Raw genomic sequence first — 57,671 nt, 5'->3', positions numbered from 1 at the left:
CACTGGTCTCGCATGCTGAAGACCCACTTCCACAAATTTTTCAGGGCATTTGGAAAGGTGAGATTTTAGAAGCAGCACGTGGCGAAAATGGCTTTGGTTACGATCCTTTATTCTGGCTACCTGAGCTGAATGTTTCGAGTGCTGAGCTTAGTAAAGCTGAGAAGAATAAAATCAGTCATCGCGGTCAAGCCATGCAACTATTTAAAGCCAGTTTACTTTAAATAGACAAGTGCTCTAGCCCACAGCTAGAGCACTTTTAAATGCAATACAATGCCATATAACACAACCACGATACAGCTCACGATGGTTCCCGCAGCAATATATCGAGCGGATACACCCGTGCCTTGATAATGCGTTTCCAGCGCCACAATATTGGCTGCTGGTGGTAAACAGAATAATAAAAATAAAACAGGGAGCAAAAATTCAATATTTGGAATCGGGATAAAATAATAGGTCAATGTACAAATCAATATACCAAACAACATTTTTACGATGAGTGCACGCGTACTAAAAATCAAATCAGCAAAATGTACACGCGTATGTCGTAACCACATGCCCAAGATACACATTCCCGCAAAGCTCATACCAAATTTTGCAACATCATAGCTCCGCTCTAAAACCAGATTTCCCTCTAAGCTCTGAAATCCTATACCCCATAAAATCAATGCGATCAATAATGCAAGCACAGGCGGTGACTTTACAACCTTATGCACTGTTGCAACATAGTCAGTCGGCCCTTTTGAAACCGCAGCAACTGCCCAAATATTGCCAAAGAGTGAACCACCGATATACAGCGCAATCATGGCACTACTCACCTGCTCGCCAAAGAGTGCAATGGCAAATGGAAAACCCAACCAGCCAATGTTGCTATAACTCGAACAAAGTGCCTGTAAGCGATCTTTAGAAAAATAAGCAAACACATAAAACAGCAGGATCGATGAAATGAAACTAAACAGGATCAGGGCAAAACTACCCGCCTGATAGAACACCATGTTGTAAATGATGACCACAGGAATAAATAACCGTGCCAATAAGGAAGAGAGTATCTTCTTTAGCTGTTCTGCGAATTTAAATTGAGCTGCCACTAGCCCGAAAATAAAAGCACTTATTGGGAGAAGAAAGGTCATGTCGGTCTGGTTTTTATCATGTATTGATATGCTGCCTATGCTAGCACTATTTACCATTTGGTAGATGCAGTGTCTTAAAACTGCAATATAAGTGTCACATCGTTGTCATGCCAAGCTGTTGAGATATACCCAAAGTTTTATAGGAATAGAATAATGGCTGGTTTATCAATTTGGCATGTACTGATTTTTGCAATTGTAGTCATTCTACTTTTCGGTACATCTAAACTTAAAAACTTAGGGAAAGATGTCGGTGGGGCGGTAAAAGACTTCAAAAAATCAATGAAAGAAGAAGAAGCTGCGGCACCTTTAAATGAACCACGTACCATTGATGCTCAAGTTAAAACTACTGAAAGCTCAGTAAAAAGCTAAGCGAGCACGACTATGCTGAATTTGGGAATGACCGAGATTTTTTGCTTTGCAGTCATTGCATTGCTGGTACTCGGTCCTGATAAATTGCCAGAAGCTGCTCGGTTCGTAGCGAAATGGTATGGCAAAATTAAAAAGTTTATCAACAACATTCAGAATGAAATCGATCGCGAATTACGCCTTTCTGAGTTCCGCGAAGAAATGCAAAAAGAAATTGATAAAATTACTGAACTTGAACGCAGGATGCAACAACAGCTAGATGCGCTTAAAAGCACACAGACACCATCCGATGCTGAGCCAGAACAAGCAGAGACTAACCGATCAACGGCGACTTACACCTTACGGTCTCAGCAAGCGGTCATTCCATTCAGTCTTGCCTATCAAAAGCAATTACCTTTCAACCTTGAGTCACCCAATGTAATGGCTCAAAAGTTTGATACAGAATTAAAGATTGCCGTATGAGCCAATTACCCTCTACTTCAGTGACGACTGAAGAATCGCTTCAACAAATGCCTGTGATGCAGCATTTGATTGTACTCCGCCAATATCTCTTTAAGATTGTCGGGGTAACGATTTTTCTTTTTTTCTGCTTGTTACCTTTTCGAAACCATACGTATCAATGGCTTTCTGAACCCTTAAGACAACAGCTTCCTGCAACCTCAACCATGATTGCGACCGATGTGACGGCAACCTTCATGGCGCCGTTTAAGCTGAATCTGTTTGTCGCATTTATGTTGGCAATGCCTTACATCATTTATCAAATTTGGTCGTTTATTAAACCTGCGCTGTATGAAAAAGAACGCCACTTGGCAATACCTTTATTGCTAGGCAGTATTGTGCTGTTTTATTTAGGCGTGGCCTTTGCTTATTTCATTACCTTACCGGCAATTTTGCATTTCTTCATTAGCGTTTCACCTGAAACCGTTGCGCCAATGACAGACATCAATAGTTATTTAAGCTTCTGTTTAAAACTTTTCTTGGTATTTGGCTTCACCTTTGAAATCCCAATTATTACCTTAGTACTGATTTTGATTGGTGTCGTCAGCACCCAAACACTGATCGAAAAGCGTCGTTTTATCGTCGTGGGATGCTTCTTTATTGCTATGTTTGTGACACCACCCGATGCCTTATCCATGATCATGTTAGCAATCCCAATGTGGATGCTATTTGAATTGGGGCTACTATTCGGGAAAATACTCGAAAAAAGAAAAGCGTCAGATTAAATCAGACCAATAAAAAATCCCCAGAAAATCGCTGGGGATTCTTCTATCTTAATCCTATATTTATTAAATAGTTATAAAAAATAAATTGTCTTTAAACTGCCTTCAAACTGTCAGAAAATTGTCATCTAGGCTTCATAGAATCGATCAGGATTTATTTACCATATATTAAAGATACGGATTTACTATGACAGCCAATACCAATCAGCCAAGTCGTCGTGATATTTTAAAATGGTTCGCGGGTGTACCGTTTTTACCACTCGGGGCAATGGGCACAGCAGCAGCTTTAACAGGTTGCAATGATGACAATGATAACGACATCGTTACGCCACCAGCAAAACTGGTGAAATTAAAAAATGCCAAATTCACACCAATGGCGGCACCAACCACCACTGCCGAGATGGCTACAACTTCAGTCAAGTCAAGCTTAACCGTGACTTGGGAAGATAATACCAGCACCGAATATAAATTAGGTTATCAAGAGTTTTTCCGCACGGGTATGGAAGTTGACAATATCAATGGTGGCAAAATTATCGCGGGTAGCTATTACGACATCAATAACAAAGCGATCAGAGATACATCTGTTGCAGGTCAAGAGCGTCAATTCTTCTCTGACTGCCCAGATGGCTCTTCAATGATCCATCTCAAAGATGCAAAAGTTGACGGTGTCAACAATCCAGTCTTCCATGTAGTCCAGTTCGAATACACCACTCAAAACTTGGCTCAACAAAGTATGTATGGTCAGTTGCCATCTCCGATTGCAGTATTGACCTTAGACCAAGATCAAAAAACTGGACATCTGGCGTTGAAAAAATACTTCAATGTCGATATGTCTAAAGTCCATGGTCTATGGATTACTTGTGGTGCTAGCCTCTCACCTTGGAATACACACCTTTCAAGTGAAGAATATGAGCCAGATGCTTTTGATCAAATTGGTAGTACCTTAGCAACATTAAGAGCCTACAGTAAAAATCTGTATGGCAATGAAAATACAGCAAATGTTTATAACTATGGCCATTTACCAGAAATTATTCTGGATGGTAAAGGTCGTGGTACTGCAGTTAAACACTATTGCTTAGGTCGTATTTCACACGAACTTATTCAAGTGATGCCAGATAACCGTACAGTGATCATGGGTGATGACTATACCAATGGCGGTTTCTTTATGTTCATTGCAGATAAAGAAAAAGATTTATCTGCGGGAACTTTATATGTTGCAAAATACACAGCTGAGTTGAATGAGACATCTACAGCACCAATCAAATGGATCAAACTGGGTCATACCGACAGTAAGACCATTGAAGACTTGGTGAATGTTCGCGGCATTAAAGCTGAAAACATTATGGAAAGCTTAAAAACAGCACCAGCAGATTTAACAGGTTATACCCAAATTGTGCTGGATAAGAAAACACTCTGGATCAAGTTAAAAGAAGCCAATAATGGTTTCAGTAAAGAAGAAATCGAATTAGCTGCTGCTTTCCTCGAAACCCACCGTTACGCTGCGCTCAAAGGCGGTAGTATGGCATTTACCAAAATGGAAGGAACCACAGTTAATATTAAAGACAAGGTTGCTTATTCTGCGCTTGCCAATATTCAAGACTCAATGATTGAAGGTAAGACAGGCTGGGTTGCAGCACACAATGTCAAATTTAAGAGTACACTGAAAGCAGGTGGTGTACTTGCGCATGACCTTAAAGGCAGCCAAGTTGACCACTTAAATAATGTGATCAATAGTGAATGGACACCGTATCAAAGCCATATGGTTCTGATGGGTAAAGATATTCCAGCGGATAGTTTGGGCAATACTGCCGATCCAAATAATATCGCCAGTCCAGACAATTTAAAATTCTCTGAAACTTTACGTACCTTATTCATCGGTGAAGATAGTGGTAACCATACCAATAACTTCCTTTGGGCTTATAACGTTGATACCAAGTCTTTAGATCGAATTTTATCGACACCTGCAGGTGCAGAATCAACAGGTTTACATGCGGTTGATTCAGTGAATGGCTGGACCTATATCATGAGCAACTTCCAGCATGCGGGTGATAGCTCAAACCTTCCTGCTGAATTAAAAGCAAAAGTTTTAGCGAACTATAATGGTGGTTATAGTGCAAGCGTTGGCTATATCACAGCCGATCCAGTTGCACCATCAATCGAGAAAAAAGCTTAAATCTTCGCTTTTTTCTCACAAAAAAATGCCGACAAATGTCGGCATTTTTTATTCAATGAAGCAATCTCACTGCACTACCCACACTTGTTTGAATACAGAGAAAAATCACAGCAAACGATACTTTTATTTCAGCCACTTTTCCTATCTATAAATAGGTGAACAGAACAACGCTCCCTTTCTCTCATGTTTCTTATTATAAAAAAGCTCCTTTAAAAGGAGCTAAATCAAACCAATCTGGCTGTCTATCATTAATCACCAAAATCAGAATAGTCTTTACTGGTTAATTTGCTATATTTTTTCCAAGGTTCTGCAATATTCACTTGTTGAATATTTGCTTTCATAATGTCATAGCGCAAACCATCTAAGCTACGAATATCAACGCGTTTCGCAATATTGTTACGATTATCCCATTCCACACGAATCTTATTTTTCTTATTTTGGGTTTCATACAACGTGCTGTTGGTATCCTTTTTGGTGATCTTCATCCCTTTTAAGGTTTTAGGATCAAGTAGCGAATAGACACATGACCAACAGTTGCTTAAGCCCAACATATCCACATCCGCATCTTGCAAATGTACGACTGTTTTATCTTCGACCAAAACCAAATTCAGTTTGGGCTGTTTTTTCTGATCAATAAAATAATGTTGCGCCGCTTCAGCTAAATCTAAGTGTTTATGTCCACCCTTTTCATCACCATGCTGGTGGTGTTTCGGCAATACACGTTCAATCCAGATATTCTGGGTATCACGATACATACGTTCCTGAAACACACTGGTACGGGTCACACCATCATTGCCAATATTTTGAGACTCACGTGTAATACTGGCACTCAATAACGGTGCCGCATGCAAAGACGTCATTCCCAAACTGAGCAATACCGAACTCATCACTAGACGCATGTTATTTCCTGCATAAAAAAAAACCTCAGTCATAGTGACTGAGGTTTTTTGCAATATGATGAAAATATTGAATAAAGCGCTTATTTAAATCCAAAGGCTTCTTTCAATTTGCTAAACACCCAAGCATTTTCACGTGTACCTTTAAACACTTGAGAACCTGCACCCTCAGCAAATAAGAGGACATCACCACCACCATGTGTTTCAGATCCAGGACTACCGAGTTTAACGCCGACTTGTTGCAAGTAATCATCTGCCGCCGCTTCATCATCAGTAATATCAATACGTGACGTTGGACGTGGTCCACCACCATTACCAAAGACCAACGTGGTTGAGGTTTTACCCTTTGCATCTAAGTTAGGTGCATGCTTCTTGCCATCAGCCAGCACACGCGTGCGCGTATCTGTCGCTTTGGCTTCTTGATAGCTATAACTTAAACCCAAGATACCAGGATTCGCAGTCGTTGTTTTTCCAGTACGCGCGGTATAACCGTTAAAGGTCATGGTGTGGTCATGATCCGCAGTCACCACGATCAAGGTATTTTTTAACTCAGGATCCGTTTTCTTGATCTTCTCCAAGGCCTTCTTGATCGCATTATCAAATGCAATGGTATCGTGTAGTGCACGTTTGGCATTGGTTCCATGTAAAGCATGGTCAATACGCCCACCTTCAACCATCAAGAAAAAGCCTTTACCTGCGGTATCTTGTGCCTGCAGTAAATCAATCGATTTTTCAGTCATTTCAGCTAGAGTTGGCTGATTTGGTGCAGTTTTCTCACGATCCAAATCATATTCTAGATGTGAAGTTGCAGAATAAAGACCAATATACTTTTTATTCAATGGTGCTGCATCCATCTCTGCTTTGGTCGCACCTACAGTATAATTTTTAGCCTTCAATTCATTGAGTAAATTACGCCCATCAATACGCCCTTTTTTATTGTCGGCCGCATTAAAAGGTGTGAAATGGTTGCGTCCGCCGCCCATTAATACATCCACACCATCTAGCAATTTAGTATTGTAACCTGCCCCACCTGGAATCACCTGACGTGCAATCTCAAACTGTGCATTACGATTACACACATGAGAGAATGTCGCAGCGGGCGTTGCATGGGTCAACTCTGTAGTGGTAATCGCCCCAACCTTTTTACCATTGGCTTTGGCAAGTTCCAGAATCGTTTCCGCAGGGCTACCAGCAGCGACACTTGAACCTGGTGTTGGGCAATTGTTAATGGCATTCGATACTTTAGTTACACCATCTGGCGCAGTACCTGCACTTGGTTCAACTGCGATAGTTCCTGGTGTCATCCCAATCACTTCATTTCGGGTTTTCTTGCCCGTCATATAGGCAGCCATAGAAGGCGCACTGTCAGTGGTTTGACCATCTTCTGAATAGGTCTTAATTCTTACCGTACGGCGCAAGGTGTCCATGGTTAATTTACCAGACTCACCGTAGCCATAAATACGGCTTGCCGTGACTGTGGTTGGCCCCATACCATCACCTAAAAAGAAAATGATATTTTTGGCTTCACCCGCAGCCTGTGCACCAGTACTCGCAGCAAGTAATGCAACAGTTAAAGCAGAGGCTTTCATACCGAACTGACCTAATTTAAATTGTTTTAACATCATCGTTCTCCAGTCTGTTGTTATTTATCTAGGCCAATGGCTTTACGAACTAAGTTAAATACTTCGATATTTTCGAGGCTACCGTGGAAGTTGTCTGAGCCGACACCGATTGCACCAAGGAATACATCTGTACCACCATGTGTTTCACTATCCGCAAAACCGGTTTGCACCACAGCTTCTTGTTGGAAGTCATCCGCAGCCGTACCTGTACACCAACCGTCTTTATCAATGTCTGTTCCACGACTATCGGTATATTTACCTGCTGGACCTGCGACTGGATTACAGGTATCGTTATCGGCTAAAGCACCACGTGCTTCAAGACGGTTATTATCTAGACGCTTTTTACCTGTACCAAAGCCAATAATTGGATACGGCGTTCCGTTTTCATCAGTCGCATAGCCAGCTTTGTTATAGTTTTTAACCAAGCCTAATACACTGGTCTCGGCACCTTTTACATATTTACCTGTACGTTTCGCATAACCATTCAAGACCATGGTATGGTCATGGTCAGCAGTCACCACGATCAATGTATTCTTGAGCTCTGGATCTGTTTTTTTGACTTTATCAATCGCTGCTTTAATCGCATTATCAAAGGCAACCGTGTCTTGTAATGCACGTTTTGCATTGGTGTCATGTAAGGCATGGTCGATACGTCCGCCTTCAACCATCAAGAAGAAGCTTTTATTTTTCGCTTGTAAGACATCAATCGCCTTGGTAGTCATATCTGCAAGACTTGGCTCATCAATATTCTTATTGGTACGATCTAGGTCATAGTTCATATGACTGGCATTGAATAAGCCCAATAATTTTTTGGTCTTGGTCGGATCAATTTTGGTGAGGTCACTACCAGTTGCAACAAAGTTATAACCTTGATCTTGCATTTCTTTGACTAGATCACGACCATCAGCACGCTTACCACCCGATACAGTCGTTGGTTTAAACTGGCGTAAGCCGCCCCCCAAAACCACATCCACACCATCATTTAATTTGGTGTTGTATGCACCCCAACCTGTTCCCTTACCTGCAGGAACCAATTGTGCTGCAATATCATTTTCAGCATCACGATGACAAACATGTGCATAGGTTGTTGCTGGTGTAGCATGGGTAATACGCGTTGTAGTCACAAGTCCTGTACCCATACCTTGTGCTTTGGCAAGTTCAAGTAAGGTTTCTGCAGGTTTCTTGCCTTTATTCTCCGCAACATCATCACAGGTACTGGTACCGTCTGCTTTCGGTGGAGATGCGATCGTTCCTGTCTGCATGGAAATGACTTCATTTTTCATTTTCACGCCAGTCATATAGGCAGCCATTGACGGTGCACTATCCGTCACCTGACCATCTTCTGAAAAGGTACGAACAAACGCTGTTTCTGGGAGAGTATCTATGGTCAAATCACCATCTTCACCAACAGAATAAATACGCGATGCAGTTAAGGTGGTAATTCCCATCCCATCGCCTAAAAAGAAAATGACATTTTTTGCGGTTGGTGTCTTTGGCACTTCTGCTTTTTCATCATTATCATTATCGTTACAGGCTACCATCCCACCCGATAAGACTGCTATCAAACTGACCGCCAATAGCTTTTTGGAAAAGCTCATCTTTGATAAGAACATAAAATATCCCCAGATTTATTGTTTGGACGTAATTTCGTTGCATAGACCATAACAATGCTGGGTGACCCTTTTATGTCACCTTGATGACAATATTATTTCATCTTGTTGTTTTATATATAAATTATGTTATAACATATCAATTTAATCAGCTAACGCAATTTGAAGATCAATAACTTTTCCCTGCTGCTCACCCTGTTGAGATTTTTCCAGCCAGTGCCATTGTGTTTGCGTCAATCTTAAAAAATTAGAGCATCGTGTGCCATAAATTGGACTTTGAATAAAGATTGAAGACAGCAAAGCTTCCATGTCTGTATTAATTCCCGTATCGGGTAACAGATCTGGAATGACTTTTCGTTCATCTTCTAAAATGTCCCAAGCAGCATCGTTTAACGTTAACTCTGATACTTGAGACTGTTGTAGCATCGGTAGAAATTCTTGAGTAAAGCGCTGACGTAAATGTCTGGTTTTCTGCCAATCGTCAGACATGAGTCCATTTGAGACCACATAGACACCATTGGCGAGGACTTGGGGAGCTTCACCTCGGTTGCTCATATAAACGGCTTGTTCTATATCGCCAACAAACAAATTAAACCCCGCATAGTCCTGTTGCTGCTGTTCCAACTGTTGTGCAAAACGAATAGGAGCCAAATCACTTTCTAAAAAAGATTGGATCAAATGCCCCCGCGAAGTCGTATATTTATTTTGATCTCGTCCATTTCGGAAATTGGTGACAATCGCCCAACGCCCCGATGCTGTAACCCCCATCCACGTGCCACCCGACTGTAAGTCCTGCCCTGCAACAATGTTGCTGTTTTTCCATGGATGCAAAAGCGAACTTGGCCGATGATAAAATTCATCACGATTTGAAATGAGGCACAATGGCATCCCATCTAGCACTTGCCATGCAAAAGCGACAATACACATAGATTCTTTTTCTCACATATTCGGAACATTGATCTTTCACATTGAATGTACAACATTTTTAACATCATTCCGCTACAATCTGCTCAAAATATAAAATTGAGGAACAGCAATGCTGACCTATCCAAATATTGATCCGGTTGCGCTGAGCTTAGGACCAGTCAAAGTGCACTGGTATGGACTGATGTATCTCTTGGCTTTTCTATGTGCATGGGGTTTGGCATCGTATCGCGCTAAACAACGTGATGGCTGGACAGGTGACATGGTTTCTGACCTAGTCTTTTACGGTGCGCTGGGTGTGGTTCTGGGTGGTCGTGTCGGCTATGTCCTGTTTTATGAATTTGATAAATTCCTAGAAAATCCACTGTGGTTATTCCAAGTCTGGACAGGCGGCATGAGCTTCCACGGCGGCTTCCTTGGTGTCATGATTGCAATGCTGTTTTGGTGTAAGAAATACCAAAAGACATGGTTCCAGACCTTGGACTTTATTGCGCCATGTGTACCAACAGGTTTGATGTTCGGACGTTTTGGTAACTTTATTGGTGGTGAACTTTATGGTCGTCAAGTCCAAGATCCAAGCTATCCATTTGGCATGATTTTCCCAACCGATCCATTAGGTCTGGTTCGCCATCCATCACAAATCTATCAAGCATTCTGTGAAGGTCTGATCCTGTTCATCGTACTTTGGTGGTTCAGTTCTAAGCCTCGCCCACGTATGGCTGTTTCAGCAGTGTTTCTCGTCGGCTATGGTATTGCTCGGTTCTTTATGGAATTCTTCCGCGAACCCGATGCAGACCAAGGCTACATTTTATTTGGCTGGATGACCAAAGGACAAATCCTGAGTTTCCCAATGATTATTATTGGTCTATGGATGATCTGGTACGCTTACCGTAAAAATATTTATGACTGGCAGTTAAAGAAATAAAAAATGGGAGCGAATGCTCCCTTTTTTAGGCCGACGACTTAAGCCATTTATCAATCTTTCAGAAACAGCGTATATTGATTCTATTCCATTCAGGAGAGAGTCGATGCAGCAACAAAGTCAGCATCTTGCCAGCTTTAAAGTGCATGAGCTGGTTCTTAGCCTATCTCCCTTGCAGCTTAATCAACACCTTGTCATCCAAATTGAAAAATCTCTCGGGCTGAGTTTTAACGAGCAAGATCAGCCACATCGCGTCTGTTTTGCCAACCAAAATGCCGAATTACAAGATGCCTATAAACAAGTTTTTACAGCACTCGATCTGCTTGATTATGTCTATGCTGTTTTAGCGGCAGAAAAAGGAAAAATAGATTTACTTGATCCGAAGCAACACCCCATTCCCTATCCGACCGACAATCTCCAATTCTGGACGTTGGTCAAAATTGGTCAACACTATCGTTCTTCTTTGGCTTAAAGTTTTCCAGCCAATGCCTTCACGACATCACCTAAACGTTTACCCTGCGCTTCACATAAGATTTTTTCATCTTGGCTGATACTTTGATCATGTCTTGGCCCACTGACATGGCTAGCGCCATAGGGTGTTCCACCAGTTTTGGTATTGGATAATGCGGGGATTGAATTTGGTAATCCCATAATCATCATGCCATGATGAAACAACGGCGGTAACATCGTCAATAATGTACTTTCCTGCCCACCATGCATTGAACCCGAAGAGGTAAACACACAAGCAGGTTTATTATGCAACGCACCATTTAACCATAAGCTGGTCGTTTGATCCCAAAAGTACTTCATCTCACTGGCCATATTGCCAAAACGTGTGGGTGAACCCAAGGCTAAACCAGAACAATGCGTCAGATCATCTAAACTACAATAAATATCACCATCTTCTGGGATACTGGCTTCCGCTTGAGTCACAACAGGGGCCAAATTCGGTACGGTTCGAATGCGAGCAGTGACACCAGCCGCTTCAATTCCATCGGCAATCAGATGCGCCATTTGCTTGGTTGAACCATATTTACTGTAATAAAGAACAAGAACGTAAGGTTGCATCACTTTCAAGAATTTTGTTAAAAAGAACACTATACGACATTTTTTACTTTTTGAGCTGTAGTAAATCCAGTGATTACACCGGATTTTTATTAAAAATAACTAGGATAGAACCCATGATCTTAAAGCGTTATCTAAAAAATCTGCCCTTTTTAGAGAAAACATGGTTTCAATTTATTGTGTTTGTGTTACGACGTTTCGAAGCAGATCGCTGCCGAGAACAAGCGGGAGGTCTCACCTATACCACACTGTTTGCTGTGGTTCCGATGCTGACTGTGTTTTTGGTGATAATCTCTTCCATCAAAGCACTGGAACCTGCCAGACAACAACTGCAACAACTGATTTATAGTAACTTCTTACCAAAAAGCACCATCGCCTTTGACAAAGCCTTAAATGCCTTTACCGAGAAATCCAGCAACCTGACCATCATTGGTGTGCTGTTTCTCTTTATCACTACGGTGCTGATGCTGACTTCGATTGAAAATGTATTTAATCGGATTTGGCGCGTCAAAGAGACACGCACAGGCTTAGTCGGATTCATGCGTTACTGGACCATTATTTCACTGGGACCCATTATTTTGGGCAGCGCCTTTGTGCTGTCTTCTACAGTGGCTTCAATGAATATTCTGAGTAATAACTTTGCAGGTTATCAGTTAGATGGTTCGTTCCTGTTATGGCTAATCTCTTTTGTTCTGACCATTGTCGGTTTCTTTATTTTATATTGGACCATTCCCAATCGGACTGTTCCTGTGTTTTCAGCCTTCATCGCTGCTTGCTTTAGTGCCACGGTCTTTGAAGTTTTAAAACGTTTTTTTGGCTGGGTGATGAGCAACTTCACCAGTTATGAAATCGTCTATGGTGCCTTTGCAGCAGTACCGATTTTCCTGCTGTGGATCTATTTGTCTTGGAATATTATCTTATTGGGTGTCGAAATCAGTTACGCTCTGACTGCCTTTCATTCAGGCAAAGAACAAAAGCGTCATCCGATTTTAATGCTGCTCGATATTCTGGAATTGTTTTATAAGAAACAACAAATCGGTCAAAGTGTTAGTGAAAAAGAGCTTTTGAATATTATCGGTCGTGGTGAATTGGGACGTTTGCCTGCCTATATCATCCAACTCGAACAACAAAATCTGATTATGCGAACCGATAAAGATGAATATGTGTTGGTCCGCAATCTGGCACAGGTGGATTTTTGGAGTTTCTTCACCGCGCTTCCTTATCCTCTGCCGCTACGTCATGATGTCGAACATATCCATCAGGATGATGAATGGATAGAACGACTTGGCCCGTCATTGGTTGAAAGTAACGACTATTTAGCGGCCAAACTGTCTATTCCCCTGTCTACAATCTTTGAACAGAAATAAAGAAAATAAAAAAAAGACCTCAGTTGAGGTCTTTTTTTTATTTTCTGAGCCAGCCTTGTAAACTCACCACCACGATACCCAGCAAAACCAAGCTCGAACCAATCACAAAATTCAACTCAATCTTCTCATCCAATAACCACATACCAAAAGCCATACCAAACAAGGGGGTCAGAAAAGAAAATACACCGAGTCGAGATGCCAAATAATTACGTAATAACCAGAACCACGCCAGAAAACTCGCAAAAGAAACGATCAAGGTATGAAATGCCAGACTTCCGATCACAAGCGGCGTAAAGTGAATCGTACCTTGACCAAGAATAAGAGCCAATCCAAACAACAATACAAAACTACCCGCCAATTGATAAAACAGAGTTTGTGTCACTGCAGCTTGTGCAAGGGAAGATAAACGAACCGTGATGGTGGTTGCTGCCCAAGCGATACTTGCCGCAAGCGCAAGTAAATCGCCCCATAACATTTGTTGTTGCAACACAGAATCCGTACCGTTATCCACCCGCAAGAAAGTTACCACAATTCCGAAAAAGGCAATCGCGATCCCACTCCATTGCAGTATGCTTAAGCGCTCAGAAGGGAGTTTCCAGTGCAAACCCAAGGCCACAAAAATCGGAGCAGTATAGAGCAACACCACCGCATGCGAAGCTGAGGTCAATTGCAAAGCTTGCGCCAGTAAAAAGAACTCCAAGGAAAATAACACAGCAACCAATACACCTGCTTTTAAGTTCTGACGATTCAAAAGCTGGCTGGTCTTATCGAGATACAGCAACGGCAATAGGAGTATGGCTGCCAAACCTGAACGGAGCGCGATTTGCATTAAGGGAGAAATATCAGGAGCTGCCATTTTTAAGATGACTTGTTGTAGTCCCCAAATCATGCACAGTACAATCATCAGACCCGATGCCGTTGCATCTAATGCTTTACGCTCATCCATCGCGTGCTCCTTATTCTCTCATTTGAGCACCAATATAAGTCTGTCTTAATTTCATGATATAGTGAAAATACGACAATAGATGCGTATTTTCAGGCAATTCTCATGTTATGAAAAAATCGGCACACAGAATTCAAGATTTTCAGGCAATCCCGACCTATAACGATATTCCAGCACCCTTATGGCTGCAGATTCGTGATGCACCCGCTGAGACCTTCTACCCACAACACGCGCACGCTTGGGGAGAATTTATCTACGCTTTTGATGGTGTGTTAGAGGTGAATATTGATCAAATTCATTATTTAACCCCACCACCCTATGGGATCTGGCTGCCACCACATTTACAACACAGCGGTATCAATCGTAACGAGGTCACTCATTGCACTTTGTACGTGCATGAGTCGCTGTGTCAAAACATGCCTCAACAGGCTGGTATCTTATTGTCTGCCCCATTGGTTTCTGCGTTGCTCGAACATATCCGTAAATATCCCTTTTCTGAACAGGATCCAGAGTATTTACGCTTGCTTCAAGTGTTACTCGACTCACTCACCCATGCTGAGCTTGTTGGGAGTTATTTACCCACAACACAACATCCTGCACTGGCCAAAATATTGACCCATTTACATGAATTTCCTGCCGATAACAGTACTTTGGAAGAACTGGCACAAATGATCAATATGACTGAACGAACCCTCGCTCGTTATAGCCAAAAAGAGCTCGGAATGTCATTGCATGAATGGCGGCAGCGTTTAAAAGTGATGAAAGCGATGTCGATGCTAAATCAAGGTAAAACCATTGAAAATATTGCTTTGGACTTAGGTTATGCCAGCTCTTCGGCTTTTATTTATATGTTTAAACGCTGGATGCAATTTACCCCTGACCAATTTCGAAAACTGTATCAAGGCAGTTAACATGTGACTGAGTTTGTATTTGGGCGAGAACAAAATTACATTTGTTGAGATATAAAAAATGGCGCTGATTGCAAAACCAGCGCCATCGTATTTCAACTTATGCTTTTACAAAAGTATCCCAATCGTATTCGCCAGACTGAGTAATCAATTTCATGGTCAATTGATCATTGGCACGTAAAGCACCAACACCTGCCGGGGTACCCGTCATGATCACATCACCAGCTTCCAAACTAAACGATTTGTTAATCTCAACAAGCAATGATCCAATATCAAAAATCATATCTTTGCTAAAACCGTGCTGACGTTCAACCCCATTGATATTTAAAATCAGTTCAAGCTCTTGCAGATCGCCAATTTCGTCCGCTTCAATCCAGTCGGCCAGAATACATGCACCATCAAATGCCTTGGCACGTTCCCACGGCTCGCCTTTGGATTTTAAATCACTCTGCAAATCACGTAGGGTCAAATCCAGACCTAAGGTTACTGCACCAATTGCCTCTAATACTTTGGATGGATCTGTTTCTTGTGATAAAGGATGTGCAATTTGCAAACAGATTTCGCATTCATAGTGACACTCACCTAATGCTTGATTCCAGCTTACCCCTTGTGTCAAAGAACCAAGACTGCTGGGTGGTTTGATAAACAGCAACGCGCGATCAGGAATGGCATTCCCCAACTCTTTCGCATGTTCAGCATAATTTCGACCCACACAAACAATTTTTGAAGGACGTGTACTCATGAAAACTCCTTGTTCTTTCAACCGTCAATAAATTTACTTTTTAAAACTATTTTCAAACTTGCTTTGATCTGCAGAATTGCTAAATGCTCGTTTAGGTACAATGACGACAGTATGGCTTTTAAGCTCTAACATATAGGTCAGCTTTCCAATAGCAAAAGATTGTACTTCTGCATACTGTGCTGTTTGCTTTTTACCTGCGGCATAAAGTTCAAAATGATCTTGATAAAGATCAATCCCTTGTTCGCTTTTACCAAATTGATAACGTACAAATTGACGTTTAAACAACATAGGCAAAAACCAGTAACGCATTAGGCCCTGCATAATCAGGAAAAAAGCGCCGAGTGCAACGTAATAACGCCCCACTCCAGAAAACCCTAAATAAACACCCCACAAGATAATCGCAATACTAATCACGGGGGTTAAAAAGCGACTAAACGTTTTTTTGCCGAACGTGACCAAAGCAAAACCATCTTGAGATTCTTCTAGATTAAGATAATAGCGTACAGATACCGTTGGAGGTTGTTCAGACATTTTTAGATTTCTAACATTTGAAAAAAACTGATCTATTAGAACATAAATGATTCAACGGGCAATCACATTTCTGGTGATTTAATACAAAATTTAAATGATATCGCCGTTTCATTTCTATGCTTATTTATCTTTCCTCTCATTCAACCATTTCATTTTATAAATCAATATTCTGTCAGAATTTTTCAAATACCCTTTTATTTAATTTAAATCCTGTTGCGCTATAGAACTAATAAAAAGTAAATATCTAAACCGCCTCGAACGAAAGAATATTTCCCTAGGTTTTACACAATGCGACTATTTTTTATGCACAAAAAAACTTATTAATAAGCGGTGTTGATCAAGGTCTTCAATACACTCAATGCAATCACGGATTAAAAATCAAAGGAATGTGATGTCTTATTTGAATCGTCTCTTGTGTCTCTGCATTTTTGTGGCAGTGGCACAAAATAGTACTGCACAAATCCTGTCATGGAATGACAATATTCCGAGTGCCTTACAGCCCTTTCAGAACAACCCACAACTCTTGGCCAGTTATGCCCAAAACAATATTTTCATCTATGGGCATCCTGCCACAAAAACCTCGATCCCAACGCAAAAAAGTAACCCCCAACCCACTGCCAGTTTTAATTCAGCAGCAATCATTGTTCCAGTCAATGCCCAGCAAGTGGCCAAAACACTGACTGATTTCAGTCAATATGTGGGTCTATTTCCCACACTCAAGTCTGCCAAGCCACTTGAACAATCAGGCAACATTGTACAAATGAAGTATCGGGTTTCCATTCCGACCCCCATTCCAGTTCTCAATTTCAATGAAGATGTCACCTTACAGCACCAAATTAAATCCAATAGCATTGCCAGTTTGGTCATCGATGCCCCCATTCCTTATGGGGCAGGCAAATTTGAGTGGTTTGCACTGGATGAACATCGGACCTTAATCACCCTGACTCAATGGGGCGATTTAAACCAGCCTAAAGGTTTTATTTTTAAGAAAATTCTCAATGCAATTCCAGAAGCAAAACTGGGCATCCCAAGTGGGAGTAATGCTTTTATTCTAGAAGCCTTAAGAAATCGTTTTATTAAGCCTAATATGGCTCCACTCAATGCAGGACAAATTCCTAATCCTCAGTTGAGTACGGCTCAACTCACAAAAATTAGCCAACTGATTCAAACCGCTCAACAACCTGTCAGTATTATTCATGCGCCGACCAGTATGCTTTATACGCATGGGCGGGAACCCATGCGCTTTACCACGACCTATCAGTTTTATAAACAAACACCGCAGCAATTACAAAAATGGCTGACACCCTTGGCTTATCAAGAGCTATTTCCCCGACAGATCAAAAAGGTAATCACCACACCAATCCAAAATCAGGCACAAGATGCAGATATTCAGGTCAATGTGGGCCTTGGCGTTATCAATATCCCTTTTGCATTTAAACTGCGTTTTAACTATCCACAAAGTATTGAAAATAATTTTTATGCCAATGGTGGTGATTTACGTTTTATTAAAGGCCAAATGCGATTTACGAGTTTAGATCAAGGGACTTTATTTAAAATGACCAGTGCGATGAAAATCGATGAGAAAGCTCCTTTCCTATTAAGAGCCATGCGCAGCTTGCCTTATCATGATGTATTGCCCGCTGTGGGTGGCAATGCTGTTTTTGTACAAAAAATCAAAGCAAAAACTTGAGACACAAAAAAACCGCAATTAAGCGGTTTCTTTTTTCAAATTGGTGCGCTCAGAGAGATTCGAACTCCCGACCCCTTAGTTCGTAGCCAAGTGCTCTATCCAGCTGAGCTATGAGCGCATATTTGATGGAGGGCATTATACGCACTTTTCCCCAAATGATAAGACCTTTTTCACAAGATCACGCTCAACTGGCTATAGATTCGGCATTATTTGGTTTTTTAATGTGTATTGACTAACATTTCATCCAATTTTCTCGGCCCAAACTGTACATCCATATTCCCTCTTTCAGGCCAAGTCTGAAGACAATTTCTCTGCAAAAACAGCAATAATTATTATTAAAATTCAAATAAATATTATTTTTAGAAAGTTTTAATTCAAATCTAAACTTTGTATTTTTTATTAACAATCTACTTTTTTATAATATCTTTTTGATTTTAACCATTTATCTTTAAACCCCGATATAGCCTCCTGTTTTATTTCACTTTTATATTTCTTTAAAAATATGATACACACTACATTATTGACATCAAATAGAAAACTAATAAATACTAATAAACAGATTATGAGACAGGAGTCACATAATTATTAAACTTAAATAAAACAAAACTCCAATAATTATAGGTATATCGATATGTTATTTAAAAATATTTTATCACCCATTAAAAGTATTCTGTCTCTTTCTAGCAATAGCCAAGGATCCTCCTCTTCGGTTAATACTGTAGTACCCACTGTACAAAATACAGTAATCGAAGACAGCAGTACCACAACCAATACAAACAATGGTACGAATACGAGTCATGGCGGTTTGCTTAACGACATAGCGGCAGGTAATGGTAGTCACAACTACGGTCCAGGATTAGGTAACGCAAACGATTTTAGCTTTACCCCCTCTTTCACAGCAGCATTTCAACCCTTCAGCAATTCATTTTCATGGCTAGGCACCACTGCGCCTATTACGACAGCCAATACAACACCAACAACATCAACAACTCAAATCCACGATAATGATATTGTGAATAATAGTAATACAGGTACCCAAGCTGGCAATGGCAATGCTGGTGGCTTACTTAATGGTATCGCGGCAGGCAATGGCGAACATAATTATGGCGTTGGAAATGGCAATGCCGATGATGCCAGCCTAACAGTGCCATGGACAACACCAGTTCAAGCAATAAGCAATTCAATCGCTGCCGTTGGTGATACTGATGTCAACGCGGTGAATACATCACCCACAACATCTTCAACTCAGATTCAAGATAATGATACAACCAACAACAGTAATACTGGCATAGGTGCTGCTGGAAATGGCAGTGCTGGTGGTCTATTAAATGGTATTGGCGCTGGTAACGGTGAACAAAATTATGGAATTGGTAATGGCAATGGTGACGATGCTGGTATCACCACACCTGTTACGGCGCCATTCCAAGCAATAGGCAACTCAGCGGCAGCGATTGGTGGTGGTCATGTCAATGGACTTAATAGCACGTCAACAACAAATAGCAGTGTAATTGATGATAATGATACGACCAACAACAGCAATAATGGCGTTGGTGTCGCTGGTACTGGCAATGGTGTAGGTGCTGGTTTACTTAACGGTATTGGTGCAGGAAATGGTGAACATAACTATGGTATTGGCAATGGTAACGGTGACGATGCAAGCGTAACAGTGCCTTGGACCACACCTGTGCAAGCCGTGGGTAATTCAGTTGCAGGCATTGGCGGCGGTGATGTGGATTCAGTGAATACCTCAACAACCAGTACCTCCAGTACGATCCATGACAATGACACCATAAATAATAGCAATAATGGTACGGGCCTCACGGGTACTGGCAATGGTCTTGGTGGCTGGGGCAACGGTCCGGCGGCAGGCAACGGGCAACAAAACTATGGTATCGGCAATGGCAATGGTGATGATGCAAGCGTTACAACACCAATCACGGTGCCATTCCAAACCATCGGTAATTCCGTCGCAGGGATTGGTGGTGGTGATGTAACTTCTGCCAATAATACGTCAACGAGTTCAAATACAAATATTCAAGATAATGACACGACCAACAACAGTAACAACGGTATCGGCGCAGCAGGCAATGGCAATAATGGCGGCTTACTCAATGGCGTTTCTGCTGGCAATGGTGAACATAACTACGGTATTGGTAATGGCAATGGTGAAGATGTTGATATCACCACACCATGGACCACACCAGTACAGGCTGTCGGTAACTCAATTTCAGGGATTGGTGGAGGTGACGTAGATTCAGTCAATACCTCAACAACAATATCGACCACCAATATTCAGGACAATGACACCACAAATAATAGTAATAACTCAGCTACGAATGTCATTGGTAATGGTCTTGGTGGTTTAGCAAATGGCCCTGCTGCTGGCAATGGCGAACAGAACTACGGTATTGGTAATGGTAACGGTGATGATGCCAGCTTCACTGCACCCGTCACTGCACCATTTCAGGCAATTGGCAATTCAGTTTCAGGTATAGGCACACACGATGTCGATTCCGTGAACAACGTTTCGACCAGTTCAAGTACAGCAATTCAAGACAATGACACAACCAACAACAGCAACAATGGTGTTGGGTCAGCGACCAATGGTAATGAGGGTGGTTTACTGAACGGTGTATCTGGAGGGAATGATGAAAATAACTTCGGTATCGGCAATGGCAATGGTGACGATGCAGATATCACCACACCATGGACCACACCTGTACAAGCTGTAGGTAATTCAGTCTCCGCAATTGGCGGTGGTGATGTGAATTCTGTCAACACTGCAGCAACGACATCGACCACACATATTCAAGACAATGACACAACCAACAATAGCAATCATGCGACTGGTGTAGCTGGCAATGGTTTTGGTGGTATCGCCAACGGTCCAGCAGAAGGCAATGGTGAACAAAACTATGGTATCGGCAATGGTAATGGCGACGATGCAAGCGTCACCATCCCTGTGACCTCACCTTTCCAAGGCCTAGGCAACTCAGTCTCAGCAATTGGTGGTGGTGATGTTAACTCAGTGAACACCGCCCCAACCAATGCCTCTACGGTGATTGAAGATAACGATACCACCAATAATGGCAACAGCGGTGTTGGTGCAACAGGCAATGGGAGTACTGGTGGCTTACTCAATGGTGTTTCCGCAGGCAATGATGAACACAACTATGGTATCGGTAACGGCAATGGCGATGATGCAAGTGTCACGACACCCATTACTACACCTGTCCAAGTTCTTGGTAACTCAGTTGCGGGCGTTGGCGGTGATGTAGACTCCGTCAATACAGCGCCAACCAACACATCAAATATTGTTTATGACAACGATACAACCAACAATAGCAACAATGGCATTGGTACAAATGCAGGTAATGGCCTTGGTGGTTTAGCGAATGGTCCTGCAGCAGGTAATGGTGAACAGAACTATGGTATTGGCAATGGTAACGGTGATGATGTTGATATCACAGCCCCATGGACAACACCTGTTCATGTCTTAGGTAATTCAGCCGGTGTTATCGGCGGTGGCGATGTTAGTTCTGTCAATAATGGTTCTACCAACACGCTTAACTATGTACAAGACAATGACACAACCAACAATAGTAATAACGGTACGGGTGTAACTGGTGCAACAGGCAATGGTGCAGATGGCTTACTCAATGGTGTAAGTGCTGGTAATGGTGAGCATAATTACGGTATTGGGAATGGCAATGGCGACGATGCAGATTGGACATCTCCAGTCACAACGCCAATCAATTTCATGGGTAACAACATTTCTGGACTTGATAATGACTCTAATTCTAATGCTCTAGGCAATACCTCAACCAATACCGCGACAACCAATACAACCAATATCGTCTCAGACAATGACAACATCAACCATAGCAATAATGGTACAGGTGCTGGTAGTGGTACTGGTACTGGTAACGGGGTGGGTGGTTTACTCAGTGGTGTTGGTGCAGGCAATGGTGAGCAAAACTATGGCATTGGGAATGGCAATGGTGATGATGTTGATGTCGTTACCCCTGTCACCACTCCGATCAATGGTCTAGGTAATGAGTTTTCCTTCGTTGGTGATGCCAATAATGCATCCCACAATAATGCAGCAACCACAACAACCAATACGGTGCTAGATAACGACACCACCAACAACAGCAATAACGGTACAAGTGTCGGTGGTACTACAGGTAACGGTGTTGGCGGCGGTATCGGCAATGGCATTGGTGCAGGCAATGGTGAACATAACTACGGTATCGGCAATGGTAACGGTGATGATGCAAGTGTCACCATGCCAGTGACAGCACCAGTCAATGGTTTAGGCAATTCCTGGACATTCTTTGGTGATACAACCAATACTTCTGTCAATAATGGTTCAACCACAACAACCAACAACCTTCAGGACAATGACACCACCAACAATAGCAATAACGGTACACTTGTAGGTGGTAGTGCAGGTAATGGTGTTGGCGGTGGTATCGGCAATGGCATTGGCTCTGGCAATGGCGACCATAATTTTGGTATTGGTAATGGTATTGGCGGTGATGCCAATGTGGTGGCGCCAATCACCAGCCCTGTTAATTTCTCAGGTAACGCGGGCTCTATTTTTGGTAATGCAACCTCAAACTCAATCAACAACTCCTCTACAACAGCCAATAACAATTTCCAAGACAACGATACGATAAACAATAGTAATAACGGTGGCGTAGGAACTGGCTCTGGTAGTGATCTTGGAGGAATTCTGAATGGTATTGCCGCAGGCAATGGTGAACACAACTACGGTATCGGCAATGGTATTGCAGATGATTCGAGTATCGTAATCCCAATTACCACACCATTAAATGCATCAGGCAATGCCTTCTCAATTTTTGGTGATGCAACCTCAAACTCAGTCAACAACTCTTCAACAACGACCAACAATAATGTTCAAGACAACGATACAACCAATAACAGCAATAGCGGCGGTAATGCTACGAATGGCGCAGGTGGTATCGGCAATGGCATCGCTTCAGGCAATGGTGAACATAACTACGGTATCGGCAACGGGATTGCAGATGATGCAAGTATCATTATCCCGATCACAACGCCTGTAAATGCATCAGGGAATGCTTTCTCGATCTTTGGCAATGCAACCTCGAATTCAACCAATAACTCATCTACGACAACCACGAATAATTTCCAAGACAATGACACCACCAATAATAGTAATAGCGGCGGCACGGGTGTTGGTTCTGGCGGTGGTATTGGTAATGGTATCGCTTCAGGCAATGGTGAACATAACTATGGTATCGGCAATGGTATTGCAGATGATGCAAACTTTGTTGCCCCAATTGCGATCCCAATTAACTTCTCAGGTAATGCAATTTCCTTATTTGGTACAGCAACTTCAACCTCAACCAATAATGCAACAACGACCACACATAATAACTTCCAAGATAATGACACTGAAAATAATGGTTCTGTCGGCAATGGCTCTGGTGGTATCGGCAACGGTATTGGTGCAGGTAATGGCGACCAAAACTATGGTATCGGCAATGGCGTTGGAGATGGTACCAACATGGTGACTCCAATTACTATCCCGATCAACTTCTCTGGCAATGCAATCTCTGTACTCGATTTAAATAGCATATCGCATGGTGATCTGGTTACACCTGTCACTAATCTTGTCACTGTTGTGACAGGTGATGCTGATAGCACGGGTGTCTTGGGTACTGTCACAGGCGCAGTCGGTGGTGTGACTGCTAGCGTAGACGGCATTATTAGTGGAGATTACAACCCGATCGATGTGGTCACTGGCATTGTTGGTGGTGTTCTCAGTGGTGAAGGTGGTAGTCCTCTCGATCTAGTCACAAGTGTTGTTGGCGGCGTACTTGGTGGTGAAGGAGGCAACCCTCTCGACATCATTACTGGAACCATTGGCGGTGTAATTGGTGGCGACGGCGGTCCTCTTGGCGCAGTCACTGGAATTATCGGTGGTATCACAGGTGGAATTGGCGGTGGTGATGGTGGCCCTCTGGGCGCAGTCACTGGAATCATCGGTGGCATTACTGGCGGCATCGGTGGTGGTGACGGTGGGCCTCTTGGCGCAGTCACTGGAATCATCGGTGGCATTACTGGCGGTATCGGTGGTGGTGATGGTGGCCCTCTTGGTGCAGTCACTGGAATCATCGGTGGCATTACTGGTGGAATTGGCGGTGGTGATGACGGCCCTCTTGGCGCAGTTACTGGCATCATTGGTGGCATCACTGGCGGCATCGGTGGTGGTGACGGTGGTCCTCTTGGTGCAGTCACTGGCATCATCGGTGGCATCACTGGTGGAATTGGCGGTGGTGACGGCGGCCCTCTTGGCGCAGTAACCGATATTATCGGTGGTATCACTGGTGGAATTGGCGGTGGTGATGGCGGTCCTCTTGGTGCAGTCACTGGCATCATCGGTGGAATCACTGGCGGTATCGGTGGTGGTGATGGTGGCCCTCTTGGCGCAGTCACTGGCATCATCGGTGGCATCACTGGCGGCATCGGCGGTGGTGATGGCGGCCCTCTGGGTGCAGTCACAGGTATCATTGGTGGCATTACGGGCGGTATTGGCGGTGATGATGGCGGCCCTCTTGGCGCAGTCACTGGCATCATCGGTGGCATTACTGGTGGAATCGGCGGTGGTGATGGCGGCCCTCTAGGTGCAGTTACTGGAATTATCGGTGGCATTACTGATGGCATCGGTGGCGGTGATGGCGGCCCTCTAGGTGCAGTCACTGGAATCATCGGTGGCATCACTGGTGGAATTGGCGGTGGTGATGGCGGTCCTCTTGGTGCGGTCACTGGCATCATTGGTGGCATCACTGGCGGTATCGGCGGTGGTGACGGTGGTCCTCTTGGTGCAGTTACTGGAATTATCGGTGGCATCACTGGCGGTATCGGCGGTGGTGATGGCGGTCCTCTTGGCGCAGTAACCGACATTATCGGTGGCATCACTGGCGGTATCGGCGGTGGTGACGGTGGTCCTCTGGGTGTAGTAACTGACATTATCGGCGGCATTACTGACGGTATCGGTGGTGGTGATGGCGGCCCTCTTGGCGCAGTAACCGACATTATCGGTGGCATTACTGGTGGAATTGGCGGTGGCGACGGTGGTCCTCTGGGTGCAGTAACCGACATTATCGGCGGCATTACTGGTGGAATTGGCGGTGGTGATGGCGGCCCTCTTGGCGCAGTCACTGGCATCATCGGTGGCATCACTGGCGGTATTGGCGGTGGTGACGGCGGCCCTCTTGGTGCAGTCACTGGAATCATCGGTGGCATTACTGGCGGAATTGGCGGTGGTGACGGTGGGCCTCTTGGCGCAGTCACTGGAATCATTGGTGGCATCACTGGTGGAATTGGCGGTGGTGACGGCGGCCCTCTGGGTGCAGTCACTGGCATCATCGGTGGCATCACTGGCGGTATCGGTGGTGGTGATGGCGGCCCTCTTGGCTCAATAACCGACATTCTCGGAGGTATTACGGGTGGCATCGGTGGTGGTGACGTAATTTCTGGCGTTGCTCAACCCATCCAAATCGTTGTTGGAAGCAGCAACCTAACACTCGACCTATTACAAGATAATATGAGTAATATCTTCAGTAGTGGCAATGTGTTTGAAGGACTAACCAGCCTTGTTCATGTGAATAATGACAATGGCGGTAATAGTGTAGATAGCATCTTGAATGCCATCACAGGCACGGTTTCTTCTAGTACTTCTGGCATCGCAGTCGGAGAGCCTAATCCAAATGGTGGAAGCATTACAGATCTCATCTCAGTTTCTTCACCATTAACGAATCTGACAGATCATCTATTCGGATCACTTCATCATTTCTAAGATTTTAAAATCAGAAAAGCCACTCTAAGTGGTGGCTTTTCTCTAGATGATTTAGAGCAAAGACGAATCTATTGATTTCAAATTGAGATAAAAGATTCTCGCCTATTAGTAAGTTTTTTTTAATAACAAGCAAACATGAACATAAAATACGCTAAAACCACTTAATGTTTTATTTTCAAAAATCAGCACAAAAATCCTAATCAGTTGATATAAAATAACTTTATACAAAAAAGACTCCATAGAAATATTTGCTTTCAAACCAGTAACAAATCTTATAAATTTATTTTTCTCTACCCGATGATAACGCGCATATGGCGACTCAATTATTATTTAATTATCTGATATAAAAGATTAATTTATTATTTTTCTGATTAAGATGAAAACCCTATATTAATACAAGTGTAAATTTATTCAAAAAAAAATCTAAGGAAATACCTTTTTATTCAATAATTTAAATCTAAATTTAACAATAAATTATGATGGTTTATACAATTGACAAAATAATTGCCACATATAACACTAAAAAAGATTAATGTGACTTTAATCACAAAAAAATCATAGCAATTAATAACTACATCAAAAACAACACAACTTTAAAAATATAGGTATCGTTATGCTTTTCAAAAGTCTTTTGTCACCCATTAAAAGTATTACATCCAATCTCATCGATAGTAATACCTCAGCATCACATGTTGGCGGTTCAATTCTTGCTCCCCTTTCCCTTTCTACAATTACAAATATCGTTTCAACAAATACCGTAACCAATACGGTGAGCAGTATCACAGGCGGAGCAGCCAACAACCCTGTAAGTTCGATTACAGGTATTTTAGGAAGTGTAACTGGGCATGCCAGTCCTCTTTCAGCAGTTACAAATATTCTTGGTGGTATTACGGGCGGCGCTGGCAGTAACCCACTTGGAGCCGTCACAAATATTGTTGGCAGTATTACAGGTGGAGGCAACGGTAATCCACTTGATACTGTAACGCATATTATTGGAGGCGTTACAGGTGGTACCGATGGCGGTCCTCTTGGTGCAGTGACTGGCATTATCAGTGGTATTTCGGGTGGTAGCAATGGTGGCCCTCTTGGTGCAGTGACTGGAATCATCGGCGGCATTACAGGCGGAACTGATGGAGGTCCGCTTGGCGCAATTACAGGAATCATTGGGGGCATCACGGGTGGTACCGATGGTGGTCCTCTTGGCGCAGTCACAGGAATCATCGGTGGTATCACTGGCGGTGATTTAGGCAACAATCCTGTGACGGGTGTGATCCAAACGGGTATTGATGTGCTGCAAGGTGTTGAAAGCCTAAAAACAGATATTATCAATACGGGGATTGATACTGTTGCAGGTACCATTATCGGTGCAGTTCATCAATCAGAGCACCCTATTGGTGATCTAGCTCATTTAGGTACCCTCACCTTTGAAACGTCTCGTGACACCGTAAACGGTACACTTGAAGCAATTTCTGATTTAGCAGGTGCTGATATTGGTGGTGCTGCTGGTTCTCTTACAGGTGTTGTGGGTACATTGATCAATAACGGTTCAACTGCTTCTGGCTTGGTTCAGCATATTGCTGGCGATCTCACTGACGCAGGTGGCATTATCGGCGGTATTACAGGTGGAATTGGTGGCGGTGACGGTGGTCCTTTAGGTGCGATCACGGGCATTATCGGTGGCATCACTGGTGGAATCGGTGGTGGCGAAGGTGGTCCATTAGGTGCGATCACTGACATTATCGGTGGTATTACTGGTGGTGATTTAGGCAATAATCCTGTCACAGGTGTGATCCAAACAGGGATCGATGTTCTTCAAGGCGTTGAAAGCCTAAAAACAGATATTATCAACACAGGTATTAGCACTGTTGGTGGTGCAATCAGCGGTGTTCTTCCGGGCGTTCATCCTGTCACAGACCTCACCAATCTTGGTACCCTCACCTTTGAAACGTCTCGCGATACGGTAAATGGAACACTTGAAGCAATTTCTGATTTAGCGGGTGCAGATATTGGTGGCGCTGCTGGTTCTCTCACAGGTGTTGTCGGCACATTAATTAATAATGGCTCAACTGCTTCTGGTTTGGTTCAGCATATTGCAGGTGATCTGACAGATGTCGGTGGCATCGGTGGCGGTGACGGCGGCCCTCTTGGTGCAATCACAGGTATTATCGGTGGTATCACGGGCGGAATTGGCGGCGGTGAAGGTGGTCCTTTAGGTGCAATCACGGGCATTATTGGTGACATCACTGGCGGTATCGGTGGTGGTGACGGCGGGCCTTTAGGTGCGATCACTGGTATTATTGGTGGTATCACTGGTGGAATTGGCGGTGGTGATGGTGGACCTCTAGGTTCAATCACTGACATTATCGGCGGTATTACAGGTGGTGATTTAGGCAATAATCCTGTCACAGGCGTGATTCAAACAGGGATCGATGTGCTTCAAGGTGTTGAAAGCCTAAAAACAGATATTATCAATACAGGTATTAGCACTGTTGGTGGTGCAATCAGCGGTGTTCTTCCGGGCGTTCATCCTGTCACGGACCTCACCAATCTGGGTACCCTCACCTTTGAAACGTCTCGTGACACCGTAAACGGTACACTTGAAGCAATTTCTGATTTAGCGGGTGCAGATATCGGTGGCGCTGCGGGTTCTCTCACAGGTGTTGTCGGCACATTAATTAATAATGGCTCAACAGCCTCTGGTCTGGTTCAGCATATTGCAGGTGATCTGACAGATGTTGGTGGCATCGGTGGTGGTGATGACGGTCCTCTTGGTGCAATCACAGGTATTATCGGTGGTATCACGGGCGGAATTGGTGGTGGCGAAGGTGGTCCATTAGGTGCGATCACAGGCATTATTGGTGGCATCACAGGCGGTATCGGTGGTGGTGATGGCGGGCCTCTAGGTTCAATCACTGACATTATCGGTGGTATTACGGGTGGAATCGGTGGTGGTGACGGTGGGCCTTTAGGCGCAATCACAGGCATCATCGGCGGTATTACGGGTGGAATTGGTGGTGGTGACGGCGGGCCTTTGGGCGCAATCACAGGCATCATCGGCGGTATTACAGGTGGTGATTTAGGCAATAATCCTGTCACAGGTGTGATCCAAACAGGGATCGACGTTCTTCAAGGCGTTGAAAGTCTCAAAACAGATATCATCAATACAGGTATCACTACGGTAGGTGGCGCAATTAGCGGTGTTCTTCCGGGCGTTCATCCAGTCACGGATTTAACCAATCTGGGTACCCTCACCTTTGAAACGTCTCGTGATACGGTAAACGGCACACTTGAAGCAATTTCTGATTTAGCAGGTGCGGATATCGGTGGCGCTGCAGGTTCTCTTACAGGTGTAGTTGGTACATTGATTAATAATGGTTCAACTGCTTCTGGTTTGGTTCAGCATATTGCAGGTGATCTGACAGATGTAGGTGGAATCATTGGTGGAATTGGTGGTGGTGAGGGTGGTCCTTTAGGTGCAATCACAGGCATTATTGGTGGCATTACTGGCGGTATCGGTGGTGGTGATGGTGGGCCTCTAGGTTCAATCACTGACATTATCGGTGGTATCACAGGTGGAATTGGTGGTGGTGACGGCGGTCCTTTAGGTGCAATCACAGGCATCATTGGTGGTATTACGGGTGGAATTGGCGGTGGTGATGGTGGGCCTTTAGGTTCAATCACTGACATTATCGGTGGTATTACTGGCGGAATCGGTGGTGGTGACGGTGGGCCTTTAGGTTCAATCACTGACATTATCGGTGGCATTACTGGCGGAATTGGTGGTGGTGACGGCGGGCCTTTAGGTTCAATCACTGACATTATCGGTGGTATTACGGGTGGAATTGGCGGTGGTGACGGCGGTCCATTGGGTGCAATCACAGGCATCATCGGCGGTATTACGGGTGGAATCGGTGGTGGTGACGGCGGGCCTTTGGGTTCATTAACCGATATTTTTGCAACCATCAGCAATGGTGTGAATAGCGGAGATGTAATTTCAGGTATTGCCCAACCAATTCAGACTGTAATTAGTAATGGCAACATCGCTGTTGACACACTACAAGATCATGTCAGCACCTTATTCACAGACGGTTCATTAGAGAGTATCAATAATCTGATCAGTGTCAGTGTTGGCAATGGAGATTACAGTGCTCACGGAAGTGTGGATGGAATCTTGGATGCACTAACAGGAACAGTCACCTCAGGCATTGCTGTGGGTGAACCGAATCCAAATGGTGGTTCATTAACAGATCTTATTTCGCTTCCATCTTCTTTAAACAATTTAACCGACCATCTATTCAGTTCAGTCAATCACTTCTAAATAGAACAACTAAAAAAGCCGCTGAGATCAGCGGCTTTTTTATATTGATCATTTGATTAATATTCGATTAGCAATATTCAGGCACAAAAAAACCGCAATTAAGCGGTTTCTTTCATTTAAGTTGGTGCGCTCAGAGAGATTCGAACTCCCGACCCCTTAGTTCGTAGCCAAGTGCTCTATCCAGCTGAGCTATGAGCGCATTACTTATATGCCTATTCAGGCGTGTGTTACTTTAAATCTTTACTTGGTGCGCTCAGAGAGATTCGAACTCCCGACCCCTTAGTTCGTAGCCAAGTGCTCTATCCAGCTGAGCTATGAGCGCTTTAAGTAAAGTGGCGGTGAGAGAGGGATTCGAACCCTCGGTACAGTTACCCGTACGCATCCTTAGCAGGGATGTGGTTTCAGCCACTCACCCATCTCACCGTAACACGAGCGCAATAATACAAACTAAAACTACATTACACAAGGGATGATCCTGTTTTTTTCTCCTTTTTTAAACCAATCAAATGTTTTTTAACCAATTCTTGTATTTTTTCAGCATTTTTTGGCTCAACGCTTGTTAATATAGTGTTCTCTCCTTTATTTAGATCGGGGCAATAAACAGAATCTTGCAATCTTTGACGTGCAGTTAGAGTTTGAATGACTTATGCTAAACCGATCTGCCAGATGTGAAATGAAACGATATGACTACAAATTGGGTTGATCCCGAAGCAAAAGCAGAAGCGCAACGTTACGATAATCCTATTCCTAGCCGAACTCTTATTCTAACTACATTAGAACAATTAAAAGCTGCACAGTCTCATGCAGAACTCGTTGATCACTTTAATATTCCAGATCAAAAAAGTATTGATGCATTGAATCACCGTTTAAGTGCCATGGTGCGTGACGGACAACTTATGAAGGATGGTTTTAAATACCAACCTGCAACCGATCTGCCAAGCCATGAAGCAACGGTCTATATCAATAGTAAGGGCTTGGGCACTGCTAATATTTCAGGTCAGGAAGATATCCTTTTACCTGAACGCGAACTGCGTCTGGTCTTTAATGGCGACCGCGTTAAAGTGCGTCAGACTTCGGTTGACCGTAAAGGTAAGCCTTGGGGCTTTATCACCGAAGTAGTACAACATCGTGTCAAACAGATTATTGGCAAATTGTCTGAACATGAAGGTGAATACTTTATTCAACCAAGTAATCCAAACCAACACCAACCCATTACTTTAGAAAAAGAATTGATTGAGCATGCCAATGCCAAAGTTGGGGATATGCTGCGTGTCGCAATTGATGACTATCCAACACGTGAAGAACTGGCGACAGGTCATATCGTGCAATCGATGGCGGATAAAGCAGATACCGAAATTATCATTCCACAAACAATTCTAGAATTTGGTCTACCTTACGAATTTCCAGAAGCCGTGGTGAAAGAAGCTGAAAGCTTCAAAGAACCATCGGCGAAAGATCTTAAAGGACGTGTTGATTTACGTGATTTGCCACTGGTCACCATTGATGGTGAAGATGCACGTGACTTTGACGATGCCGTATTTGCAGAAAAACGTGCAGGCGGTGGTTATCGTGTTGTCGTCGCAATTGCCGATGTCAGCCATTATGTTCGTTTAGACTCACCTTTAAATGAAGAAGCCGAAGAACGCGGTACATCGGTTTATTTCCCGCACTTTGTCTTGCCTATGCTGCCAGAAGCATTATCGAATGGTCTATGTTCTTTAAATCCACATGTTGACCGTCTGTGTATGGTCTGTGATTTAAAACTGTCTCGTGCAGGTAAAGTCACAGCTTATGAGTTCTATCCAGCGGTGATGCATTCCAAAGCTCGTTTGACTTATACCCAAGTAGGACAATATTTTGAGGGCGCAACCCATGCGATCCCTGAAGATAAGACCATTCATAAGTCACTCAATACACTCTTCCAGCTTTATCAAACGCTAAAAGGCTTACGTGCTGAACGTCATGCAATGGAATTTGAAACCATTGAAACCTATATGACCTTTGACGAGTTAGGTGGTATCAAAGAAATCTTGCCGCGTAGTCGTAACGATGCACATAAATTAATTGAAGAATGTATGTTGCTGGCCAACGTGGCTGCAGCAGAATATGCGTTAGAACATGATATTCCAATGCTGTATCGTGTGCATGAGGCACCAGAGTTTTCACGTATTCAAAAAGTACGTGACTTTGTGAAGTTGTTGGGTCTGCCATTCCCTGAACAGCCAACTCAAGCCGATTATCAAGCCGTCATTGAAGCGACCAAAGATCGTTTAGATGCACCAAGTATCCATGCAGTACTGTTACGTTCAATGATGCAGGCCTACTATGGCGCAAAAAATTCAGGCCATTATGGTTTGGCATATGAAGCCTATACCCACTTTACTTCGCCAATTCGTCGTTATCCTGATTTATTATTACACCGTGCCATCAAAGCGTATTTAGACAAGAAAGCCTATCCACTGTCAGGTGCAGCTTTGGATGATGCGGGTGAGCATTTTTCAAAAACAGAACGTCGTGCCGATGAGGCATCACGTAGCGTTACCATGTGGTTAAAATGCCATTATATGCAACAGCATATCGGTGATGAGTTTGTTGGTATCATCAGTGCCGTCACAGAGTTTGGCCTGTTTGTCACACTCAAAGATTTATATGTCGATGGGATGATTCATGTCAGCCAATTGGGCGATGACTTCTTCGTATATGACCAAGCCAGCCAAAGCTTGATTGGTCAAAACCGTGGCCAGTCATTCAGTCTTGGTGATGAAGTAAAAATCCAAGTGGCAGGTGTAAACTTGGAAGAACGTAAGATCGACTTCCAGTTAGTGCAGCAATTAACCCATTTAGGTCGAGTCATTCGTCAAAAAGCACCTCGTACTTCGACGCCAAACCGCACTCAAAGCACAGAAGAGGTTTTTAGCAAAGCACCAGCTAAAGCAAAATTAAGTGAAGATGGTGAAAAGCCTGTGCGTAAGAAAAAGGATAAAAACAGTCCAAGTTCTTATGCCAAGAAATCGGGTAAGAAGTCTTCTGCTAAACCTGAGGCCAAAGAGAAAGCCAAGAAGAAAGTGAAAAAGAAAAAGTCGAATGCGAAAGCAAAGCAGGACTGATTCACTTAGGGACAAGTTCAGTCATGAACTTGTCCTATATATGTCCAATCTAATTTTTTAAACATGTGCCAATTCTTTTTCTAAACCATCGATAAAGTTTCGTAATGAAGAATCATTGATTACAAAAATTATTGCTTCTTCATAGCCTGCACTTTCTACACCATAATGTATTCCTGATGGAAATTTAACAGACCACTGTATACCTGTATCATCAGGAACATCAAACCGCTCTATCTCAAAAATGAAATACATATCTACAGGATAAAAGGAAACCTCTTTTACTTCTCTTAGATGTAATTGCTTAAGCTCCTTCAATAACGACTCCAAGGCAATTTTCCATAAAATTAAACCTGAATTATGTATGTAAGAATAAATTCTATTAGGAGTAACCACTTGAAAATTAATCTGAATTACTGTTTGCTTCAAGGTTTCATCGTAAACCGACTTAAGTAACTCCAAATTTAAAGAAACATTTTTAAACTCATTAAGCAATAAACTCATGATCTCCCCCATTTGTTGATAAAACATAGTTCTTTATCATTAGAAAATAATACAAACAATTAAACAAACCTTGATTTCCCCACCTCAAACCCCTACATCTATAACTATGTTTAAAGATGAAATGGCAAAAATACAATGACACTACAGCAAGCAACGCTTCCCGTTCCTCAATTTGATCAAATTCAACTTGCCGACTTAAAACAACAGATTGAACATAGCATTCAAAATGGTCAAGATTTCTTAAATCAACTCAATGAAGTTCCAGCAACGACAGAAGCTCAACTTGCCACGCTGAGCGAAGTCGATCAACTTGAAAATAATATGAGTGAAGCTTGGGGTGTTTTATCCCATCTCAATGCCGTCATGAACAATGCTGAAACCCGTGAAGTGTATCAAGCCTTGCTACCCAGCCTAAGCGAATATTACACCCAGTTGGGTCAACACACGGCGCTTTATCAAACCTATCAACAGGTTCATGACAGTGCTGTTTTTCAAACACTGAGCGAAGCACAACAAAGTGCTATTAAACTGGCTTTACGTGACTTTAAACTGTCTGGCGTTGCGCTCGAAGGTGAAGCGAAAAAACGTTATGCAGAAATTTCAGCACGTTTATCACAACTATCTTCAGATTTCTCGAACCATGTGCTGGATGCAACCCAAGCGTATTTCAAACCGTTGGCAGAAGCCCAACTCAAAGGTTTACCACAAAGCAGTGTTGAACTGTTAAAACAATACGGACAACAACGCGAACTTGAACAGGCTGTTGCCACACTCGACTTCCCTGCTTATTTTGCGATTATGACCTATGCCGATGATCGTGAATTAAGAGAAGAACTCTACAAAGCTTATGTCACGCGTGCCTCAGATCAATCCGACCAGACCGAATTTGACAATACTCCTGTGATGGAAGAGATTCTGAGCTTACGTCAGGAAATGGCGCAACTGCTTGGCTTCAATAATTTCGCTGAATATTCACTTGCCAGCAAAATGGCACCTGATGTTGAAACTGTTCATCAATTCTTAGTGGATTTGGCAGAACATGCCCGTACTCCTGCACTGGCTGAAATTGCAGAACTCAAAACCATTGCGCAACAAGATGGAATTGAAGAATTAAAACCATGGGATGCAACTTACTATTCTGAAAAATTGAAGCAACAACAATTCAATCTTTCTCAAGAAGCACTTAAGCCTTATTTCCCTGCACCCAAAGTCGTTGACGGTTTATTCCAGATCGTGCAACGCCTTTACGGTATCCAGATCGTTGAACGCCAAGCCCCTGTTTGGCAAGATGACGTACGTTATTTTGAAATTGAAGATCAAGGTCAAGTGGTTGGTGGTTTCTACTTTGATTTATATGCACGTAACGGCAAACGTGGTGGTGCATGGATGAGTGGTTTCCGCTCTCGCGTGCAAACAGCGACTGGTCTGCAAAAACCAATTTGCTATATGGTGTGTAACTTCACGCCACCCATTGGTGATCAACCTGCCCTACTTACTCACGATGAAGTAATTACTTTATTCCATGAATTTGGACATGGCTTACATCATATGTTGACCGAAGTGGATAACATCTCGGTTGCAGGCACACACGGCGTGGCATGGGATGCAGTTGAATTACCAAGTCAGTTTATGGAATTCTGGGCATGGGACAATGAGAGCCTAGACGTTCTCAGTGAGCACACTGAAACCAAGCAAACGCTACCACAAGAATTGTTATCTGCTTTGCTCGATGCACGTTTCTTCCAGTCAGGTATGCAAACCCTGCGTCAAATTGAATTTGCTTTGTTTGATCTTACGATTCATCGCCAAGCACCCGCATTAAACAGCCAGCAAATCCAAGCGACTTTAGATGATATTCGCAGTAAATTTGCGGTTGTACCTGCTGTTGCTTATAACCGTTTCCAGCACAGTTTTAGTCATATTTTTGCGGGAGGTTATGCTGCAGGCTACTACTCATATAAATGGGCAGAAGTTTTAGCGAGTGATGCTTTTGACCGTTTCGAAAGTGAAGGTATTTTTAATACCGAGACTGGAAAAGAGTTTAGAAAGTTTATTCTAGCAGTTGGCGGAAAAGATACAGCACTTGATGCGTTTCGCAATTTCCGAAAAAGAGAACCGAAAATAGATGCGTTATTACGCCATCAAGGTTGGACGAACACAGATAAAACCGCTTAAACTATGTCATTATTATTCACAGGGTGTAATTAACTGACATGAAAAGACAGTTCATCGCGGGCGCAAAATGCCCTAAATGTGGCGCCTTAGATCGTGTCGTTAAGATCATCACTGTGGATGACGAGTGGATTGAATGTATCGAATGTGCTTATAGCGAAAAACGCCCGACCCACGTGGAAGAGCAGCAACCCGCTGAGCCAGATGAAATTGGGGTGATACAGTTCAAACCTCGTCATTTTGACTAGAAGGTTAAAAATGATGTCCACATACCAAACTGAAAATTCCAAATTATTATGGATGATAATTGCCGGAATGAGCGTTGCAGTGGTTCTGTTCCTTGCTGTCCAATGGTTTCTAGCACAAAAAGACCAGCAAACAACGACCAACGCAACTCAGCCTGTTGCCACAAAAACCGTTGCAACACCCGCACAGCCAACAACGACCGCTGAAGAAACCGCAGCAACACCTGATGTTGCCGAGCCAATTCAATTGGTTGAAGCATCAATCATTAAGGATCCAATTCCTGCCAATGATAGTTTAGCGAAAGAAGAAATCGCAAAGTTGGATGATATTCATCAACAACTGCAAGACCAGCAACATGATTTGAAACAGCAAAATAGCGATGTTGATACGTTACTCAAGCTGAAAGAAGATCAAATTAAGCTCTTGGAAGCCCAAATCGCTGCACAGCGTAAATCTTAAAAGAAAAAGCTTTAACCTCGGTTAAAGCTTTTTTGTTCGCAATATGGTTAATCTAAAATTTGCTTCGAGTCTCGCTTCAGTTGGATGGGTTTCTGAATAGTTTGAGCAATCAGAATACCAATTAAGGTTAATCCCCCACCAATATAATGAAACATCTGCAAATGTTCCCCCAATAATGCCACTGCGATCATGGCGGTAAACAACGGCAGTAAATTCATAAAAATACTGTTGCGATTCGGCCCTAAATGTCTCACTCCTTCAATCCAAAAATAAGACAACAACACCGAAGAAAAAATACTGGCATATACAATCAGAGGAATAGTCTGTTGGTTCAACTGTATGTCTTTGGCAGGCAAAAATATAAAAAATGGCAATACATATATAATGGCAAAACTGGATTGTACGAAGTTAGATTGCCAAGCAGGGATCGGCATTTTCCAGCGTTTCAGCAACACGCCATATAAAGCATAGCCTGCTGCTGCAATCAACATTAAGCCATCACCCAAATGAACACCTTGCTGCCAAATATCAACAATTGAACCATGACTCAGCAAGTACAAAATGCCATAGAAAGATAAAGCGCCACCAAACAACATGCCATAACTGATACGATCTTTCAGCATTAAACTACTCAGGATCATGGTCAGTAACGGAATCAATGCAGTCACAATCGCCATATTGGTTGCGGTGGTGGTCGCTGCCGCTTGATAAGACAAAAACTGAAATAAAGACACCGAAAGAAAACCTCCCAGCGCCAATTGCTTCCAATATTGCTGAATCGTCTTCCGATTTTTCCAGACTGGAATCAGCACAAAAGTACTCATCACAGTAAGCGCCAGTACCAGACGATAAAAAGTAATCGCCACAGGAGAAATAGCATGACTTGCCATTTTGGAGACCACGACATTTCCCGCCCAAAATAAAATGGCGAATAATGGATAAAAATAAGCTTTCTGAAACATGAACGAGACCTATACATTGCAGTATCAATCATGCTAAAAAATAATCGAATCATCGTTTCTCGATAATAAGACGACTTCTACCGAGAAAAAGACAATAGGTTTGAGAGACTTGAGATGGGCAAGAACTTTGAACATGGATTCTTAGATTATCCAGTGTATGCATTTTCTGAAAACTACCCACATGGACATATTGAAGATTGGCATAGCCATGATCGAATCCAATTAATTCATACGCTATCGGGTGTGATCCGTGTTCAGACCCATGAAGGGATCTGGATTACTCCACCTGGGCGTGGTGTCTGGATTCCTGCGCAAAAACCACATGCCCTACTCAGTAGTGGTGATGTCAAAGCCCGAGGCGTTTTTATCGAGGTCTCACCTCAAACCAATACGCTAGATCAATGTCGCGTCGTTGCAATTCCCGCCTTATTAAGAGAGTTGATGAGCAGTGCCATGCAAATACGGACGAGTATTCAGACGAATAGCCGTAATGAACGACTACTGCAACTGATTTTAGATGAAGTTCGGTTATTGCCCACGCTCGCCTTCAATCTACCTGATCCTCAGAATCCAAAACTTCAGCAGCTATGCCAAAGAATTAAAGATAATTTAGCGCTGGAGTGGAACCTAGAAGATACCGCAGAGCAACTACATATGAGTAGTAAAACGCTGGCGCGTCATTTTCAAAGAGAAACTGGACTCCATTTTTCCCATTGGGTCCGCCAAGCCAAACTCATGCAAGCCATGATTGACTTGGGCATGAACAAGCCCGTATTAAATGTCGCACTAGACTTGGGTTATGACAGCCCAAGCGCGTTTAGTGCCATGTTTAAGCGTGAAACCAGCATGACACCGAGCGACTATCTCAAACAGTTTTCTGAAACATATACTTGAGCCTCTGTTTGAGGTATTCAGGTGAATTTGCATTCCTTTCCTCTGCGTAGAGGCATAAAATAGGCATACTCCCCCAATACAATAATCACTATGGACACGCCTCACTCCAATCGCAACCTTTTCCTCGCGATTGGTTGTCTCACCCTTTCTGCTCTGCTTTTTTCAGTGATGGGAATCTGTATTCGTTACGCCTCACATACCGTAGATAACTACACCATTGTATTTTTCCGCAATGTGGTCGGGCTGATTCTGTTCCTCCCTTTTATTTTGAAGCAAGGAACAAGCTTTGTAAAAACAGAAAAACTCTGGATGCATACATGGCGCAGTATCGTTGGACTCGCAGCCATGTATGGATTCTTCTATGCCATTGCCCATTTAAAGCTTTCCAATGCCATGGTATTTACCTATTCCTCGCCGATTTTTATTCCTTTAATCGCGTGGCTGTTCCTCAAAGAAAAAGTCACTACGGCGATGCTATTTGCGGCGGGCTTGGGTTTTATTGGCGTGTTCTGTGTGGCAAAACCTGATCAAGGTTTACTGAATTGGATTTCAATCGTAGGTATCAGTTCGAGTTTATTGGCATCGATGGCCTTTGTCACAGTACGTGCACTCACCCAAACTGAACCGCCTGAACGCATCGTATTTTATTTCTGCTTTATTGGTTCACTCTTGTCCGTGATTCCGATGTTTTGGGTCTGGCGGCCTTACCATTTACATGAACTGTTTTTTCTAATTGCAGCTGGTGTACTGGCCAATGTCAGCCAGATTTTTATGTCTCATGCCTATCGTCTTGCTCCTGCAGGACAAATTGCACCCGTCAATTATGTTGCGATTATCTTCGCAGGAATCTGGGGCTTTTTGCTTTGGAATGAAGTCCCTGATCTTTCTAGCCTGATCGGTTTCGGCATTATCCTTTTGGCAATTTTGTTATGTAGCCCATTAACGCAAAGAAAGAAATTACTTAAATAAGCCAATTCTTTATATATCAAGAATCTTTAATAGAAAGATCACCTATTATTTGATTAAACCTTTTGATAAATTGTGCGACTTTATAACAATTGGAAATATCTAATGAAAAAAATATTTTTAACTTCATTAATCGGGGCAGCTTTAATTATTTCTGGCTGTTCCACCACAATGCCTATTAACTACATTGCCTCTCCATCTATTCGAGGACAAGGTGATATCAGTGTTGGTGTATTCAAATATATCCCCGCTGAGAAAGGTTTAGTTAAACAAAATGAGTTTCAAAAACCAACAGCGGCGATTGGAAGCATGTATATGTCTGATAAAGCAGATATATTATTAAAATCATCTTTAACTAAAGAATTAATTGCCTCAGGATTTAACCCAAACCAAGATGCAGATCTCAAAATCTCCGGAGATGTTCAAAAATTTGAATATAATTGGATTGGCTTTGTAGAAGTCGACTTCTATTTAGACATCGATTATTCAGTCACCAAAAGCGGAAAAATAATTTATAAGAACACCATCAAAACACATAAAGCGGCACCAAAAACATCAGCAGGAACAGACTCTGAGGCTGTCCGCTCAGCGATTTCTTCAAATATTGGAGAACTATTACAAGCTTTAAGAGATCAGAAGATTATCTAAAATAGCTTTTCAAATAATTTTTCTTAAGTCATGTTGAAACTAAAAAAGCACCCGAAGGTGCTTTTTTAGTTTCAAGAGTTAGTGTTTATACCAACCAAACATTTGGAAGATATACGGCGCATATGTCACCAACACCAAAGATGAGAACAATACGATAATCGGCAATAACCAACGCTCATAACGGAAGTAGAAACTGGTGTATTTCTCTTTCGCTTCCTTATCGGCGGCCGTAACCTCTTCATCCCCGACGGAGAGTCGCGTCAGCAAGTGGTTTAAGGCAACTGGCGGCGTTACATAACCGAATTCGAATGCAACCAATACGATCATCCAGAAGTGGATCGGATGGATACCATTCTCGTAGGCCACAGGTGCAACCGTTGCAGCAACTAAAATCACCGCACCAAATGGATCTGTTGTCATACCAATAATGGCAAGTAACAGCGCAATAAAGGCAAGTGAAATATAGATATTACCTAAGTGTGTCGGTAATAACTCAACCACTTCAGCACGCTCGATTAAACCACCAACACTTGCAGATAATGCCATAAGCAGAATCAATGCACCGATATGTCCAACCGTTTCTGAGGTTGCAAAACGTAATGCACCACCAAAACCAAAGCTCTTACTGCCATGTGGATCATGTGATTTCAAGAATTCTGATTTCTTTTCATGCTCACGAACCAGTGCTTCATGCTTGGCATCAACGACTGGTGCAGGTGCAAGTTTTGCTGAAAACAACTTGTCAAACAAGATCATTGCAATCAACACCAACGGTAAAATCATCGGTGCAGTGAATTCATTGATCGATGTATCTAAAGCAAGCTTATAGAACATCACAACGGCAAAACCAATGATCACATAAGGAATCACAGGTACACACGCACGCAACATGCCAGGAACTGCAATTTTAGGCGAGTTCACACGGAATTTTTCTTCAGCAAGAATTAAAGAAACACCAAGGAAAATGAATGCTGTTAACCAGAATACATAGATACCATGATCAAATAATTCTGTAGAGGTCACATGACGGCTGTCCAGCATCGAAATCAAGATCACAAGCAAGCATGGACGAATGACCACACCCAAAGAACCTGACATCGCAGATACAGCTAGTGCATATTGACGACGTGCACCAGAGTTCCAGACTTCTTTATAGATGATCGCACCCGCTGCAATAACGAAAATACCAGAAGCACCTGTATATGCTGTTGGAATCGCTGCTGCAATCAAGATTAACCACGTTAGTGTTTCAGGTGCCAAGTTCCATGGACGTAGGATGTTTAAGAATAAATCCATCACACGTGTTTGAGTGAGCAACATACCTGCCCAAATAAACAATGCAAGATTTAAGAAAATCCCCGAGAACTCAACCAAGATACCTAAGTAAATCCCTTGCCCCATCGGATAATCCATGAAGAAGGTAAATACAATCCCTGTCACCAAGGACATGAAGGCATACAGTGGCACACTGAGTAAAGCTAAACCAAAGTTACCTTTCGGCTGTGCAGTTTTTGGAATAAAGATAAACTGGAAAATACTGATAATGGTCAGCGATACAAACAGTGCAATCCACAACCAATACAAGACAGCTGTTTTACCCGCAACCTCGACCCCAGAATTCAATACCGAGTGGTATTGGCTAATCACTGAATAACTGAGTAAAGCATTACCTGCAACCATCAACGCCGAATAAACACGGAAGTCAATTTTAGTTTTTGGTGCACGCAAACCAATATGGTGATAACGCAAAGATGCTGTAATCGAAGCAAACAACACCATGATTAATAAAATAACAGTTTGGTTTTCAGATCCTAGTTTAAAGATACCGAAGAAGGTGGTTTCAACTTTACGATAAGTACGAATGCTTGGATGAGCTTCCAAGTGCTTCATTGCTTTATCATAGAATTGATATTTTTCTTCACATTGTTGCTGAGCCGCGAGCAATGATGCACGCACATCAGATTCAGAAGCCGCACCAAACATACTGGCAAATTCATCGGCAGCATTGGCTTTCATCTGCTCTTGAACTTGTGCATCAATGTTAGGATGTCGATCACAAGATGGTTTTTCAGGTTCCGCACGTAAAAATGAGTACTGCATCCCTGTTGTTTGATCACCATACAGACGCTCCCCCATACGAAGCATCTGACCGTGAATCATCTCGCCTGTACCAATAAGCAAAGTCATTAGCAACAAAGCAAGAATGATGAATGTTGATATCCAATCATTCCAGATATAGCCTAACCGGGCTAATCCGGATTTATTCTCTTGATCATTTTGCATGTCTATTCCAGTTTATTGTTATCAACATCCATCCAAAGATGTTGAATCATGCGATGTCCATGGTTGATAGATAAATGAATTTACCCTCTTCTTAACCAATCCCTTTTAAACCGATTAAATTTGCAGCAAACTTTTTCAAAAAAGAATGACTGCAATCACTTTATTGTTGGTTATTTTTATCAATTTATATGTTCTCTGTTTTCCTTCTTATCAATAAATAGCTTAAACCACATATCACACCACCAATTGCACCAATCAGATGCGCTTCTGTCAGTACGGGGCTACCAATGAGCTGAGCCGTTCCTGTTTGTCCAAAAGAGTTTTCCCAGATCAGTTTCGCAGCGATCAGTGCCAACACTAACATTGCAAATTTACGTTCATTCTTATATTGCAAATACACCAATCCGACTGCGGTATATAAACCATGCAAAACCCCTGAAAGGCCTGCATAAGCATCAATATAAGGCAAATAGAAATAAAAAACTAAACTAATGAATGGGGGAAGTAGCAACAGCAAAGCCCACAGATGCCAATTGCGTACATGAGGAAAAATAAATGGTAAACATGCAAATGCCAACATATTCAGCAAGAAATGAATCCAACCCACATGTACCCAATGCGCAGTCCATAACCGCCAAAACTCAGTCAGTAGACTGGGTCTCCAATAAATAAAATGATCTGCAAACACTTGTAGACAAGCCGATATGGAAATACATATCGCGATCAAAATGACTTTCCTTATCCATATTTGATCTTTCATTTATCTACCACCTCTTAAAAAACAGACCTTTTACAAGTTTAGATGTTTCAAATATAAAAGGTCGTTTAATTCAGGTTACTGTGCTGGTGTTTCTGATGCTGGCGCTGATTCATCTTGAGCTGGTGCAGGTGCGGCATCGCCACCACCATCAAACAATGAATCTAACTCTGCTGAGCTTTCTTGTTTATCATCCCAGAATGAAGTCAGACCTTCATCACTCGCTCTCACACCGGTATTTTCAGTCCAATAACGATCTGCAATACCACGGACCATCAAGCCCGCCATTTTATCAATCAATCTGAATTGTGGGTTAGCAGGCTTATCCTCACCTGTTGCTGCAGCATATGAACGGAAAGCATCACGCAGTTTTGCATCATCACCGCTGGCTTGTGCAGCAACTGCATAAAGTGCATGCGCTAAACGTACACCTTTTTTCTCGCCGATTGCCATAGATTGCTTCATAGTGGCATACGGTTCAGGCTTTCCATCACCTGCACCTGGTAATAAGGTCCAGATCACGGCGCGAGTCGCCATTGGTGCGCCCCAGAATTTTTCATTATCCAAGCACGCCATGCCGCGTTCAACAATCCCTGCAATATCTTTAGGGACATTGATCGCACCGCCCGAGTTAATATCATTGGTCATGGCTTGAAGACCACTCACCATACCCAGTAAATAAACGGTTTGATCTAAATCATTACGCATGGTTGGGCATGAATCGCCTAATTTATATTTGTATTTGGTTTCCCAGCGATTCGCAAAAAGTTGATAACCTGCATATTGACGTTCAGCAGCAATCGCAGCCCAACGCTTCTGCTCAATACGCGCATCTTGCGCTTCAGACACTTGCCCCGCTTTAGAGGCACGCAAATAACGTAATTCTGCTTCTAGGGCTTGATTCTCGGCACACACACCAGCTGCTGTATAAAGCAATACCGCCATACGCGTCGGATCAGCACCCATATCTTTGGTTGACATCACTGCAGGCGTTAAAGCATTACCTGAGTTACATACCATTTCAGCATCATCCATCGACAAAATCGGTGGAACGATATGCTTTTCACCAAAACCAAGTGCAACATTGGCACCAGTTTTAATCACATATGAGCATCCTGACAGCATTGATGTTGTTAATACTGCAACCGCCACACCCTGCCCAATTTTCTGGAGTTTAGACATACTTCCTGTCCCTCTAATAATTTGTTTTTTCCTTTTAGCTGTACATTATCAGATGCAATACTTGAATTAAAGAGTAATTGCTCTAATTTAACGAGGACATTTTGACATAATTCACAGATGAAAGAATTGACAGCTACGCAGCAATACAGAAATTTCAGGCAAAAAAAAGTAGCATTGCGACGGTTCAGCACATGCTACTTATTAACTGGTAAAATCGTGAAACTCTTTATATTTTAGTTTTGTTGAAAATAATCCTTGAGTAATGTTCCAGCTCTTCCTACTACAATCGCCATAACGATCGCAATTACCAGAAACATCCACATTGAAATCTCCATAGAGACCTCCTACACTTTTCGTATCTACTTTTGATAGATACTAGATTGGCGTTCATCATCGATATTCACGGGAGAGTGATATATTGATGACACTTTCAATCTCTTTCTCTTGGTCACTACAACTTGAGGTTGGCGTGATTCAAGAAATTCCCTGAGTAAAGTTCCTGCTCTTCCTATTACAATCGCAAAAATGATTGCGACCACCAGAAACGACCATGTTGGAATTTCCATTTTGGACCTCCACCATACTTTACGTTGGTGTTTGTACTTTAACGAAAATAACTCAGCGTTGATTGCCAGATTGTCTGACAATCATAATTTTCACGATTTTTTAGAGTATTTAATCTAACAATTTAAACAAAATAAAGCTTAATTTTAATCAAATTGCTGAAATTTATATTTTTATTAATTTTATACAGTTGTAGAATTGTCAAACAATTATGCCAGTTTTGCGCGTAATTTTAGCTTTTTCCACTGCAAATGTGATAATTGATCCCACCAAATTACGCAAGGTGGTTGTTTAGGATGAGCAAAGTACAGCGTGATATAAGCGTGATGATCTAATATTTTGACAATTTGTCTGCGCTGGATCGCTAAGGCTGGAGCAGAAAATTCAAATGAACACTCTTGATGATCCAAGTATTCAAAGCTTTTAATTTGAGGTCGTTTTAGAAATAAGACCCAAGCAACTGCCATCATGCAGATGCACAGCAGCCAAATCCATAATGCAAGCAAGACATAGCTTAAACTTAGAATGGCAATGAAAATCATGAGTTGCAATACAATCGCAAAACGACTGCGCTGCAACTCAAAAACACCATTAGCCATGGACATAGTGTTTTAATTTTAAAATAAAATCTTTTAATTCTGCACGAGGCGGTTCTCCAACCTCCATAAACCAATCCAACAAATCTGGATCTTCCTGATCGACCAACTCTGCAAATAATGCCTTTTCAGCGATATCTGCTGTCAGGTAGTGGTTTTTAACATAAGGATCAAAATACACATCGATTTCTTTTAAACCGCGACGTGCACGATACACAACCTTACGCTCTTCCAGTGTCATTTCATCAGACATTATTGGCTCCGCAATGCAACAATTTCCCCATAGTGTACCCGATCTCCCCGATGAAGTTCTTAGAGAATTTTCCCAAGTGACCAAATACATCAATCAAATTGAGCATTGATCACATTGTTCAATATTTTCGATTTCTTGTATGGTGATATAGATGATTTAAATCCAACACACTAGGGAAAAATAACAAATGCAATCAGGTGCTATTCGTCCAATTCCAAACATGCTCCCACGCAAACTGTTTACTTCAGACCATGAAGCGTTCCGCGAAACGGTCCGTAAATTCTATGAGAAAGAAGTTGTTCCCAATATTGAAAAATATGAAACACAACAACATGTAGATCGTGATTTATGGAATAAGGCAGGGGCACTTGGTCTGCTCTGTACCACCATGCCAGAACAATACGGTGGTTCGGGTGTAGATCGTCTTTACAGTATGATTCTCATCGAAGAACAAGCCTATGCCATGGATTCCAGCACGGGTTTTTCTTTGCATTCTGACATCGTTGCCAACTATATCAATAACTTCGGTAATGAAGAGCAAAAACTGCATTGGTTAACCAAAATGGCAACGGGTGAAGCAGTTACAGCAATTGCCATGACTGAACCAGGTACAGGTTCAGACCTACAAGCGGTTCGCACGACAGCAGTATTGGATGGCGATGAATATGTGATTAATGGTTCTAAAATATTTATCACTAATGGCTACCTTTGCGACATGGCGATTGTCGTTTGTAAAACTGGAAACAATGAAAAGGGTTCAGCAAACTTATCCCTGCTGATTGTAGAAGCAGATCGCGCAGGTTTCAGCAAAGGTAAACCACTGAATAAAATTGGGATGAAAGGCCAAGATACCTGTGAACTGTTCTTTGATAATGTCCGTGTTCCTAAAGAAAACTTATTAGGTATGGAAGGCATGGGCTTTATCATGTTAATGAAAGAGCTCGCCTGGGAACGTATGCTGGTCGCGATTATCTGCCAAGCAGGTGCTGAAGCAGCTTTTGCACATACCGTGCAATACACCAAAGACCGTAAAGCATTTGGTAAAGCAATTGGAACTTTCCAGAATACTCGCTTTAAACTGGCAGAATTACGCACAGAAATTGATTTCTGCCGTACTTATTTAGATCGTTGTATGGAACTACAGCTTGAAGAAAACTTAGGGGTGGATGCTGCGGCAGCTGCGAAATACAAAATTTCAGATATGTTCTCAAAAGTCGTCGATGACTGCTTACAGCTGCATGGTGGCTATGGCTATATGTTGGAATATCCGATTGCACGTGCTTATATCGACAACCGCGCTAACCGTATCTATGCAGGTACCAATGAAATCATGAAAGAACTGATTTCCCGTACCCTCTAAATATCAATAGAGAAAAGGGATCGTACTTCGATGCACGATCCCTTTTTCTATTTATTTCGATTCAGCTTTTTCAGCAGTTTGCACTGGCGGTGGATTCATCCTTGCCATCAGTTGCTTCACTTTAGGGTTGTCAATATATTGTTGCATAGTGGTATTCAGCGCAGTACGCGCATTTTGTGTGGTGAAATGCGCCACTTCACTGCCTACATCACTGGCCTTCTTTGCCCACGCCTTCCCCTCTACAGATTGATAGAAAGTCAAAGCGGCCTGTAACTCTTTCTGACTAAAACTTTCTACATAACGTTGAACAATAAACTGCTTACGCTGTTCACTATTCAGATTTTTGCTCAAATCGGTATAAAAACTTTCGGGTAGATCCTTCGGCAAACGCATACGGATTTGCTCTAGAATCATTTTATCGGTGTTTTGCAACCCTTGTTCAGTGCCATCCACTGAGACCAGTTTTTGTGCAATGGTTTCCTTTTGTTTTATATCATCAGCAAAAGCTATGCTACTCGATAAGAGTATCCCCACAATGATGAGTTTTTTCATCAAACTATCCCTAATCTGAATTTTATAATTTGCTCAATATACGCGATATTTGCATGATTAAAACCCTCTTTAAAATAAAAAAACCCTATGCATTGACATAGGGTTTTAAGATATTCAGTTCAGTAATTATGATACAAGCTTAGGCTTACGATCAGCTTGATCACCACGTTTGTGGAACTGTAAAACTTCATCGCTAAATTTAGCATCTTTCAAATCTTTACGATCTGCAAGATAGTTATTGGTGATTTTCCACGGTGCTTTTTTACCTTGTTTTGGCATCACATCTGCTGCACGTGCAATATAACCAGAAGACATTTTACCCATGATCGTATCTTGCTCACGCAATGCTGGATCTGCATGTGCAATCACTTCGTCATAACCATTTTTGTCCATGTGATTGATCAAACGACAAATATAGTCCGCAGCAATATCAACCTTCAATGTCCACGATGCATTGATATAACCAATGATCATTGCCATGTTTGGTACATCACTCACCATCACACCTTGATAAAGCATGTGTTGAGACGTATCCATTGGTTTGCCATCAATTGTGCCCTTCACGCCACCTAGAATCTGGATTTCCAAACCTGTTGCAGAAATCACAATATCAGCTTCAAGATGTTTACCAGACTTCAACTGGATACCATTTGCCGTGAACTTCTCAATTTGATCCGTTTCAACATTGGCATGACCTTCACGCAACGCCTTAAACAAATCACCATCTGGCACGACACATAAACGTTGATCCCAAGGGTTGTAGCTCGGTGTAAAGTGTTTCATATCCACTTTACCCTTTAACTGCAACTCAATACCTTTCAACAATAAACGACGTACTGTTTTTGGATATTTTTGCGCTAACGCATAAATACCGCGCTGCATCCCAATGTTACGTGCACGAGTAAATTTATAAGCTGTTTTCTCAGACATAAATTTACGCGTTTTTTCATAAATAAAGTCAATTGACGGAATCGTCGCAATATAAGAAGGTGAGCGTTGTAACATGGTCACATGCCCTGCTCCACCTTTCACCATTGAAGGAACAAGGGTAATCGCTGTTGCACCACTACCAATAATAACGACTTTCTTACCTGTGTAATCTAGGTTTTCAGGCCAGTGTTGTGGGTGGATCAATTGGCCTTTGAAATCTTCTTGTTTCGGGAATTTCGGTGCATAACCTTGATCATAGTTATAGTAACCCGTACAACCCATCACAAAGTTTGCTGACCAAGTTTGTTTTTTCTTATTGCTGTCTTCGATTTCTACAGCCCATTTTTTCTTTGCAGAATCGTAGTTTGCAGACAATACACGATGACCGAAGTGAATTTTCTCTTTTAACTGATTTTCACTGATGACATCGCTTAAATAACCTTTAATCTCAGCACCACTTGCCAATACTTTATCTTTTGCCCATGGTTTAAAATTAAAACCAAACGTTGACATATCTGAGTCAGAGCGAATACCAGGGTAACGGAATAAATCCCATGTTCCGCCAAAACTATCACGACGCTCTAAGATTTCGAATTTGCGTTGTGGGCAATTCTTTGAGAGATGTACAGCTAACCCAATCCCAGAGATACCTGCACCAATAATTAATACATCAACTTGCTTTTCCATTTTTTTTATACCCTGTATAAACCATGACTTTATTAAAGCACAAATTTGACAATACGCAATGTCAAGTTTGGTCATTCATCGGTTTTTTCATATCACTTCGGGACATTTTTAGAAAAAAGAGTACTAAAAAATCCAGAGATTTTCACTTGGATTTGTTTTTCAAAAGCGTAGTAGAACAACAAAATTGTATGCGCACACGAAATACTTAGAGAGCTATTCTGTTTAAGATTAGATGGGGAACAGTATTTAAGAAAATAAATCTATTACTTGAAAAACATTCGCTTAGATGACTTCAGGGAATGACCTGTATAAGAAGCGCTATAGAAATAGATGCTTGCACAGATCGTAAGTCTGCTATCAAACAAATTGTACAAATGTGTTTAGAGTAAGAAAAGTTTCATCAAAAGCTCATCCGTATATTCTGCATTATTTTTTAATGCTTTTGACTCTACCCCATACGCTTGGAAGCCAAACTTTTGATAAAGCTTGATCGCTGGCTGATTATCATCAGCGACAATCAGTAAAATTTGTTCTAGATGGTCTTTGCTGTGTTCAATAACAGTCATGAGCAATCTATTGGCTATGCCTCGTCTTTGAAATTCAGGCTCAATAAATACGCTGGATAAATGAGCCTTATGAGAAAGCTTTATGCCAAGTTCTCGCGTTAAAGTCGCTAAACCGATGATTTTGTCTTTGTGATAAACCCCGAAGATCGTTGAACCTGATAAGCAATTTTCAAAAAAATTTAAAGGCTTCACTACTTCTATACTGTAAGTAGAACCAAACATTTCAGGGGCTTTTGCTAATGCTGAAAGTCTGATGGTTCTAAAATCATTCAGCTCGTTCATACCTAGAATTTTAATCTCAATACTTAACATATTTGTCTATTTGAATTTTTATAGTCATGCGACCTAATTTAGCAGAATACTCGATTTAAAATTATGCTCAAAATTAATTAAAAAAAATAATAAAAAAGGCCGGTTATTACACCGGCCTTTTTGGAACAACTGACTGTTCTACACGTAGAAGTATTATTTTACTTCACGGTCAACGAGTTCAACGTAAGCCATCGGTGCAGCATCACCTGCACGGAAGCCCGCTTTAAGAACACGAAGATAACCGCCGTTACGTTCTTTGTAACGAGGGCCAAGAACGGTAAATAATTTACCAACAGTTGCTGCAGAACGAGTACGAGCAAACGCTAAACGACGGTTTGCTACTGTATCGTTTTTAGCTAAAGTGATTAAAGGCTCAGCAACGCGGCGAAGTTCTTTCGCTTTAGGTAGAGTTGTTTTAATTAACTCGTGCTCAACTAAAGCATTTGTTAAATTTTGGAACAACGCCTTACGGTGGCTGCTGGTACGGCCTAATTTCACACCACTATTACGATGACGCATGGTGATAGTCCTACTTAATTAACGGCTACGATAGGCAAAACGGTCATCCATACGGAGACTAGCTGGTGGCCAGTTCTCTAAACGCATGCCGAGTTGTAAACCTTTCGATGCCAAAACATCTTTGATCTCTGTTAACGATTTTTTACCTAAGTTAGGAGTTTTTAACAACTCAACTTCAGTACGTTGAACAAGATCACCAATGTAGTAAATATTTTCTGCCTTCAAACAGTTAGCAGAACGAACAGTTAGCTCGAGATCATCTACTGGACGAAGCAAGATTGGGTCAACTTCTTCGCGAGGCTCTTGAGCAACAGGAGTTTGATCTTTCTGAAGATCAACAAAAATTGCAATTTGTTGTTGCAAGATTGTTGCCGCTTTGCGGATTGCTTCTTCTGGATCAACAGTTCCGTTAGTCTCAAGATCAATCACTAACTTATCAAGATCGGTACGTTGTTCAACACGAGCATTTTCTACTGTGTATGAAACACGTTTGATTGGGCTATAAGATGCATCTAACTGTAAACGACCTACAGGACGTGTTTCACCTTCTGGGAAACGTGAGTCAGATGTTTCATAACCACGACCTTGAGAAACTTTAAGGCGCATTTTTAATGAACCTGTAGAACTCAAAGTACCGATTAAATGATCAGGGTTAACCACTTCAACATTGTGAGGTAAACGAAGGTCAGCTGCAGTTACGTCACCTGCCCCTTGTTTCTCTAATGTCAAATATGCTTCGTTTTGATCGAACAGCTTAATAGACAATCCTTTTAGGTTCAGCAAGAGCTCGACGATGTCCTGCTGCAAGCCTTCTAAAGTACTGTACTCGTGCTCGACCCCTTCTATTTCTACTTCAACCACAGCAGCGCCAGGTAAAGAAGACAATAGAATGCGACGTAAAGCATTACCTAGAGTATGACCAAAGCCACGCTCTAAAGGTTCCAGAATCACTTTTGCCGAGGTCCCGCTTACCGCTTCGACCTTGATCGCTTGCGGAGTTAGAAACTCGTTTGCAGTACGCGTCATTTATTGCTACCTCAAGGATTATTTAGAATACAATTCTACAATCAAGCTTTCGTTGATTTCAGCAGGTAAATCAGAACGATCTGGTGCAGCTTTAAACGTACCTTCTAACTTAGAATGGTCAATTTCCATCCAAGCAGGGATACCACGTTGAGCAGCTAATTCAATTGCGTTTTTAATACGTAATTGTTGTTTAGCGCCTTCGTGTACTGCAATTACATCACCAGCTTTAACTTGGATAGATGCAATGTTAACACGACGACCGTTCAAAGTGATGCTACGGTGAGATACTAACTGACGAGCTTCTGCACGTGTAGAACCAAAACCCATGCGATAAACAACGTTATCAAGACGGCTTTCAAGCAATTTCAACAAGTTTTCACCTGTTGCGCCTTTCACACGAGCAGCTTCTTTGTAGTAGTTACTAAATTGACGCTCTAACACACCGTACATACGACGTACTTTTTGTTTTTCACGTAATTGTAGTGAGTACTCAGATTGTTTACTACCACGAGCTCCGCCGTGTTGGCCAGGAGCTTTAGCATGTTTTTTAGTCTTAACGTCAAACGGTTTAACGCCAGATTTTAATTGCAGGTCTGTCCCTTCGCGGCGAGAGAGTTTGCATTTTGGACCAATATAACGAGCCATGAATGTTTCTCCTTACACGCGACGTTTTTTAGGTGGACGGCAACCGTTGTGCGGAATTGGAGTCACATCGGTAATGCTGTTAATTTTATAACCCACTGCACCTAATGCACGAACCGCAGATTCACGACCAGGACCAGGACCTTTTACAAGGACGTCCAAGTTTTTCAAACCGTAATCTAAAGCAGCTTTACCAGCAACTTCAGCAGCTACCTGAGCAGCAAACGGTGTTGATTTACGTGATCCACGGAAGCCTTGTCCACCTGAGGTAGCCCAAGCCAATGCATTACCTTGACGATCGGTAATCGTAACAATGGTGTTATTAAAAGAAGCGTGAATGTGTGCGACACCTTCAGAGACGGTACGAGTGACCTTCTTGCGTGCGCGAGTATCTTTAGCCATCTTTTAGCTTCCAGAAATCTTATTTCTTAATCGGTTTGCGCGGACCTTTACGGGTACGTGCGTTAGTTTTGGTGCGTTGTCCACGGACAGGCAAGCTGCGACGATGACGAAGACCGCGGTAGCAGCCTAAATCCATTAAACGTTTAATGTTCATGGAAATTTCGCGACGTAAATCACCTTCGGTCGGAACCTTAGCAACTTCTGCACGAATCGCATCAAGCTGAGCATCATCTAATTCACGGATTTTTGTAGTTTCAGTAATACCTACAGCAGCCAAGATGTTCTTAGCAGTGTGGCGACCTACACCAAAAATATACGTGAGAGAGATAACAGCATGCTTGTTATCCGGAATGTTTACACCGGCAATACGAGCCATTCAATTTTCTCCAAAAAGGCAGTCAAGATAATCAACCGCCCCACAAAAATCTTGAGGGGCGGATAATAACCTAATTAGCCTACTGAAATCAACAGGTCTTAATTAAATTAACCTTGACGCTGCTTATGACGAGGTTCTGCGCTACAAATTACGCGAATAACCCCATTACGACGGATAACTTTACAGCTACCACAAATTTTCTTTACAGAAGCTTGTACTTTCATGATGAAACCTTCTAAGTGCGCTTATCCCTTAGGATGAGCAGTCGTTTTTCTCATTAACGTTTGATTATCATACTGATGCGACGTAAGGTGCGCTTGGAGTTGCGCCATAAAGTCCATTACTACTACCACTACAATCAGTAACGATGTCCCACCCAAATGGAATGGAATACCGAACGAACTTTGTAGAACCATAGGCATTAAACATACTACGGTAATGTAGATTGCACCAATAAAGGTCAAACGGTTAAGAATATGATCTAAATAACGAGCCGTTTGCTCACCTGGGCGGATGCCAGGTACATATGCTCCGCTACGCTTTAAATTCTCTGATACTTCTTTCGGGCTAAAAACTAGCGCGGTATAGAAATAACAGAAGAAGATAATTAACGCACCGAAAAGCATTAAATACAACGGCTGTCCAGGCGATAACACCAATGCCAGATCTTGTAGGCTACGCTTCACAATCCCTGCATTTGGATCAGCACTTCCTAACCATTGTCCCAAGCTCGCTGGAAATAATAACAATGAGCTTGCAAAAATCGCTGGAATTACACCTGCCATGTTAATTTTTAACGGCAAATGTGTTTGCTGTGCAGTAAACACACGACGCCCTTGCTGTTTTTGTGCGTAGTTTACAGGAATACGACGTTGTGCTTTTTCAATAAACACAATCGCTGCTAAGACTGCCAACGATAATAAACCGAAAACAACCAACCCGATTAAACTACCCTGACCATTTTGTACAGACGTTAACGACTGAATCACGAGATTTGGCAAACCTGCCACAATACCCGCAAAAATGATCATTGAGATACCATTACCAACACCACGTTCGGTAATTTGCTCGCCCAACCACATCAAGAACATTGTTCCTGCAACTAACGAAGTTAATGCTGGAACATAAAATGCCAAGCCTGACGTTAAGGTAATACCTTGACTAATCAAGCCAGCACACATCCCTATACCCTGCACAAGTGCAAGAAATAAGGTGCCATAACGCGTATATTGATTGATCTTACGTTTGCCTTGCTCGCCTTCTTTTTTCAAAGCTTCCAGCGAAGGAATTACGGTAGACATCAACTGCACGATAATCGATGCAGAAATGTACGGCATAATTCCTAACGCTAGAATCGACATGCGTTCTAATGCACCACCAGAGAACATGTTAAATAAACCTAAGAAGGTACCTTCATTAGCTTTAAAAAACTGTGCTAGCGCTACATTATCAATCCCCGGCAACGGAATATGCGCTCCTAGTCGAAAGACCAACAACGCGCCAATCAAAAACATTAATCGACGAATAATTTCACGGTATTTCACATGAAATGGTTGGCCTTTCATCATGTTTACATGACCTGAAGAACTAGGAGTCATAGACACTCGAGATTACTCCTCGACTTTACCGCCAGCAGCTTCAACAGCAGCTTTAGCGCCTTTAGTCAACACAACACCTTGAATAGTGAATGCGCGAGTGATTTCACCAGAAAGAACGATGCGAGCACGAATTTGGTCACGACGAACAACATTCGCAGCTTTCAAAGTTTCTAGGCTAACAACATCACCTTCAACTTTATTCAACTCAGACAAACGTACTTCAGCAGTTTTCAAAGCGATTTGACTAGTGAAGCCGAATTTAGGCAAACGACGATATAACGCTGTTTGACCGCCTTCAAAGCCTGGACGAGTACCACCACTTTTACGTGAGTTTTGACCTTTGACACCGCGGCCACCAGTCTTACCAACGCCAGAACCGATACCACGGCCTAGACGACGATTTTCACGTTTTGCACCTTCTGCAGGCGCAAGTTCATTCAAACGCAGAGTCATGGCTTATTCCTCTACACTAACCATATAGTAAACTTTGTTGACCATACCACGGTTAGAAGGCGTATCTTGCACTTCTACAGTATGACCAATACGACGCAGACCTAAACCTTGAAGGCAAAGTTTATGATTTTTTAAACGATGCGAAGAAGATTTAGTCTGGGTAACTTTAATCGTTTTCATGATTGATTACCCTTGAATTTGTTCTACTGAAAGACCACGTTTCGCAGCGACTTTCTCAGGAGAAGTCATATCACGCAAACCTTTGAAAGTTGCGTTTACTACGTTAGCAGCATTTGTAGAACCATAACATTTAGCAAGTACGTTATGTACACCTGCAGCTTCAAGAACAGCACGCATAGCGCCACCAGCAATTACGCCAGTACCTTCTGAAGCAGGTTGCATGTATACACGGCTTGCGCCATGACGAGCATTCACAGGGTGTTGTAAAGTAGTACCCGCGAGGTCTACAGTGATCATGTTGCGACGAGCAGCTTCAAGTGCTTTAGAAATAGCAGCTGGAACTTCACGTGCTTTACCACGACCAAAACCTACACGACCGTTACCATCACCCACAACAGTTAATGCTGTGAAAGAGAAGATACGACCACCTTTAACAACCTTGGCTACACGATCAACGGCAACCAGCTTTTCAACGAGACCTTCGTTTTGTTCAACTTTCGCCATGATTAGAACTCCAAGCCGCCTTCACGAGCAGCATCAGCCAAGGCTTTGATACGACCATGATATTTAAAACCAGAACGGTCAAATGCAACTTTAGTAACACCAGCTGCCTTAGCACGTTCTGCGATCAAAGCACCAACTTTCGTAGCTGCGTCTACATTACCTGTAGAGCCACTACGCAAAGATGCATCTAAAGTTGAAGCTTGCGCTAAAACTTTGCCACCATCTGCTGAAATAACTTGCGCATAGATGTGACGCGGAGTGCGGTTTACACACAAACGAGTCGCACCCAATGCACGAATGTGCAAGCGTGTGCTTTTCGCACGACGCAAACGGGTTTGTTTCTTTTCGTTCATAAGAACCTCGCGCCTTATTTCTTCTTAGCTTCTTTACGAAGAATAACTTCATCCGAATAACGAACACCTTTACCTTTATATGGTTCAGGAGCACGGTATGCACGGATTTCCGCTGCCACTTGACCTAACAACTGCTTGTTTGCTGATTTCAAAATGATTTCAGTAGCAGTTGGAGTTTCCGCTGTTACACCTTCAGGTAAAGCGTAGTCAATCGGGTGTGAGTAACCAAGGTTAAGGTTTACAGAAGTACCCTTAACCGCAGCTTTATAACCAACACCAACAAGCTGTAACTTACGTTCGAAGCCTTCGCTAACACCTTTTACAAGGTTGTTCAATACAGCGCGAGCAGTACCAGCTTGCATCCAAGCGTCTTTCGACTCTTTAGCTGGAGCAAGTTGAAGTTTACCTTCTTCCTGTTTTAGCTCGACCAGCGCATGCAGGTTGAAAGACAATGTACCTTTGCTGCCTTTCACTTCGACCTGCCGGCCGTTCTGAGTAACTGTTACACCATTCGGTACAGTTACTGGGGCTTTAGCCACACGAGACATGAGGAATCACCTATTAAGAAACAAAAGCAATAACTTCACCACCAACGCCCGCAGCACGTGCAGCGCGATCAGTCATGATGCCTTTGCTTGTAGAAACAATTGCAATGCCCAAACCTTGCTTAACGCTAGGAATTTTATCTTTACCGCGATATTGGCGTAAACCTGGACGGCTTACACGCTTAACGGTTTCGATAACAGGCTTGCCTTCGAAATATTTTAATGTAATGGTCAAAGTAGATTTTGTCTCTTCAGAAGCAACTTCTACATTTGAAACATAACCTTCTTGTTGAAGAACGTTTGCAATTGCAACTTTCAACTTAGAAGAAGGCATAGAAACAGTTTGTTTCTTAGCCATTTGTGCGTTACGAACACGTGTTAACATGTCGGCAACGGTATCTTGCATACTCATTTAGTCGCTCCTTACCAGCTTGCCTTAACAACGCCTGGTACATCACCCTGCATTACTGTGTCACGTAATTTGTTACGGCTTAAACCGAACTTACGGAAGTAACCATGAGGACGACCAGTTAAACCACAACGGTTACGAAGACGTACTGGAGATGCGTTACGTGGCAATGCCTGTAACTTTAATGTCGCTGCGAAACGTTCTTCGTCACTTGCATTTACGTTTGCAATCGTTGCTTTTAATTCAGCACGTTTTGCAGCGTATTTAGCAACTGTCTTTTCGCGTTTCAATTCGCGATTAATCATACCTTTCTTAGCCATATCGACCTCTTATTTGAACGGGAAGCCGAATGCACGCATAAGCGCACGGCCTTCGTCATCGCTACGAGCAGTGG

The 57,671-nt window shown here is 42.5% G+C and carries 55 protein-coding genes and 4 tRNA genes (2 of these 59 cut by a window edge); 20 read left to right on the top strand and 39 right to left on the bottom strand.

Annotated features, from left to right (window positions below; all coding sequences use genetic code 11):
* Window positions 1-221, top strand: the 3' portion of a protein-coding gene (rdgB, locus tag MMO42_RS07335) for an RdgB/HAM1 family non-canonical purine NTP pyrophosphatase (RefSeq protein ID WP_241319882.1). The gene continues 403 nt to the left of window position 1, outside the view; only the last 221 of its 624 coding nucleotides appear in the window; the start codon falls outside the window, past its left edge; it ends in the stop codon at window positions 219-221.
* A gap of 24 nt (window positions 222-245) precedes the next feature.
* On the opposite strand, the gene MMO42_RS07330 is transcribed toward rdgB, so the two are convergent.
* Window positions 246-1,127 carry a permease gene (locus MMO42_RS07330; RefSeq protein ID WP_241319881.1) on the bottom strand — a complete coding sequence of 294 codons (882 nt, stop codon included), beginning with the start codon at window positions 1,125-1,127 and terminating at the stop codon, window positions 246-248.
* Window positions 1,128-1,280: 153 nt separating this feature from the next.
* Between MMO42_RS07330 and tatA the strand changes: the two genes are divergently transcribed.
* The 4 genes from tatA to MMO42_RS07310 all read left to right on the top strand — a co-directional run bounded on the left by tatA (window position 1,281) and on the right by MMO42_RS07310 (window position 4,886).
* Entirely contained in the window at window positions 1,281-1,496 is a 216-nt protein-coding gene (gene tatA / locus MMO42_RS07325) for a Sec-independent protein translocase subunit TatA (RefSeq protein WP_005147023.1), read from the top strand.
* Window positions 1,497-1,508: 12 nt separating this feature from the next.
* On the top strand, window positions 1,509-1,955 hold the full coding sequence (tatB, locus tag MMO42_RS07320) for a Sec-independent protein translocase protein TatB (RefSeq protein WP_241319880.1): 447 nt from the start codon (window positions 1,509-1,511) through the stop codon (window positions 1,953-1,955).
* A complete protein-coding gene (gene tatC / locus MMO42_RS07315) occupies window positions 1,952-2,716 on the top strand; it encodes a twin-arginine translocase subunit TatC (RefSeq protein WP_241319879.1) in 765 nt (254 codons plus the stop codon). The genes tatB and tatC overlap by 4 nt, the downstream gene beginning before the upstream one ends.
* A 184-nt stretch (window positions 2,717-2,900) precedes the next feature.
* Window positions 2,901-4,886 (top strand): alkaline phosphatase PhoX, encoded by a 1,986-nt coding sequence (locus tag MMO42_RS07310; protein WP_241319878.1) that lies wholly within the window; start codon window positions 2,901-2,903, stop codon window positions 4,884-4,886.
* Between the two features lie 248 nt (window positions 4,887-5,134).
* On the opposite strand, the gene MMO42_RS07305 is transcribed toward MMO42_RS07310, so the two are convergent.
* The 4 genes from MMO42_RS07305 to MMO42_RS07290 all read right to left on the bottom strand — a co-directional run bounded on the left by MMO42_RS07305 (window position 5,135) and on the right by MMO42_RS07290 (window position 9,941).
* On the bottom strand, window positions 5,135-5,785 hold the full coding sequence (locus tag MMO42_RS07305; protein ID WP_241319877.1) for a hypothetical protein: 651 nt from the start codon (window positions 5,783-5,785) through the stop codon (window positions 5,135-5,137).
* 80 nt (window positions 5,786-5,865) lie between these two features.
* The gene (locus tag MMO42_RS07300) at window positions 5,866-7,404 is read right to left on the bottom strand and encodes an alkaline phosphatase (RefSeq protein ID WP_241319922.1); all 1,539 of its coding nucleotides are present in this window, start codon (window positions 7,402-7,404) and stop codon (window positions 5,866-5,868) included.
* Window positions 7,405-7,424: 20 nt separating this feature from the next.
* The gene (locus MMO42_RS07295) at window positions 7,425-9,017 is read right to left on the bottom strand and encodes an alkaline phosphatase (protein ID WP_241319876.1); all 1,593 of its coding nucleotides are present in this window, start codon (window positions 9,015-9,017) and stop codon (window positions 7,425-7,427) included.
* Window positions 9,018-9,158: 141 nt separating this feature from the next.
* Entirely contained in the window at window positions 9,159-9,941 is a 783-nt protein-coding gene (locus MMO42_RS07290; RefSeq protein ID WP_241319875.1) for an NRDE family protein, read from the bottom strand.
* Window positions 9,942-10,050: 109 nt separating this feature from the next.
* Here MMO42_RS07290 and lgt point away from each other — a divergent pair, with 109 nt between their 5' ends.
* Together lgt and MMO42_RS07280 are read left to right on the top strand one after the other, a co-directional pair.
* Window positions 10,051-10,863 (top strand): prolipoprotein diacylglyceryl transferase, encoded by an 813-nt coding sequence (gene lgt, locus MMO42_RS07285; RefSeq protein ID WP_005297058.1) that lies wholly within the window; start codon window positions 10,051-10,053, stop codon window positions 10,861-10,863.
* Window positions 10,864-10,966: 103 nt separating this feature from the next.
* Window positions 10,967-11,332 (top strand): hypothetical protein, encoded by a 366-nt coding sequence (locus MMO42_RS07280; RefSeq protein WP_241319874.1) that lies wholly within the window; start codon window positions 10,967-10,969, stop codon window positions 11,330-11,332.
* On the opposite strand, the gene wrbA is transcribed toward MMO42_RS07280, so the two are convergent.
* The gene (wrbA, locus tag MMO42_RS07275) at window positions 11,329-11,928 is read right to left on the bottom strand and encodes an NAD(P)H:quinone oxidoreductase (RefSeq protein WP_241319873.1); all 600 of its coding nucleotides are present in this window, start codon (window positions 11,926-11,928) and stop codon (window positions 11,329-11,331) included. The genes MMO42_RS07280 and wrbA overlap by 4 nt on opposite strands.
* Window positions 11,929-12,041: 113 nt before the next feature.
* Here wrbA and MMO42_RS07270 point away from each other — a divergent pair, with 113 nt between their 5' ends.
* Entirely contained in the window at window positions 12,042-13,292 is a 1,251-nt protein-coding gene (locus MMO42_RS07270) for a YihY family inner membrane protein (protein ID WP_241319872.1), read from the top strand.
* 37 nt (window positions 13,293-13,329) lie between these two features.
* Here the strand turns inward: MMO42_RS07270 and MMO42_RS07265 are convergent, their stop codons facing one another.
* Window positions 13,330-14,238, bottom strand: coding sequence for a DMT family transporter (locus MMO42_RS07265; RefSeq protein ID WP_241319871.1), 909 nt, complete (start codon window positions 14,236-14,238; stop codon window positions 13,330-13,332).
* 107 nt (window positions 14,239-14,345) lie between these two features.
* Between MMO42_RS07265 and MMO42_RS07260 the strand changes: the two genes are divergently transcribed.
* Window positions 14,346-15,146, top strand: a complete 801-nt coding sequence (locus tag MMO42_RS07260; RefSeq protein WP_005297066.1) for a helix-turn-helix transcriptional regulator — start codon at window positions 14,346-14,348, stop codon at window positions 15,144-15,146.
* A 97-nt stretch (window positions 15,147-15,243) separates the two neighbouring features.
* On the opposite strand, the gene MMO42_RS07255 is transcribed toward MMO42_RS07260, so the two are convergent.
* A complete protein-coding gene (locus MMO42_RS07255) occupies window positions 15,244-15,885 on the bottom strand; it encodes a fumarylacetoacetate hydrolase family protein (RefSeq protein WP_241319870.1) in 642 nt (213 codons plus the stop codon).
* Between the two features lie 33 nt (window positions 15,886-15,918).
* Window positions 15,919-16,416: a YcxB family protein gene (locus MMO42_RS07250; protein ID WP_241319869.1), complete on the bottom strand. Its 498-nt coding sequence runs from the start codon at window positions 16,414-16,416 to the stop codon at window positions 15,919-15,921.
* A gap of 391 nt (window positions 16,417-16,807) precedes the next feature.
* Between MMO42_RS07250 and MMO42_RS07245 the strand changes: the two genes are divergently transcribed.
* Window positions 16,808-18,106 (top strand): SRPBCC family protein, encoded by a 1,299-nt coding sequence (locus MMO42_RS07245; protein WP_241319868.1) that lies wholly within the window; start codon window positions 16,808-16,810, stop codon window positions 18,104-18,106.
* A 41-nt stretch (window positions 18,107-18,147) separates the two neighbouring features.
* Here MMO42_RS07245 and MMO42_RS07240 read toward each other — a convergent pair.
* A tRNA-Arg gene (locus MMO42_RS07240) sits at window positions 18,148-18,224 on the bottom strand.
* Window positions 18,225-20,060: 1,836 nt separating this feature from the next.
* Here MMO42_RS07240 and MMO42_RS07235 point away from each other — a divergent pair.
* Together MMO42_RS07235 and MMO42_RS07230 are read left to right on the top strand one after the other, a co-directional pair.
* On the top strand, window positions 20,061-25,955 hold the full coding sequence (locus tag MMO42_RS07235) for a hypothetical protein (RefSeq protein ID WP_347005707.1): 5,895 nt from the start codon (window positions 20,061-20,063) through the stop codon (window positions 25,953-25,955).
* Between the two features lie 613 nt (window positions 25,956-26,568).
* Window positions 26,569-30,273: a hypothetical protein gene (locus tag MMO42_RS07230; RefSeq protein ID WP_241319866.1), complete on the top strand. Its 3,705-nt coding sequence runs from the start codon at window positions 26,569-26,571 to the stop codon at window positions 30,271-30,273.
* Between the two features lie 122 nt (window positions 30,274-30,395).
* Here the strand turns inward: MMO42_RS07230 and MMO42_RS07225 are convergent.
* The 3 genes from MMO42_RS07225 to MMO42_RS07215 all read right to left on the bottom strand — a co-directional run bounded on the left by MMO42_RS07225 (window position 30,396) and on the right by MMO42_RS07215 (window position 30,696).
* A tRNA-Arg gene (locus tag MMO42_RS07225) sits at window positions 30,396-30,472 on the bottom strand.
* A gap of 46 nt (window positions 30,473-30,518) precedes the next feature.
* Window positions 30,519-30,595: transfer RNA gene (locus MMO42_RS07220), tRNA-Arg, on the bottom strand.
* Between the two features lie 11 nt (window positions 30,596-30,606).
* A tRNA-Ser gene (locus MMO42_RS07215) sits at window positions 30,607-30,696 on the bottom strand.
* Window positions 30,697-30,956: 260 nt separating this feature from the next.
* Between MMO42_RS07215 and rnr the strand changes: the two genes are divergently transcribed.
* Window positions 30,957-33,380 carry a ribonuclease R gene (gene rnr, locus MMO42_RS07210; protein ID WP_241319865.1) on the top strand — a complete coding sequence of 808 codons (2,424 nt, stop codon included), beginning with the start codon at window positions 30,957-30,959 and terminating at the stop codon, window positions 33,378-33,380.
* Between the two features lie 57 nt (window positions 33,381-33,437).
* Here the strand turns inward: rnr and MMO42_RS07205 are convergent, their stop codons facing one another.
* On the bottom strand, window positions 33,438-33,881 hold the full coding sequence (locus tag MMO42_RS07205; protein WP_241319864.1) for a hypothetical protein: 444 nt from the start codon (window positions 33,879-33,881) through the stop codon (window positions 33,438-33,440).
* 135 nt (window positions 33,882-34,016) lie between these two features.
* On the opposite strand from MMO42_RS07205, the gene MMO42_RS07200 reads away from it, so the two are divergent.
* The 3 genes from MMO42_RS07200 to MMO42_RS07190 are packed head-to-tail and all read left to right on the top strand — an operon-like array spanning window position 34,017 to window position 36,758.
* Window positions 34,017-36,056 carry a M3 family metallopeptidase gene (locus tag MMO42_RS07200; protein WP_241319863.1) on the top strand — a complete coding sequence of 680 codons (2,040 nt, stop codon included), beginning with the start codon at window positions 34,017-34,019 and terminating at the stop codon, window positions 36,054-36,056.
* 38 nt (window positions 36,057-36,094) lie between these two features.
* Window positions 36,095-36,301 (top strand): YheV family putative metal-binding protein, encoded by a 207-nt coding sequence (locus tag MMO42_RS07195; protein ID WP_004660391.1) that lies wholly within the window; start codon window positions 36,095-36,097, stop codon window positions 36,299-36,301.
* Window positions 36,302-36,311: 10 nt separating this feature from the next.
* Entirely contained in the window at window positions 36,312-36,758 is a 447-nt protein-coding gene (locus MMO42_RS07190; RefSeq protein ID WP_241319862.1) for a hypothetical protein, read from the top strand.
* Between the two features lie 47 nt (window positions 36,759-36,805).
* On the opposite strand, the gene MMO42_RS07185 is transcribed toward MMO42_RS07190, so the two are convergent.
* Window positions 36,806-37,720: an EamA family transporter gene (locus MMO42_RS07185; protein WP_241319861.1), complete on the bottom strand. Its 915-nt coding sequence runs from the start codon at window positions 37,718-37,720 to the stop codon at window positions 36,806-36,808.
* A gap of 114 nt (window positions 37,721-37,834) precedes the next feature.
* On the opposite strand from MMO42_RS07185, the gene MMO42_RS07180 reads away from it, so the two are divergent.
* From MMO42_RS07180 to MMO42_RS07170, 3 genes are all read left to right on the top strand, one after another.
* Window positions 37,835-38,614 carry a helix-turn-helix transcriptional regulator gene (locus tag MMO42_RS07180; RefSeq protein WP_241319860.1) on the top strand — a complete coding sequence of 260 codons (780 nt, stop codon included), beginning with the start codon at window positions 37,835-37,837 and terminating at the stop codon, window positions 38,612-38,614.
* A gap of 90 nt (window positions 38,615-38,704) precedes the next feature.
* Entirely contained in the window at window positions 38,705-39,583 is an 879-nt protein-coding gene (locus MMO42_RS07175; protein ID WP_241319859.1) for a DMT family transporter, read from the top strand.
* A gap of 102 nt (window positions 39,584-39,685) precedes the next feature.
* Window positions 39,686-40,228, top strand: coding sequence for a hypothetical protein (locus tag MMO42_RS07170; protein ID WP_241319858.1), 543 nt, complete (start codon window positions 39,686-39,688; stop codon window positions 40,226-40,228).
* A gap of 78 nt (window positions 40,229-40,306) precedes the next feature.
* On the opposite strand, the gene MMO42_RS07165 is transcribed toward MMO42_RS07170, so the two are convergent.
* From MMO42_RS07165 to MMO42_RS07140, 6 genes are all read right to left on the bottom strand, one after another.
* Entirely contained in the window at window positions 40,307-42,511 is a 2,205-nt protein-coding gene (locus MMO42_RS07165) for a TRAP transporter large permease subunit (RefSeq protein WP_005297120.1), read from the bottom strand.
* A 184-nt stretch (window positions 42,512-42,695) separates the two neighbouring features.
* Window positions 42,696-43,271, bottom strand: a complete 576-nt coding sequence (gene rrtA / locus MMO42_RS07160) for a rhombosortase (RefSeq protein ID WP_005297122.1) — start codon at window positions 43,269-43,271, stop codon at window positions 42,696-42,698.
* 75 nt (window positions 43,272-43,346) lie between these two features.
* Window positions 43,347-44,450: a hypothetical protein gene (locus tag MMO42_RS07155; RefSeq protein WP_005297123.1), complete on the bottom strand. Its 1,104-nt coding sequence runs from the start codon at window positions 44,448-44,450 to the stop codon at window positions 43,347-43,349.
* 359 nt (window positions 44,451-44,809) lie between these two features.
* Complete coding sequence (locus MMO42_RS07150; RefSeq protein WP_005297125.1) at window positions 44,810-45,016, bottom strand: hypothetical protein; 207 nt, start codon at window positions 45,014-45,016, stop codon at window positions 44,810-44,812.
* A gap of 207 nt (window positions 45,017-45,223) precedes the next feature.
* Window positions 45,224-45,613 (bottom strand): hypothetical protein, encoded by a 390-nt coding sequence (locus tag MMO42_RS07145; RefSeq protein ID WP_241319921.1) that lies wholly within the window; start codon window positions 45,611-45,613, stop codon window positions 45,224-45,226.
* Window positions 45,606-45,863 carry a succinate dehydrogenase assembly factor 2 gene (locus MMO42_RS07140; protein ID WP_004804137.1) on the bottom strand — a complete coding sequence of 86 codons (258 nt, stop codon included), beginning with the start codon at window positions 45,861-45,863 and terminating at the stop codon, window positions 45,606-45,608. Before MMO42_RS07140 ends, MMO42_RS07145 begins: the two co-directional genes overlap by 8 nt.
* A 187-nt stretch (window positions 45,864-46,050) precedes the next feature.
* On the opposite strand from MMO42_RS07140, the gene MMO42_RS07135 reads away from it, so the two are divergent.
* A complete protein-coding gene (locus MMO42_RS07135; RefSeq protein WP_241319857.1) occupies window positions 46,051-47,223 on the top strand; it encodes an acyl-CoA dehydrogenase family protein in 1,173 nt (390 codons plus the stop codon).
* A 51-nt stretch (window positions 47,224-47,274) separates the two neighbouring features.
* Here the strand turns inward: MMO42_RS07135 and MMO42_RS07130 are convergent, their stop codons facing one another.
* The 18 genes from MMO42_RS07130 to rplE all read right to left on the bottom strand — a co-directional run.
* Window positions 47,275-47,775: a DUF2059 domain-containing protein gene (locus MMO42_RS07130; RefSeq protein WP_241319856.1), complete on the bottom strand. Its 501-nt coding sequence runs from the start codon at window positions 47,773-47,775 to the stop codon at window positions 47,275-47,277.
* 126 nt (window positions 47,776-47,901) lie between these two features.
* On the bottom strand, window positions 47,902-49,392 hold the full coding sequence (locus MMO42_RS07125) for an NAD(P)/FAD-dependent oxidoreductase (protein ID WP_241319855.1): 1,491 nt from the start codon (window positions 49,390-49,392) through the stop codon (window positions 47,902-47,904).
* A gap of 380 nt (window positions 49,393-49,772) precedes the next feature.
* Entirely contained in the window at window positions 49,773-50,270 is a 498-nt protein-coding gene (locus MMO42_RS07120) for a GNAT family N-acetyltransferase (RefSeq protein WP_241319854.1), read from the bottom strand.
* Window positions 50,271-50,423: 153 nt separating this feature from the next.
* Entirely contained in the window at window positions 50,424-50,789 is a 366-nt protein-coding gene (gene rplQ / locus MMO42_RS07115; RefSeq protein WP_004641032.1) for a 50S ribosomal protein L17, read from the bottom strand.
* Between the two features lie 18 nt (window positions 50,790-50,807).
* Window positions 50,808-51,815, bottom strand: a complete 1,008-nt coding sequence (gene rpoA / locus MMO42_RS07110; RefSeq protein ID WP_004804125.1) for a DNA-directed RNA polymerase subunit alpha — start codon at window positions 51,813-51,815, stop codon at window positions 50,808-50,810.
* A gap of 18 nt (window positions 51,816-51,833) precedes the next feature.
* Window positions 51,834-52,460 carry a 30S ribosomal protein S4 gene (gene rpsD / locus MMO42_RS07105; RefSeq protein WP_004657698.1) on the bottom strand — a complete coding sequence of 209 codons (627 nt, stop codon included), beginning with the start codon at window positions 52,458-52,460 and terminating at the stop codon, window positions 51,834-51,836.
* Window positions 52,461-52,472: 12 nt separating this feature from the next.
* On the bottom strand, window positions 52,473-52,859 hold the full coding sequence (gene rpsK / locus MMO42_RS07100) for a 30S ribosomal protein S11 (RefSeq protein WP_004281491.1): 387 nt from the start codon (window positions 52,857-52,859) through the stop codon (window positions 52,473-52,475).
* 19 nt (window positions 52,860-52,878) lie between these two features.
* Window positions 52,879-53,235 carry a 30S ribosomal protein S13 gene (gene rpsM, locus MMO42_RS07095; RefSeq protein WP_004657696.1) on the bottom strand — a complete coding sequence of 119 codons (357 nt, stop codon included), beginning with the start codon at window positions 53,233-53,235 and terminating at the stop codon, window positions 52,879-52,881.
* Window positions 53,236-53,342: 107 nt separating this feature from the next.
* Window positions 53,343-53,459 (bottom strand): 50S ribosomal protein L36, encoded by a 117-nt coding sequence (gene rpmJ, locus MMO42_RS07090; protein ID WP_000867907.1) that lies wholly within the window; start codon window positions 53,457-53,459, stop codon window positions 53,343-53,345.
* A 21-nt stretch (window positions 53,460-53,480) separates the two neighbouring features.
* Complete coding sequence (gene secY, locus MMO42_RS07085) at window positions 53,481-54,800, bottom strand: preprotein translocase subunit SecY (protein WP_171067178.1); 1,320 nt, start codon at window positions 54,798-54,800, stop codon at window positions 53,481-53,483.
* Window positions 54,801-54,845: 45 nt separating this feature from the next.
* Window positions 54,846-55,286: a 50S ribosomal protein L15 gene (gene rplO / locus MMO42_RS07080; RefSeq protein ID WP_005147117.1), complete on the bottom strand. Its 441-nt coding sequence runs from the start codon at window positions 55,284-55,286 to the stop codon at window positions 54,846-54,848.
* A gap of 3 nt (window positions 55,287-55,289) precedes the next feature.
* Window positions 55,290-55,466, bottom strand: coding sequence for a 50S ribosomal protein L30 (rpmD, locus tag MMO42_RS07075; protein WP_003653652.1), 177 nt, complete (start codon window positions 55,464-55,466; stop codon window positions 55,290-55,292).
* Between the two features lie 6 nt (window positions 55,467-55,472).
* Complete coding sequence (gene rpsE / locus MMO42_RS07070; protein ID WP_004657688.1) at window positions 55,473-55,970, bottom strand: 30S ribosomal protein S5; 498 nt, start codon at window positions 55,968-55,970, stop codon at window positions 55,473-55,475.
* A gap of 2 nt (window positions 55,971-55,972) precedes the next feature.
* Entirely contained in the window at window positions 55,973-56,323 is a 351-nt protein-coding gene (gene rplR / locus MMO42_RS07065) for a 50S ribosomal protein L18 (RefSeq protein ID WP_005147119.1), read from the bottom strand.
* Window positions 56,324-56,337: 14 nt separating this feature from the next.
* Entirely contained in the window at window positions 56,338-56,871 is a 534-nt protein-coding gene (gene rplF / locus MMO42_RS07060; protein WP_004657685.1) for a 50S ribosomal protein L6, read from the bottom strand.
* Window positions 56,872-56,884: 13 nt separating this feature from the next.
* The gene (rpsH, locus tag MMO42_RS07055) at window positions 56,885-57,280 is read right to left on the bottom strand and encodes a 30S ribosomal protein S8 (protein ID WP_005147121.1); all 396 of its coding nucleotides are present in this window, start codon (window positions 57,278-57,280) and stop codon (window positions 56,885-56,887) included.
* 11 nt (window positions 57,281-57,291) lie between these two features.
* Window positions 57,292-57,597, bottom strand: a complete 306-nt coding sequence (rpsN, locus tag MMO42_RS07050; protein WP_005147122.1) for a 30S ribosomal protein S14 — start codon at window positions 57,595-57,597, stop codon at window positions 57,292-57,294.
* Between the two features lie 9 nt (window positions 57,598-57,606).
* Window positions 57,607-57,671, bottom strand: partial view of a 50S ribosomal protein L5 gene (rplE, locus tag MMO42_RS07045; RefSeq protein WP_004804116.1) — the end only. The gene runs 472 nt beyond the window's last position; only the last 65 of its 537 coding nucleotides appear in the window; its start codon lies off the right edge, out of view — the gene reads right to left on this strand; the stop codon is at window positions 57,607-57,609.

Source organism: Acinetobacter sp. ANC 3882 (genome assembly GCF_022549545.1).
In the GTDB taxonomy this organism is placed as follows: domain Bacteria; phylum Pseudomonadota; class Gammaproteobacteria; order Pseudomonadales; family Moraxellaceae; genus Acinetobacter.
Note: the sequence above shows the minus strand (reverse complement) of the source record. Positions and strands in the feature narration are given on the sequence as shown.

Coding starts and splice junctions, on each gene's coding strand:
- MMO42_RS07130 (WP_241319856.1), bottom strand. CDS start 47,775: ATGAAAAAACTCATCATTGTGGGGATACTCTTATCGAGTAGCATAGCT.
- rpsM (WP_004657696.1), bottom strand. CDS start 53,235: ATGGCTCGTATTGCCGGTGTAAACATTCCGGATAACAAGCATGCTGTT.
- rpsH (WP_005147121.1), bottom strand. CDS start 57,280: ATGAGTATGCAAGATACCGTTGCCGACATGTTAACACGTGTTCGTAAC.
- MMO42_RS07250 (WP_241319869.1), bottom strand. CDS start 16,416: ATGTCTGAACAACCTCCAACGGTATCTGTACGCTATTATCTTAATCTA.
- rnr (WP_241319865.1), top strand. CDS start 30,957: ATGACTACAAATTGGGTTGATCCCGAAGCAAAAGCAGAAGCGCAACGT.
- lgt (WP_005297058.1), top strand. CDS start 10,051: ATGCTGACCTATCCAAATATTGATCCGGTTGCGCTGAGCTTAGGACCA.
- rpsN (WP_005147122.1), bottom strand. CDS start 57,597: ATGGCTAAGAAAGGTATGATTAATCGCGAATTGAAACGCGAAAAGACA.
- MMO42_RS07125 (WP_241319855.1), bottom strand. CDS start 49,392: ATGGAAAAGCAAGTTGATGTATTAATTATTGGTGCAGGTATCTCTGGG.
- rpsD (WP_004657698.1), bottom strand. CDS start 52,460: ATGGCTCGTTATATTGGTCCAAAATGCAAACTCTCTCGCCGCGAAGGG.
- MMO42_RS07195 (WP_004660391.1), top strand. CDS start 36,095: ATGAAAAGACAGTTCATCGCGGGCGCAAAATGCCCTAAATGTGGCGCC.
- MMO42_RS07255 (WP_241319870.1), bottom strand. CDS start 15,885: ATGAGTACACGTCCTTCAAAAATTGTTTGTGTGGGTCGAAATTATGCT.
- MMO42_RS07290 (WP_241319875.1), bottom strand. CDS start 9,941: ATGTGTATTGTCGCTTTTGCATGGCAAGTGCTAGATGGGATGCCATTG.
- MMO42_RS07185 (WP_241319861.1), bottom strand. CDS start 37,720: ATGTTTCAGAAAGCTTATTTTTATCCATTATTCGCCATTTTATTTTGG.
- secY (WP_171067178.1), bottom strand. CDS start 54,800: ATGAAAGGCCAACCATTTCATGTGAAATACCGTGAAATTATTCGTCGA.
- wrbA (WP_241319873.1), bottom strand. CDS start 11,928: ATGCAACCTTACGTTCTTGTTCTTTATTACAGTAAATATGGTTCAACC.
- MMO42_RS07295 (WP_241319876.1), bottom strand. CDS start 9,017: ATGTTCTTATCAAAGATGAGCTTTTCCAAAAAGCTATTGGCGGTCAGT.
- MMO42_RS07145 (WP_241319921.1), bottom strand. CDS start 45,613: ATGGCTAATGGTGTTTTTGAGTTGCAGCGCAGTCGTTTTGCGATTGTA.
- MMO42_RS07175 (WP_241319859.1), top strand. CDS start 38,705: ATGGACACGCCTCACTCCAATCGCAACCTTTTCCTCGCGATTGGTTGT.
- rpmD (WP_003653652.1), bottom strand. CDS start 55,466: ATGAAAACGATTAAAGTTACCCAGACTAAATCTTCTTCGCATCGTTTA.
- tatC (WP_241319879.1), top strand. CDS start 1,952: ATGAGCCAATTACCCTCTACTTCAGTGACGACTGAAGAATCGCTTCAA.
- rplQ (WP_004641032.1), bottom strand. CDS start 50,789: ATGCGTCATCGTAATAGTGGTGTGAAATTAGGCCGTACCAGCAGCCAC.
- MMO42_RS07245 (WP_241319868.1), top strand. CDS start 16,808: ATGTCTTATTTGAATCGTCTCTTGTGTCTCTGCATTTTTGTGGCAGTG.
- MMO42_RS07330 (WP_241319881.1), bottom strand. CDS start 1,127: ATGACCTTTCTTCTCCCAATAAGTGCTTTTATTTTCGGGCTAGTGGCA.
- rpsK (WP_004281491.1), bottom strand. CDS start 52,859: ATGGCTAAAGATACTCGCGCACGCAAGAAGGTCACTCGTACCGTCTCT.
- rpsE (WP_004657688.1), bottom strand. CDS start 55,970: ATGGCGAAAGTTGAACAAAACGAAGGTCTCGTTGAAAAGCTGGTTGCC.
- rpoA (WP_004804125.1), bottom strand. CDS start 51,815: ATGACGCGTACTGCAAACGAGTTTCTAACTCCGCAAGCGATCAAGGTC.
- MMO42_RS07270 (WP_241319872.1), top strand. CDS start 12,042: ATGATCTTAAAGCGTTATCTAAAAAATCTGCCCTTTTTAGAGAAAACA.
- rpmJ (WP_000867907.1), bottom strand. CDS start 53,459: ATGAAAGTACAAGCTTCTGTAAAGAAAATTTGTGGTAGCTGTAAAGTT.
- MMO42_RS07150 (WP_005297125.1), bottom strand. CDS start 45,016: ATGGAAATTCCAACATGGTCGTTTCTGGTGGTCGCAATCATTTTTGCG.
- MMO42_RS07205 (WP_241319864.1), bottom strand. CDS start 33,881: ATGAGTTTATTGCTTAATGAGTTTAAAAATGTTTCTTTAAATTTGGAG.
- MMO42_RS07180 (WP_241319860.1), top strand. CDS start 37,835: ATGGGCAAGAACTTTGAACATGGATTCTTAGATTATCCAGTGTATGCA.
- MMO42_RS07260 (WP_005297066.1), top strand. CDS start 14,346: ATGAAAAAATCGGCACACAGAATTCAAGATTTTCAGGCAATCCCGACC.
- tatB (WP_241319880.1), top strand. CDS start 1,509: ATGCTGAATTTGGGAATGACCGAGATTTTTTGCTTTGCAGTCATTGCA.
- MMO42_RS07120 (WP_241319854.1), bottom strand. CDS start 50,270: ATGTTAAGTATTGAGATTAAAATTCTAGGTATGAACGAGCTGAATGAT.
- rrtA (WP_005297122.1), bottom strand. CDS start 43,271: ATGAAAGATCAAATATGGATAAGGAAAGTCATTTTGATCGCGATATGT.
- MMO42_RS07300 (WP_241319922.1), bottom strand. CDS start 7,404: ATGTTAAAACAATTTAAATTAGGTCAGTTCGGTATGAAAGCCTCTGCT.
- MMO42_RS07155 (WP_005297123.1), bottom strand. CDS start 44,450: ATGTCTAAACTCCAGAAAATTGGGCAGGGTGTGGCGGTTGCAGTATTA.
- MMO42_RS07200 (WP_241319863.1), top strand. CDS start 34,017: ATGACACTACAGCAAGCAACGCTTCCCGTTCCTCAATTTGATCAAATT.
- rplF (WP_004657685.1), bottom strand. CDS start 56,871: ATGTCTCGTGTGGCTAAAGCCCCAGTAACTGTACCGAATGGTGTAACA.
- MMO42_RS07135 (WP_241319857.1), top strand. CDS start 46,051: ATGCAATCAGGTGCTATTCGTCCAATTCCAAACATGCTCCCACGCAAA.
- MMO42_RS07265 (WP_241319871.1), bottom strand. CDS start 14,238: ATGGATGAGCGTAAAGCATTAGATGCAACGGCATCGGGTCTGATGATT.
- rplR (WP_005147119.1), bottom strand. CDS start 56,323: ATGAACGAAAAGAAACAAACCCGTTTGCGTCGTGCGAAAAGCACACGC.
- MMO42_RS07140 (WP_004804137.1), bottom strand. CDS start 45,863: ATGTCTGATGAAATGACACTGGAAGAGCGTAAGGTTGTGTATCGTGCA.
- MMO42_RS07310 (WP_241319878.1), top strand. CDS start 2,901: ATGACAGCCAATACCAATCAGCCAAGTCGTCGTGATATTTTAAAATGG.
- MMO42_RS07230 (WP_241319866.1), top strand. CDS start 26,569: ATGCTTTTCAAAAGTCTTTTGTCACCCATTAAAAGTATTACATCCAAT.
- MMO42_RS07280 (WP_241319874.1), top strand. CDS start 10,967: ATGCAGCAACAAAGTCAGCATCTTGCCAGCTTTAAAGTGCATGAGCTG.
- MMO42_RS07170 (WP_241319858.1), top strand. CDS start 39,686: ATGAAAAAAATATTTTTAACTTCATTAATCGGGGCAGCTTTAATTATT.
- MMO42_RS07165 (WP_005297120.1), bottom strand. CDS start 42,511: ATGCAAAATGATCAAGAGAATAAATCCGGATTAGCCCGGTTAGGCTAT.
- rplO (WP_005147117.1), bottom strand. CDS start 55,286: ATGACTCTGCGTTTGAATGAACTTGCGCCTGCAGAAGGTGCAAAACGT.
- MMO42_RS07190 (WP_241319862.1), top strand. CDS start 36,312: ATGATGTCCACATACCAAACTGAAAATTCCAAATTATTATGGATGATA.
- MMO42_RS07305 (WP_241319877.1), bottom strand. CDS start 5,785: ATGCGTCTAGTGATGAGTTCGGTATTGCTCAGTTTGGGAATGACGTCT.
- tatA (WP_005147023.1), top strand. CDS start 1,281: ATGGCTGGTTTATCAATTTGGCATGTACTGATTTTTGCAATTGTAGTC.